The sequence below is a fragment of the Streptomyces montanisoli genome (assembly GCF_017813245.1).
Lineage (GTDB): Bacteria > Actinomycetota > Actinomycetes > Streptomycetales > Streptomycetaceae > Streptomyces > Streptomyces montanisoli.
In genome coordinates, this window is the sequence record NZ_JAGIQL010000043.1 from 1 (window position 1) to 44,724 (window position 44,724).

Sequence of the window (44,724 nt, forward strand, 5' to 3'; positions counted from 1 at the left end):
CGCAGCCGGGCCACGGCCGCTCGCAGCGCGGCGACGCGCGCGTCCGTGTGCGCGGCGCCGTCACCCGCCGGGCCCCCGGCGCCCTCGTCCGGCCGTCTCTCGTCCGAGGCCCGCTCGTCCGCCACCCGCATCCGCCCCACGTTCCCGAGCACCGTTCTCCCCCATCGCCGTCGCACGTCCTCGTGCCGGTCCGCACGCCGCGCGGTGGTCAATCGCGCCGGTGCGCGGGCAAGTCAACACGCGTCGACCGGTATCCGCCAGCCGGTGAAGGAAGACGGCGGGAATGGCCACTGATGGGATATGCAGAAGTCATGCAACCGATACGGAACGGCGTACAACCCGTCGCGGGCCTGCTGCTCGCCGCCGGCGGCGGGCGCAGGCTGGGCGGCAGGCCCAAGGCGCTGCTGCCCCACCGCGGCCGCCCGCTGGTCGAGCACGCCCTGCGGGTGCTGCGCGAGGCCGGCTGCGGGCCGCTGCACGTGGTGCTCGGGGCGGCGGCGGACGAGGTGCGCGAGCAGGCCGACCTGACCGGCTGCACGCCGGTGGACAACCCGCGGTGGGCGGAGGGCATGGGGACCTCGCTGCGCACGGGGCTCGCCTCGCTGGGCGCCGGGCGCGGCGCGCCGGGGACGGACGAAAGCGCGGACGGCCGCACGGACGGTCCGGGTGCGGCACTCGTGCTGCTGGTGGACCAGCCGGGCATCGGCGCCCGGGCGGTCGCACGGGTGGCCGCCGCGTACGGCGGCTCCACCGGGGTGCTCGCGTCCGCTACGTACGGGGGCGACCGCGGGCACCCCGTACTCCTCGGCGCGGGCCACTGGGACGGGGTCGCCGCGGACGCCGTCGGCGACCGCGGGGCACGCGGCTACCTGCGGGCGCACCGCGCGGAGATCACGCTCGTCGAGTGTGGCGACGTGGCGGAACCGTACGACATCGACACGCCGGAGGACCTGGCCCGTCTGGAGTGACGCGTTCCGTCCCGCAGTCCCGAACTACCCCTTTCCCGCCGGGAACTTGGGGGTACTCGGTGGCACTGGGCGCCACGATGACTCGATCCGGAGAATCTCGACGTCAACAAACCATTGAACTTCCACCATAAGGAAACTACTATCCACTGGTCAGAAGCTCTCGACGTCCGGAACGGTACGTACCGCCTCCGCGCCCGTGGTGGCACCCGGTGCCGTCGTCCGGGGTCCGCGGGCCGTCGGAGAACGCCGCCGAAGGAGTGACCCTCATGTCCGCACCAGCGCCGTCACCGCTGGAAATCGTCGCCGACACGCCCCTGCCCCGTCAGGAGCAGGTGCTCACCGAGGCGGCTCTCGCCTTCCTCGCCCGGTTGCACGCGCGGTTCACGCCCCGCCGCGACGAGCTGCTGGCACGCCGTGCCGAACGGCGTGACGAGATCGCCCGCACCTCGACGCTCGACTTCCCGGCCGAGACGGCCGCGATCCGCGCCGACGAGAGCTGGCGCGTGGCCCCCGCGCCGGCCGCCCTGGACGACCGCCGGGTGGAGATCACCGGCCCGACCGACCGCAAGATGACGATCAACGCGCTCAACTCCGGCGCGCGCGTCTGGCTCGCGGACTTCGAGGACGCGTCCGCGCCGACCTGGGAGAACGTGGTCACCGGGCAGCTCAACCTGATCGACGCCTACGAGCGGCGCATCGACTTCACCGACGAGGCGTCGGGCAAGTCGTACGCGCTGCGCGACGCGTCCGAGCTGGCGACCGTGGTGGTCAGGCCGCGCGGCTGGCACCTGGCGGAGCGCCATCTGCGCGCCGCAGACGGCCGCGAAGTGCCGGGCGCGCTCGTCGACTTCGGCCTGTACTTCTTCCACAACGCGCGCCGCCTACTGGAGCGCGGCAGCGGCCCGTACTTCTACCTGCCGAAGACGGAGTCGTACCTGGAGGCGCGGCTGTGGAACGACGTCTTCGTCCTCGCGCAGGACGAGCTGGGCATCCCGCGGGGCACGATCCGTGCCACCGTTCTGATCGAGACGATCACGGCCGCGTACGAGATGGAGGAGATCCTCTACGAGCTGCGCGACCACGCCTCGGGGCTGAACGCGGGCCGCTGGGACTACCTGTTCTCGATCGTCAAGAACTTCCGTGACGGCGGGGAGAGGTTCGTGCTGCCCGACCGCAACGCGGTCACCATGACGGCGCCGTTCATGCGCGCCTACACCGAACTCCTGGTGCGCACCTGCCACAAGCGGGGCGCGCACGCCATCGGCGGCATGGCGGCGTTCATCCCGTCACGGCGCGACCCCGAGGTCAACAAGGTGGCGCTGGAGAAGGTGAAGGCGGACAAGGACCGCGAGGCGAACGACGGCTTCGACGGCTCGTGGGTGGCGCACCCCGACCTGGTGCCGGTGTGCCGCGAGTCCTTCGACGCGGTGCTCGGCGAGCGGCCGAACCAGAAGGAGCGTCTGCGCGAGGACGTCTCGGTGGCGCCCGGCGACCTGATCGCCATCGACTCGCTGGAGGCGAAGCCCACGTACGACGGCCTGGTCAACGCCGTCCAGGTCGGCCTGCGCTATATCGAGGCGTGGCTGCGCGGCTCGGGCGCGGTCGCCATCTTCAACCTGATGGAGGACGCGGCGACGGCGGAGATCTCGCGCTCGCAGATCTGGCAGTGGATCAACGCGGGCGTTCAGGTCACCCGCGACGGGCGCACGTTCCCGGTGACGCGCGAACTCGTCCGCGAGCTCGCCGCCGGTGAACTCACCGCGATCCGCGCGGAGATCGGCGACAAGGCGTACGAGTCGGGCGAGTGGCAGCGCGCCCACGACCTGCTGCTCGAGGTCTCGCTCGACGCCGACTACGCCGACTTCCTCACGCTCCCCGCCTACGAACGCCTGCGCGGCTGAGCGCTTTCGCACGCATCCGTCCGGCCCGGCGCCCCCGAGGTGCCGGGCCGGACGTGCGATGAGTTCCGGGCGCGGGCGTCGTCACTACCGGTATGGATGACAAAGCGGAGACCACAGAGGCCGCGAAGACGGACATGATCGATCTGGGACCCGCCTGCGCGGGGATGTGGACCGTGGCAGGCGGCGTGCGGGAGGAACAGCTCGGCGGTGCCACCCCGTGCACGGAGTACGCCGTGCGGGAGCTGCTGGCGCACGTCGTCGGGCTCTGCGAAGGGCTGGCCGCCGGCGCGCGCAAGGAGAGGGGGCCCGCGACGGACAGCGCGCCCGGCTCCACCGGGCTGCCGGTGCTCGATGACGGCTGGCGCGCCGGGCTCGAGCGGGGCCTCGGCGACCTGGCCGACGCCTGGCGGTCGCCCGGCGCGTGGGACGGGTGGACGCGGGCCGGATCGGTCGACCTGCCGGGGCGGATGGCCGGGTTCGTCACGCTCAACGAGTTGCTGGTGCACGGCTGGGACCTCGCGCGCGCCACCGGGCAGCCGTACGAGCCCGACGAGGCGTCGGTGCGTGCCGCCTACGCGGTGATGGCGGCGGCGTCCTTCTCGGGCGACGGCGACCGGGGCCCGTTCGGGCCGCCCGTGGCGGTTCCTGACAGCGCGCCGCCGCTCGACCGGCTGATCGGATGGAGCGGCCGCGACCCGGGATGGCTGCCGGGCCGCTGAGCGGGCGGGCCACTGAGCGGGCGGGCCACGCGGAACGCGAGGGCGCCCCGGCCGGTGACCGGCCGGGGCGCCCCGTCGCGCGCGATACGAAGGGTTCAGCCCTTCGCGGCGCCGCCGCCGCGCGCCGCCTCGGGGCGCCGGTAGGTGTCGCCCGTCATCGACTCCAGCGTCCGCTGTTTCGTTTCCGGGATCTTGAACACCACGAAGAAGATCGACAGGAACGCGAACAGGGCGAACGCGCCGTACAGCCACGACAGGCCGACGTGCTTGGTGGCCGGCTCGAACGCGAACGTGACGATGAAGTTGAAGATCCAGTTCGATGCGGTGCCGATGGCCAGCGCCATGGCCCTCATCCGGTTCGGGAACATCTCGGCGAGCATGACCCACATCACCGGGCCCCAGGACAGCGCGAAGAACACCACGAAGGCGTTGGCGCCGACCAGCGCCAGTGGCCCGTAGGGGTGGGGCAGGCTGACGCCCTTGCCGGTGCCGTGCTGCTGGGAGAAGGCGATGGCGGTGAGCAGCAGCGAGAGGAACATGCCGATCGAGCCGATGGTCAGCAGGCGCCGCCTGCCGACGCGGTCGATGAAGAGCATCGCGACGACGGTCATCACCACGTTGATCGCGGCGGTGATGACGGAGGTCGTGAACGAGCTGGACTCGCTGAAGCCGACCGACTGCCACAGCGTCGTCGAGTAGTAGAAGATCGCGTTGATGCCGACGAGCTGCTGGAGCGCGGCCATGATGATGCCGACCCAGACGAGCGGGTGCAGGCCGAACCGGTGCCCGCGGATGTCCGCGAAGCTCGTCCTGTGCTCCTTGCGCAGGGTCTGCTTGATCTCCTGCGCCTTGGCCTGGCCGTCGGACTCGCCCGACACGCGTTCCAGCACCCCGGCCGCGTCGCCGAGCCTGCCCTTCTGCACCAGGTAGCGGGGGGACTCCGGGATGGACAGCGCGAGCACACCGTAGACGGCGGCAGGGATGACGCCCACGAGGAACATCCAGCGCCAGGCCTCGAGACCCCACCACAGGTCGCGTGAGGCGCCGCCGGCCGCGCCGGCGAGACCCTTGTTGGAGCTGAGGACGACCAGCTGGCCGATGGTGATCGCGAGCTGCTGGAGCGAACCGAGCGCGCCGCGCCCGCCGGCGGGCGCGACCTCGGAGATGTACGCGGGGGCGATCACGGAGGCGATGCCGATGCCGAGGCCGCCGATCACGCGCCAGACCAGCAGGTCGGGCACGGAGAAGGCGAGTCCCGAGCCGATCGAGGAGATGATGAACATCCCCGAGCCGAGCAGCATGACCTTGCGGCGGCCCCACATGTCGGCGAGGCGGCCCGCGTACCAGGCGCCCACCGCGCAGCCCAGCAGGGCGATGGAGACCACGAAGCCGGAGAGGAACGCGTCGAGGTGGAAGTGGCTGGTGAGCGAGTTGACGGCGCCGTTGATGACCGAGGAGTCGAATCCGAAGAGGAACCCGCCCACCGCGGCCGCGATCGAGACGCCCACGGCTTTGCCTTTTCGGCTCGACAAGTCCGCTCCTCCGACTGATTGGGCCATACGGGCATCACCTCACGTACGTCACCCCGGCGACCGTCTGCCGGGCATATCACTACGAAACGGTCCATTACATCTGGGTACATGTAAACATTCCGGTGGCCGCACGGCTTACCGGGGCCGCCGCGGGCGGCCGGGTCCGGCGCGTCGAGCCGCGTCAGGAACGCTTCCATGATCTGCCGAGCGTGCGTCTACCCCGTGACGGCGGCCGCACCGCGCGCGGACGCTGTGAGATGACCCATCGGATGCCCGTTCGGCCGAACGGTGGCGGGCCCGCGCTCGTGCGGCGCCCGCCGTTCCCGTCGTCCCGAATACCGGAATCGGCGGATCGTCACCCGTTCGCCGCGTAATCTGCCAAAGCCGTACGGCATGCCGTTTCGATCCCGGAAGGTCCCTCACGTGACCCGTGCGTTTCACCGCCTGCTCCCGCTGACGGTGGCCGTGGCCCTCACCTGCGCGGCGGCGTGCTCCGGCGCGCCGGACGCGGCGGTCAGGGGACCCGGGCTCGACGCGCCCGCCGAGAGGGACATCGCCATGCGGCTGGTGTCGAGCGCGGAGAACTCGACGCTCGATTGGAGGGCCCAGTACGGCTACATCCAGGACATCGGCGACGGGCGGGGCTACACGGCGGGGCTGATCGGCTTCTGCACCGGCTGCGGCGACCTGCTGCACGTGGTCGAGGCGTACACGCGGGCCAGGCCGTCGAACCCGCTGGCGGGCTACCTTCCCGCGCTGCGCGGGCTGGCGGCCGCCGGCAGCGCGTCGCACGAGGGGCTCGGCGAGGGCTTCGTCGGGGCGTGGAAGGAGGCGGCGTCCGACCGGCGGATGCGGGCGGCGCAGGACGCCGAGGTGAACAGCCAGTACTTCGGGCCCGCGGTGGCGCGCGCGAAGGAGGACGGACTCGGCACGCTCGGCCAGTTCTTCTACTACGACGCGCTGGTGATGCACGGCAACGGCGACGCGCCCACGAGCTTCGGCTCGATCCGCCGGCGCGCGGCCGCCCACGCGCGGACGCCGGCGCGGGGCGGTGACGAGAGGACGTACCTGGCCGCGTTCCTCGACGCCCGGGTGTGGGCGATGAAGCGGGAGCCGGACCACGGCGACACCAGCCGCGTCGACACCGAGCAGCGGGTGTTCCTCGACAAGGGCAACCTGGGTCTGCGTCCGCCGCTCGACTGGAAGGTGTACGGCGACAGTTACCACATCGGCGGGTGATAAGGCGGGCCATAGGGCCGGGAGGCCGGCGAACGCGTCGCGCGGCTCCCGGCCCGGCCCGCGGCGGACCCCGCTCGGGCCCGCCGCGCCGGCCGAGGGCCGTCCCCCTCGGCCGGAGTCCTCCTGCGCGTCCGCCTACGCGTCCGCCTACGCGTCCGCCGCGAGCCGGGCGAGGCGCTGCGCCTGCGCGCGGGCCGAGCGGGCGACGGTGTCCTCGTCCACCCGGGTCAGGTGCCCGTCCTCGACCACGGCGCGGCCGTCGACGAGGGAGAGGGTGACCGGTGCGGGCGCGCCGAGCACGAGGGCCGCCACCGGGTCGGCGATGGACGAGTGCGCGAGGGTGTCCATCCGCCACAGCACGAGGTCGGCGAGCTTGCCCGCCTCGATCGAGCCGATCTCGCTCTGCCTGCCGAGCACCCGGGCGCCGCCGTACGTGCCGAGCCTGAGCGCCTGACGTGCCGTGAGCGCGCTCTCGCGGTGCGCGCCGAGGCGGTTGATGAGAAGGGCGTTGCGCAGTTCGGTGTGGAGTTCGCCGGACTCGTTGGACGCGGTGCCGTCCACGCCGAGGCCGACGGGCACGCCGGCGGCCAGCATGTCGGGCACGCGCGCGATGCCGGCGGCGAGCCTGGCGTTGGAGGACGGGCAGTGGGCGACGCCCGTGCCCGTACGGCCGAACGCGGCGATGTCCGAGTCGTTCATGTGGACGCAGTGGGCCATCCACACGTCGGAGCCGAGCCAGCCCGTCGACTCGAAGTAGTCGGTGGGGCCCATCCCGAACAGTTCCTTGCAGAACTGCTCCTCCTCCCTGGTCTCGCTGCCGTGCGTGTGCAGCCGCACCCCCTTGCGGCGGGCCAACTCGGCCCCCCGCTTGAGAAGTTCGGTGGAGATCGAGAAGGGCGAGCAGGGCGCGACGGCGACCTGCGTCATCGCGCCGGGCGACGCGTCGTGGTAGCGGTCGACGGTCTCCTCGGTCGCGGCGAGCGCCTCGTCGAGCGTCTCGACGGCGAAGTCCGGCGGCAGCCCGCCGTCGGACGCGCCGCGGTCCATGGAGCCGCGCGCCAGGGTGAACCGCACGCCGGTCTCGGTGGCGGCCCCGATGACGGCGCCCGACAGGTCGCCGGCGCCGCGCGGATACACGTAGTGGTGGTCGGTGGCGGTGGTGACGCCACCGCGCGCCATCATCGCGAGCGAGCCCTGGGCGGCGGCGCGCACCATCGGCTCGTCGATGCGGGCCCAGGTCGGGTAGAGGGCGACCAGCCAGTCGAAGAGGTTGCTGTCCGTCGCGAGGCCGCGGGTGATCCACTGGTAGAAGTGGTGGTGGGTGTTGACGAGGCCCGGCGTGAGCAGGTGCCCGCTGCCGTCGACCCGACGTGCCACCCCGTCGAGCCCGGCCGGGGCGGGTCCTGGACCCACGGACTCGATGCGGTTGCCTGCGACGACAACGTGGCCCGAGGGGTACTCGGTGTCGTGTGCGTCGACGGTCGCGATGGCGCAGTTCTCGATGACGATGCGCGAAGCCGCCATGGCGGTTCCTCTTCCCTGTGGTGGGCCGTGCCGGCCCTGAAGCGTACGGACCCGGGGGCCGAGCGGGGTGACGACCGAGTCCGTGGTGCGCTGCCGCTCCCCCGCCCGGCGGGCGGAGGGGCGGCAGCGCTTCAGGGGTGCGCAGATGCCCCCGCTCTCCCTCGTGGCCCCCGTGGTGGGGGCGACGCCGGCGCGTGCGTCGAGGGTCGTGCAGTGGTGCTGCTTCCCCGGCCGGCGCGGGCGCGCGGCCGGGAACCGGTCAGAGGAGGGTCACGTCCAGCGGGATCAGCTGCTGCGCGCCGTCCCGCAGGATCGTCGCCTCGATCAGCCCGTACGGGCGGTCGGCGGCGAAGTAGACGGGCCCGTCGGGCGCGTCCGCCTCGTTCCCCAGGCCGAAGGGCTCCATGTCGACGAGGAAGTGGTGGTTGTTGGGGAGCGAGAAGCGGATCTCGTCGATCTCCGGGCCCTGTTCGATGACGCGCGTGCCCATGCGGAACATGGTCTGCTGGAGTGAGAGCGAGTAGGTCTCGGCGAACGCCTGGAGCATGTCGCCCTTCGCGCGTGCGTACGTGGCGTCCCAGTCGGGCGCGTCGCCCGAGCCGGTCCAGCCGTACCGCCAGCGGGCGGAGACGTCGGTGGCGAGGATGCGGTCGTGGGTCTCGGCAAGTGTCGTGTACTTGTCCTTGGCGAAGCCCCAGAACTCGGAGTCGGTCGAGTTGAGGACGGTCAGGTCCTTGAGGCCGGCGAGGACCTCGTAGCGCTCGCCGTCGTAGGCGACCTGCGCGAGCCTGGTCTCCTGTCCGGTGCGGACGAAGGAGTGGCCGGGGCCGCCGATGCGGTCCCACCCGTACTCCTCGACGCGGATGCGGGCACGGTGGATCTGCTCCTGGCTGCTGACGAAGTGCCGGGCGAGCAGCGCGGCGAACTCCTCGGCGGACGCGATGCCGTGTTCCTTGGCGAAGGCGTACACGGTGTTCTTCGTGGTGTCGGTCGGCAGCACGTTGGCGTTGGATCCGGAGTAGTGGACCTCCTCCATCTCGCCCGAGAGGGCGACCGAGACGTTGAGGTCCTTGATGTGGTGGGTGGCGCCGTCGCGGACGATCTTCACGACGCGGCACTCGGCCTTGCCGTACTGGTTCTGGCCCAGGCGTGTGGTGGGCATCTGCTAGCTCCCTCGGTAAACGGAGTAGCCGAACGGGTTGAGCAGCAGCGGCACGTGGTAGTGCTCCCCCGGCGTGACGGCGAAGGCCACCGTGACCTCGGGGAAGAACGCGCCGCTGTCCCGGAGCGCGGGGGCGTCCTGCTGTGGATCGGCTGGTGTGGTGGTGGCGAGGTGGGCCTCTGTGTCGAAGACGAGGCGCACCTGCGTGGTGTCGTCCGGCAGGGCCGGGAGGTCCTTGCACCGGCCGTCCGCGTCGGTGGCGGACCCGCCGAGCTCGGTCCACGGGTCCTTGGCGCCCGCGCGGGCGGCCAGCGCGACGGGCACGCCCGCCGCGGGGCGGCCCGCGCTGGTGTCGAGTACGTGCGTGGAGACGGAGGCGGCGGGTGCGGCCATCAGGCGGGTGAGCCGGATGCGGTTGATCCTGCCGAGTTCGGTGCGCGCGATGGCGCGCTCCTGACCGGCGGTGTGGGACAGGCGCTCGGCGAGCGCGTCCCGCATGTGCCGCGCGGTCGCGCCGGTGGCGCAGATGAGGAAGACGTGCCCGAACTTCTCCTGGTAGGCGAGGTTCAGCTCGACGAGTTCCTCTTTGAGCGCGTCGGAGGCGCCGGCCATGCCGCGCTGTTCGCGGGCGGAGACCGGGTCGCCGGGCGCCGGCCGGCCGATCGGCGGGTGGCCGGCCATGGCCTCGTCGAGTCCGCTGTCGTCGAGCGCCGCGGTGGCGGCGTCGGACGCGTCGAGCAGCGCGTCGAGTGACGCGTACGGCCGCCCGGCGAGCAGGCGTCCGCCCCAGGAGGAACCGGCGCACACCTCGCGCAGCGCGTCGAGCGCTTCGGGGGCGGACGCGGCGTTGAAACGGGCGAGAGGGGGTGTCACCGAGGCCTCCTGGCAGTACTGGACCGGCTCCGCTCAGCTAACGCCTTCCGGAAGAGCGCGTCAACAGTTTGTTGAAAAATCGGATCGGCCCGGTGGTTCGGCGATGCATGGTTTGATCCCCGGCCGCCCGGTGCATTCGTTCTCCCGTGCGTGCGTGCGTGCGTGTGTGTGTCTGCGTGTGTGTCTGCGTGCGCGTGGTGCTGTCGTCGCTCGTCGCCCGGGAAGGAGTAGCCGTGCCACTGAACCCCGAGGTGATCGTCTTCGACGTGAACGAGACCCTGAGCGACCTGACGGGCCTGGACGCGCGGATCGAGGAGACCGGCGCCCCGCCCGAGCTGCTGCACGGGTGGTTCACCGCCGTCCTGCGGGAGGGTTTCGCGCTCACGTGCGCGGGCGGCTTCGCCGAGTTCGCCGACGTCGCGGCGGAGGAGCTGCGGCTGAGGCTGCTCGACGCGTGGGATCCGGCGCGTGCGCGGGACGCGGCACGCCACATCATGGAGGGCTTCGGCTCGCTGAGCGTGCACCCGGACGTGCCTGAGGGCGTGCGCCGCCTGCACGAACACGGGTTCCGGCTGATGACGATGACGAACGGCGCGGCCTCCTCGACGCACGCGCTGCTCGCGGGCGCCGGGCTGCGCGACCGGTTCGAGGCGCTGCTCGACGTGCAGGGCCCGCGCGCCTGGAAGCCCGCCCGTGCCGCCTACCACCACGCCCTGCGCCGGGCCGGCGTGCCGGCCGGGCAGGTCATGCTGGTCGCCGTGCACCCCTGGGACATCGACGGGGCGCGCCGCGCCGGGCTCGCGGGCGCGTGGCTGCGCCGCGGCGCGAAGGACTACCCGCGCCACATGACGCCCGCCACGCACACCGCCGCCGACCTCACGGACCTCGCCGCTCAGCTCACCGCCGGCTGAAATACCGCCGTCTGAGCCCGCCGCGGCGTCGTGCGCCTTCGCCCGCCAAGCGGTCACGCGCCCCGCCGGGGCGCGTCTCACTCAGGTGAATCGCCCACGCGCGCGGCGGGCAGCAGCCGCCCGATGTCGCGGGGAAGCGCGTCGGCCACCTTCTTCATCAGGTCCGGCGACACGGCCGCGTCCAGCACCTCGAAGACGGCGCTCACATAGCGCACCGCGACGTCCTCCGAGACCCCGCCGCGCCAGGCGACGCGACCGCTGAAGGTCGGCAGGTCGAAGCGTTCCGCGGCCGCGCCGCCGCCCGGTGTGCCGGCCGACTCCGGCGGCTCGGGGCCCTCAACGAGCGCCACGAGGTCGGCGGGGAGCTGGGCGAAGAGGTGACGGGCCGTGCCGTCGGGAAGCCGTTCCGCCAGGGTGGCGAGGACGGCGCGCACCGCGCGTGTGGCCGAGCCGCGGTCCGGGAGTTCCGCGCCCGCCTGGACCTGGCCGATCAGTTCGTCGTACCGCATCCCGTGCCCCTTTCTTCCCGTCCGAGAGGACCGGGAGGGCGGACGCGCACGTCCGCCGTGCGGGTCGGGTAACCGCGGGTGCGGACCGCAAACGAAGCGGGGGCGTACGGGTACGGGTACGGGTCAGCGGGCGCGGCCCTGGCTCGGGCCTTCGCCGTCCGCCTGCTCCTTGGCCCGCTGTTCGGCCGCGTAGTTGATGTAGTTGTAGACCGTGAACCGGCTGACGCCGAGCGCGCCCGCGACCGTCTCCACGCCGTGCCGGACGGAGAACGCGCCTCGCGCCTCGAGGCCGCGCACCACCGACTGCTTCGTCTTGCGGTCCAGGTCGGCGAGCGGCATCCCGTGGGCGCGCTCCAGGGCGGCGAGGATGTGGTCGAGCGAGTCCGCGAGCTGGGGCAGGCGCACGGCCAGCACGCCCCGGCCCTCCCAGGACAGCACGACGTCGTCGTCACCCGCGGCGCCAGCCGGCAGGATCTCGCCGCCCATCGCGTCCACGAGGGGACGCACGGCGGCCACCAGCGGATGGTCGGGCGCCTCGCTCACCTGTCGTCCTCCGCGACCACGCTGACCTGCACGGAGACCCGGGTCGCACCCGCGTCGAGCGACTCGCCGAGCAGCTTCGCGACCGCCGCGAGCACCTCATCGGCGCGGCCCTCAGCCGTGTTGCCGAACGGACCGACGTCGAACGCGTCGAGCCGGGCCGCCGCGACGACCTCACGGGCGACGACCGCGTGGCGCGGCGCCTCCTCGAGGTCGAAGGGCTCCGTCGTGTACTCCACCCTCAGCCGCACTACGCCCCCACGGAATCGCTGTGACCTGTGGCTTCCCATCGTCGTGTGCTGACTCTAACGGGCTCGGGCCGTGCGCGGGGAACGCCCCCGGCACCGCGGGTCAGCCGCCTCGCGCGCAGACCGACGGCAGGAACGCCACCGTGTCCTGCCCGCCCCTTGCCTGCCGCATCGCCGGCCCGGTCGCCGCCTGCACCGTCCGCAGCTCCTCGTCGAGACTGCCGGGGTCCGCGAGGCAGCGCAGCACGGCGTCGGTGAAGGCGTCGCGCAGGAAAGGCGGCAGCGCGTCGGACGCGTCCCAGCAGTGCTCGGTCGCCGGGTCGACGAGGATCCTCGCGAGGCTTCTGCTCGTGCTGTCGCCGTACGCCGACGCCGGTACGCCGCCGTCGGCCGAGAACCCGGCGGCGTCCTCGGCGTTCCACCTGCGCTGCGTGCCGGTGTCCACCGGCGGGCGAGCGAACGAGGACGGCGAGGCGGGCGAGCGGCCGGGTGGGGATCCGCCGCGGGGCCACGGACGCCGGCCGGACCGGTCACCGGGGCAGCAGGCCGGTGACCTCCGCGACGAGGGCGTCGTCCGCCGCCAGGTCCTCGGCGCCCAGCAGGGCGAGCAGCGCCCTGACCGCGTCCGCCGGCTTCCGCGTCTGCCATGCCGCGTGCAGCCGCGCGGCGGCCGGGTCGGCGTACGGCAGGCCGTCCCTGCTCGCCGCCGCCCAGACGGCCAGCGCACGCGCGAGGTACGGCGTTCCGTGTCCGGCGGCGCGCAGTTCGCGCACGGGCGTCAGCCAGCGCTCGGGGATCTTCAGCGAGCTGTCGGTGGCGACCTGGTCGAGCCGGTGGCGCACCGCCGGGTTGGTGAACCGCTCGACCAGCGTGTCCACGTACGCGGGGACGTCGAGGCCCGGCGCGGTGGGCAGTGTGGGCGCGACCTCCGCGCACAGCGTGCGCACCGCGCTCTCGCCCCAGCCGGTGGCGAGCGCGTCGGCCACCGTCGTGCGGCCGTCGCGCAGGCCCAGGTGGGCGAGGAGCGTGTGCGCACCGTTCAGCAACCGCAGTTTCGTGAGTTGGTACGGGGTCACATCGGCGACGAACTCGGCGCCGCCGGCCTCCCAGTGGGGGCGCGCGCCGGCGAACCGGTCCTCGATCACCCACTGCGTGTACGGCTCGCAGCTGACGGCGGCGGCGTCGCGCACACCGAGGGCGCGCGCCGCGGTGGCGAGGTCGCCCTCGGTGGTGGCGGGCACGATGCGGTCGACGACGGTGGCGGGAAACGACACCGCGTCGCTCGCCAGCCACGAGAGCAACTCATCGCGTTCGGGCCAGGCCGTCGCGGCGGTGAACTCCCTTACGAGACGGGCCAGTACAGGGCCGTTGCCGGCCATGTTGTCACAGCACACCACCGTCATCGGGGCGCCGGAACCACGCAGCCGTGCCCGCAGCCCCGCCGCCAGCTGCCCGACCGGGGTGGCGTGCGCGCCTCTGTCCGGGCCGGCCGCCAGGTCGGCCACGATCAGTGGGTCGGTGAGGTCGAGACCGCCGCCCGCCGGGTCCCTGCGGTAGCCCTTCTCCGTCACCGTGGTGGTGACGACGGCGGTGGCGGGCGCGGCGAGCAGTTCGCGCAGCCGTCCGGCGTCCTCCGTGGCGTGCAGCGTCTCGGCGAGTGCGCCGGACACCCGGGTCGCGGGGCCCTCGGGGTCGCGGAAGGTGACCGAGTACAGGTTGTCCTGGGCGCGCAGCGCGTCGAGGACCGCGCGGCTGTGCTGGGCGACCCCGGCGATCCCCCAGTCCTCCTCCGCGGCCTCGGTGTAGAGGGCCTGATGGGCGCGGTGAAAGGCGCCGAGGCCCAGGTGGACGATGCGGGGCCGGCGGCCGCCGGGGCGGGCCGCGGGGAGCGATGCGTGGGGCAGGGCGTCGAGGGCCGCGTTCGACAGGCCGGTCATCGCGCTCACCAGTCGTGCACGGAGCCGTCGCGGCGGCGGCTGACCGGCAGGTACCTGGGGTCGTACGGGAAGCGCTCGGCGGCCTTCTCGTCGAACTCGACGCCGAGGCCGGGCGCGTCCGACGGGTACAGCGCGCCGTCCCGGTAGGTGTAGCCGGGCGTGAACACCTCGAAGGCGAGGGGGTCGTGCGCCATGTACTCCTGGATACCGAAGTTCGCCGCCGTGACGTCGAGGTGGACGGCGGCGGACATGCTGACGGGCGACAGGTCGGTGGCCCCGTGCGAGCCGGTGCGCACCTGGTGGAGTTCGGCGAGGTGGAAGATCCGCCGCAGGTGGGTGATGCCGCCCGCGTGGACGACGGAGGCGCGGATGTAGTCGATCAGCCGCTCGGAGATCAACTGCTCGCAGTCCCAGATGGAGTTGAAGACCTCGCCGACCGCGATCGGCGTGCGGGTGGCGGCGCGCACCTGCCGGAAGTTGTCCTGGAGTTCGGCGGGTACCGGGTCCTCCATCCAGAACATGCGGAGGTCTTCGAGGCGGTGGCCGAGCTGCCCCGCCTCGGTGGGCGTGAGCCGGTGGTGCACGTCGTGCAGGAGGTGGAAGCCGAAGCCGAACCGTTCGCGCACGGCGGTGAGGTAGCGGGGCGCGAAGTCGAGGTAGTCCTCGGTGTGCCACAGCTGCTCGTCGGGCAGGGAGGCGGCGGCGGGCTCGTAGCCCTGCCCGTCCCCGTGGCGCACCCCGTAGCTGGCGGGAGACCCCGGCACCGCGGCCTGCGCGCGGATGGCGCGGAAGCCGAGGTCCTTGAACCTGGCCACGTCGTCGAGGAGTTCGGCCGTGTCCTGGCCGCTGGCGTGGCCGTAGACCAGGGCGCCGTCCCGGGCGAGACCGCCCAGCAGGTCGTAGACGGGCATCCCCGCGACCTTGCCCTTGATGTCCCACAGCGCGGTGTCGACGGCCGCGATCGCCGTCATGGTGACGGGGCCGCGCCGCCAGTAGGCGCCCTTGTAGAGGTAGTGCCACATGTCCTCGATGCGGGCGGGGTCGCGGCCGAGCAGCAGCGGCACGAGGTGGTCGCGCAGGTATGAGGCGACCGACAGCTCCCGGCCGTTGAGCGTGGCGTCGCCCAGCCCCGTGACGCCGTCGGACGTGGTGATCCGCAGCGTGACGAAGTTGCGTCCCGCTGAGGTGACGAACACCTCGGCGGCGGTGATGGTGGCCATGGGCCGGTTCCTCTCTCTACGCGAGCCGGGCGCTGCCTGGCGTCCTCCGGTCGGCCGCTCGGCTACCATACAAGTATGGAAGCCCATCCGTCCGGCGGCTTCCGGCGGCTTCCGCGCGGCGGACGGCGGACGTGAGGGGACCCGTGGCGAGCACCAGGCAGCAGGTGTACGAGCAGCTGCGCGCACGCATCATCCGGCTCGACCTGGAGCCGGGCTCCGCGCTGTCGGAGAACGACCTCGCGGCGGAGCTCGGGGTGAGCAGGACGCCGGTGCGGGAGAGCCTGATCCTGCTCGGCGAGGAGGGGCTGGTGGACGTCTACCCCCAGCTCGGCACGTTCGTCTCCCGGATCAGGATCGGCGACGTCGCTTCGGCGCAGTTCGTGCGGGAGGCCCTGGAGCTGGCGGCCCTTCGGGACGCCGTCGGCGAGGCGGGCCCGCGCGACATCGTCGAGCTGCGCAGGCTGGTGCGCGCCCAGGAGGACGCGGCACAGGACGGTGACAGCGAGGGGTTCTTCCGGTTCGACGAGGCGTTCCACGCCCGGCTGATGGCCGTCGGCGGGCATGCGGCGGCGTGGCAGGTGGTGGCCGGGGCGAAGGCCCAACTGGACCGCGCGCGGCGGCTGTCACTGCCGCTCACGCAGCAGATGCCGCTGCTGATCGGCCAGCACGGCGCGGTCGTGGACCTGCTCGAGGCGGCGGACGGACCGGCCGCGGAGGAGTCGCTCCGCGGCCACCTGCGGCTGGTCTTCGGCGACGTGGAGCGGATCAGGGCCAGGCACCCGGAGCTCTTCACCGAGGACGGCCCCGCGCCGAGGCCGCGCAGGAAGCCGGCGGGCAGGTAGGCCCCCTGCCGGTGGGCAGGCAGGCCTCTGTCGGCGGGCGGTGGGGGCAGAGCCGCGCATTTCCGGACGGCCGCATGTCCGGACGGCCGGGTTTCCGGACGGCCGGGCGGCGCGTTGCTACGGTCCGGTGCCACGGGGCACCCGCGCGGCCGTACCGGCCACGCACCCGCGGCAGAACGGGAACCGGCATGCGCGTCAAGGAGTTCGACCACCTGGTGCTCAACGTCTCGGACGTCGAGCGTTCACTCGCCTTCTACTGCGGGCCACTCGGCCTCGAACCCGTACGGGTCGAGGAGTGGCGCAGGGGCGAGGTACCGTTCCCGTCCGCGCGGGTGACCGCCTCGACCATCATCGACCTGACGGCCGGTCCGCGCGGCGAGTCGAACGTGGACCACATCTGCCTGGTGGTGGAGCCCCTGGAGTGGCAGGAGGTCATCGACTCCGGGGAGTTCACCGTCCTCGAAGGACCGGTCACGCGGTTCGGCGCGCGCGGCAGCGCCCAGTCGGTCTACGTGCGCGACCCCGACGGCAACACGGTGGAGCTGCGCTGGTACCCGCAGGACCTGGACGCCCAGGGCTGACGCCACGGCGCACTGCGAAGGCGGGGATGAAATGTTTCAACTCCCGTTGCGCGTGCCTTGACAGTCACGAGCCAGGACGCCTACGGTCCACCTGAATCGATTCATCACATCATCGCGCATCTCGTCACCGCCCAGGAGTGGAAGACATGCCCGACGCCCAGCCCGACGACGCCACCGACGTGAAGGCAGCGCTGCTCGCGCGCTCCAACCGCCTGGGTGGGGACCCCCGCAACACCAACTACGCGGGCGGCAACACCTCGGCGAAGGGGACACAACGCGACCCGGTGACCGGTGGCGAGACCGAGCTGATGTGGGTCAAGGGCTCGGGCGGCGACCTCGGCACGCTGACCGAGCAGGGCCTCGCGGTGCTGCGGCTCGACCGGCTGCGCGCGCTGACCGGTGTGTACCCGGGCGTGGAGCGCGAGGACGAGATGGTCGCGGCGTTCGACTACTGCCTGCACGGCAAGGGCGGCGCCGCCCCGTCGATCGACACCGCCATGCACGGCCTGGTGGACGCCCCGCACATCGACCACCTGCACCCGGACTCGGGCATCGCCCTCGCCTGCGCGGCCGACGGCGAGGAGCTGACGCGCGCGTGCTTCGGCGACCGTGTGGTGTGGGTGGACTGGCGCAGGCCCGGCTTCCAGCTCGGCCTGGACATCGCCGCGGTCAAGGAGGCCAACCCGCAGGCGATCGGGTGTGTGCTCGGCGGGCACGGCATCACGGCGTGGGGCGAGACCTCGCAGGAGTGCGAGGCGAACTCGCTGCGGATCATCCAGGAGGCGGAGCGGTTCCTCGCCGAGCGCGGCAGGCCGGCGCCGTTCGGCCCGCCGATCGCCGGGTACGGGGCGCTGCCCGCCGGCGAGCGGCAGGCGCGCGCCGCCGCGCTCGCGCCGCTGCTGCGGGGGCTCGTGTCCACTGACCGGCCGCAGGTGGGGCACTTCACCGACGCGGAGCCCGTGCTCGACTTCCTGGCGCGCACGGAACACCCGCGCCTCGCCGCGCTCGGCACGTCCTGCCCCGACCACTTCCTGCGCACCAAGGTGCGGCCGATGGTGCTCGACCTGCCGCCGTCCGTCGAGCCGGCGGAGGCCGCCGCGCGACTGAGGGAGCTGCACGAGGAGTACCGCGCCGAGTACGCCGCCTACTACGAGCGCCACGCGGACGCCGGCTCCCCCGCGATGCGCGGCGCGGACCCGGCGATCGTGCTGGTGCCGGGCGTCGGCATGTTCTCGTACGGCAAGGACAAGCAGACGGCGCGCGTGGCGGGCGAGTTCTACCTCAACGCGATCAACGTGATGCGGGGAGCCGAGGCGGTCTCCACGTACCGGCCGATCGAGGAGTCGGAGAAGTTCCGCATCGAGTACTGGGCACTCGAGGAGGCCAAGCTGCGGCGGATGCCGGCGCCGAAGCCGCTGGCCACGCGGGTGGCGCTGGTGACGGGCGCGGGCTCGGGCATCGGCAGGGCGGTGGCGCAGCGGCTGGTGGCCGAGGGCGCCTGCGTGGTGGTCGCGGACCTCGACGGGGAGAGCGCGGCGACGGTCGCCAAGGCACTGGGCGGCCCGGACAAGGCCATCGCCGTGACGGTGGACGTGACGGACGAGGAGCAGATCGCCGCCGCGTTCCGCGAGGGCGTGCTCGCGTTCGGCGGCGTCGACCTGGTCGTCAACAACGCGGGCATCTCCATCTCCAAGCCGCTGCTGGAGACGAGCGCGCGCGACTGGGACCTCCAGCACGACATCATGGCGCGCGGTTCGTTCCTGGTCTCGCGCGAGGCTGCGCGGGTGATGACCGAGCAGGCGATGGGCGGCGACATCGTCTACATCGTGTCGAAGAACGGTGTGTTCGCCGGGCCCAACAACATCGCGTACTCGGCGACGAAGGCGGACCAGGCGCACCAGGTGCGGCTCCTGGCCGCCGAGTTGGGCGAGCACGGCATCCGTGTCAACGGCGTCAACCCCGACGGTGTGGTCAGGGGCTCCGGCATCTTCGCGGGCGGCTGGGGCGCGCAGCGCGCCGCGGTGTACGGGGTGCCGGAGGAGAAGCTCGGCGAGTTCTACGCGCAGCGGACACTGCTGAAGCGCGAGGTGCTGCCCGAGCACGTGGCGAACGCGGTGTTCGCGCTGACGGGCGGCGACCTGACACACACGACGGGGCTGCACGTCCCGGTGGACGCGGGCGTGGCGGCGGCGTTCCTGCGCTGACGCGCGACCGTCTTCCCCGCTTCCCTGCCACCGCAGGCCCCGGACGCCGCGCCGTCCGGGGCCGTGAGAGCGCCTTCGAGGTGACCGTGCCGAGCTCCGCCGCCCACCCACCGTCCCCCACGCCCGCGTCCGCCGCCGCGTCCGGCCGCCTGCCGGCCTTCGCGGCGGTCGATCTCGGCGCGACGAGCGGCCGGGTGATGGTGGGCCGGCTGAGCGCGGCGGGCGGGCTGCGGCTGACGGAGGTGCACCGGTTCGCCAACCGGCCGGTGCGGCTGCCCGACGGGCTGCGGTGGGACGTTCTGGGGCTGTACGGGGATGTGCTGGAGGGCCTCGCGCAGGCGGCGCGTTCGGCGCGCGTGGTGTCGGTGGGCATCGACAGCTGGGCCGTGGACTACGGGCTGCTCGACGCGTCCGGGCGGCTGCTGGGCAACCCGTACCACTACAGGGACACCAGGACGGAGGGGGTCGCGGACCGTCTTGAGCGGGTGCTTCCCGCGAAGGAGCTGTACGGGATCACCGGGCTGCAGCACCTGCCGTTCAACACGGTCTTCCAGCTCGCGGCGGAGGGGAGCTCGCCGCAGTGGAGTCTCGCGCGAACCCTGCTCATGATCCCCGACCTGCTGACGTACTGGCTGACAGGCAGCGTCGGCGCCGAGGCGACGAACGCGTCAACGACGGGCCTGTTCGACGCGCGCGAGGCGGCGTGGTCGAACACCGTGCTCGACCGGCTCGGCATCCCGCGCGGGCTGCTGCCGCCGCTGCGCTTTCCCGGCGACCGCGCGGGGACCCTGCGGCCCGAGGTGGCCGAGGCGACCGGGCTGCCGGGGGGCACGCCCGTGACGGCGGTGGCCTCGCACGACACCGCGTCGGCGGTGGTCGCCGTGCCCGCGACGCAGGACGGCTTCGCCTACGTCTCCTGCGGGACCTGGTCGCTCGCCGGGCTCGAACTGGGGGCGCCCGTCATCGACGAGCGTGCCAGGGCCGCGAACTTCACCAACGAGCGGGGAATCGACGGCTCGATCCGCTTCCTGCGCAACATCATGGGGCTGTGGCTGCTGACGGAGACGCTGCGCACCTGGCGATCCCAAGGACTGCCGTCGGAACTCGGGCCGCTGCTCGACGAGGCGGCCGCCGCCGAGCCGTTCGCCGCGCTGGTCGACCCCGACGACCCCTCGTTCCTGCCGCCGGGCGACATGCCGGCGCGGATCGCGGCGTACTGCGCGCGCACGGGCCAGCGTGCGCCGCGCGAGCAGGGGGCGGTGGTGCGCTGCATCCTGGAGTCCCTTGCGCTCGCGCACCGGGCGACGCTGCGGACCGCGGCGGAGCTCGCGGGCCGTGACGTGCGGGTGGTGCACCTGGTGGGCGGCGGCAGCCGCAACGAGCTGCTGTGCCGCCTGACGGCCGACGCCACGGGCCTGCCGGTGGTGGCGGGCCCGACGGAGGCGACGGCGCTGGGCAACGTCCTGGTGCAGGCGCGGGCGTACGGTCTGGTCGGCGACGTGCACGAGATGCGGGCACTGGTGGCGGCGGGCGAGCCGCTGCGCCGCTACGAGCCCTCGGGCAAGGAGAGCGCCTGGGCGGCCGCGGCCGCCCGCGTCGGCCTGCGCTGACCAGGCGCCAATCCGGCACTGCCCGCGGCCCGCCCGCCGACTGACGCGCAAGGCGACGCGACGTTCACGCGAACGCGCCCGCCGGGGCACTCACCCCTTGCACCCGCCGGTGACCTTCCTGGCGCGCCGGCGCAGGGCGGGCCCGATGCGCACGAGCACCCGCTTCTCGACACCGCCGAGCCGGCGCTTGCCGGGACGGCGGTATGCAACCTCCCCTTGACACGCCCGTGGCGTGACCGGCATTCTTCCGGTAAGCAGAAATACACTTCCGCTATACGGAAATGGATGCTGGATATCATGGTCTTCGACGAGCGCTACGCCGTGAACCTCTCGATGCTGTTCACCGAACTCCCCCTGCTCGACCGGCCCGCCGCGGCCGCCGCGGCCGGGTTCGGGGCCGTCGAGCTGTGGTGGCCGTGGACCGACACCGCCACGCCGCCGGCGAGTGACCTGGACGCCCTGCGCGAGGCGCTCACCGGGGCGGGCACCCGGCTCGTCGGGCTCAACTTCTACGCGGGCCGGCTGCCGGGGCCCGACCGCGGCGCGCTGTCCGTGCCCGGCCACGAGTCCGACCGGTTCAGGGCCAACATCGACGTCGCCGTCGACTTCGCGGCGTCCGTCGGCTGCAAGGCCCTCAACGCGCTCTACGGCAACCGCGTCGACGGCGTCGACCCCGCCGAGCAGGACGCGCTCGCGCTGGAGAACCTGGCGCTCGCGGCGCGCGCCGCGCACCGGGCCGGTGCCACCGTGCTGATCGAGGCGCTCAACGAGCCCGAGTCGCCGCGCTACCCGCTCGTCAGTGCGCCCGCCGCCGTCGAGGTCGTGGACCGCGTCAACGAGGCGACGGGCCTCGGCAACGCCGCCTTCCTGCTTGACCTCTACCACCTGTCCATGAACGGGGAGGACCTGGCGGACGTCATCGACCGCTACGCCGCCAAGACCGGTCACGTCCAGATCGCCGACAACCCCGGCCGCGGCGCGCCCGGCACCGGGTCGCTCCCGCTCGCCGACCTCGTCGGCCGTCTGCGCAAGGCCGGATACGACGGCTGGGTCGGCCTGGAGTACAAGCCGGGCTCCCTGCCGAGCGGCGAGGCCTTCGGCTGGCTCGCCGCCTGACCCGTTCACCGGCTGATCCCCTCCCCCGGCGCCCTCCCACGGCGCGCCGCTCCGAGCTTCCCGAAAGGCGCACACTCATGACCGACCTTCCCAAGATCGCGTGGATCGGCCTCGGCATCATGGGCTCTCCCATGTCCGAGAACCTGATCAAGGCCGGTTACGCCGTGACCGGCCACACCCTGGAGCCCGCCAAGCTCGACCGCCTCGCCGCGGCGGGCGGCACCCCCGCCTCCTCGATCGCCGACGCGGTCAAGGACGCGGACGTCGTCATCACGATGGTTCCCGCCTCGCCGCAGGTGGAGGCCGTCGCGTACGGCCCCGACGGGATCCTCGCGCACGCCAGGCCCGGCACCCTGCTGATCGACATGTCGTCGATCACGCCGCAGACGTCCGTCGATCTCGCGAAGGCCGGCGCCGAGAAGGGCCTGCGCGTCCTGGACGCACCGGTCTCGGGCGGCGAGGCCGGGGCCGTGGAGGCCGTCCTCTCCATCATGGTCGGCGGCGAGCGCGCCGACTTCGACGCCGCGAAGCCGCTGTTCGACGCGCTCGGCAAGACGGTCGTGCTGTGCGGCCCGCACGGCGCCGGCCAGACCGTGAAGGCGGCGAACCAGCTGATCGTCGCCGTCAACATCGAGGCGTGCGCGGAGGCGGTGGTCTTCCTGGAGAAGTCGGGCGTCGACCTGACCGCCGCGCTCGACGTGCTGAACGGCGGTCTCGCCGGGTCGACGGTGCTGACCCGGAAGAAGGACAACTTCCTGAACCGGGACTTCGCGCCGGGCTTCCGCATCGACCTGCACCACAAGGACATGGGCATCGTCACCGACGCCGCGCGCAACGTGGGCGCCGCCCTGCCGGTCGGCGCCGTGGTGGCCCAGCTCGTCGCGTCGCTGCGCGCGCAGGGGGACGGCGGGCTCGACCACTCCGCGCTGCTGCGCTCCGTGGAACGCCTCTCCGGCGAGCAGGCCTGACCTCACGGGGGCTCCAGCAGCCCTGAGCCCCTCAGGGGCTCCATGAGACCCCGGGCGGTGGTGGCGCCGACACCTGTCATGTCGCGCCCAGGCGCCGCCGCCGCCCGGTACCCCGCATGCGCGGGGCACCTCCGGGAGGGTGACCCGGAACAATTCCACACTGGGCCATTTGGTGGGCAAACACGTGACGCGCCACCAGACTCCTTTCCCGGCCAGGCTCTCCGCCTACGTTTCTCATATGAGATGGACGGGCGTGTTCCATCCGACCATGGAGGGCTGATGGCTGAGCGCAGTGCGGAACACGGTTCGCGTAGACGCGGTTACCGGTTCGGTCTGGGCGGCGAATTGATCGCCGAATTCCTGGGCACGTTCGTTCTGATCCTGTTGGGCTGCGGTTCGGTCGCCGTCGCGGTCGCCGGTCTGCCGGGTTCGGGGCGCCAGGCCGCGCCGTTCGGAGCCGCGGACTGGCTCATCATCTCCTGGGGCTGGGGTCTCGCCGTCGTGTTCGGCGTGTACGTCGCCGGCGGCATCAGCGGGGCGCACATCAACCCCGCGGTGACCCTGGCCTTGGCCGTCCGGCGGACCTTCCCCTGGCGCAAGATCCCCGCCTACTGGGTGTCGCAGGTCTTCGGCGCCTTCGTCGCCGCGGCTCTCGTCTACGCGATGTACCACTGGGCGATCGACGCGTTCGACCACAAGGCCCATCTCACCCGGGAGAATTCCCTTTCCACGTACTCGATCTTCGCGACCTTCCCCGCCGAGTACTTCGGGAGTTCGTGGTGGGGTCCGCTGCTCGACCAGATCGTGGGCACCGGAGTCCTGGTGCTGCTGATCTGCGCGATCAGCGACACCAAGAATGTGGCGCCGGAGTCCAATCTCGGACCGTTCCTCATCGGTCTGGTCGTCGTGGTGATCGGGCTGGCCATCGGCACGAACGCCGGGTACGCCATCAACCCCGCACGTGATTTCGGTCCACGCCTGCTCGCCTATGCCGAGGGCTGGGGAAGGATCGCGTTCCCGGGTAAATACCAGTGGTTCACCAGCTATTGGTGGATTCCCATCGCGGGACCGCTCATCGGCGGTGTCGTCGGAGCGGTGGCGTACGACCAGATGATCACCCCGGCGATCAAGGCCATCGGCAGCCGGCCGAAGGCCAGCCGGGTCGTCGAGGAGCCCGAGGAGAAGTAGCGGCCCGGGGCGGGCCACGTGCCACGCCCCGAGGACCGCGGCGCCCTGCCACGCCGGCGGCAGGGCGCCGTCGCGCGCGGCTCGGGCCTCTGCCGCTCGGGCCTCTGCCGCTCGGGCCTTGGCCGCTCGGGCCTTGCCGCTCAGACCATCTGGCGGCGCACCAGTTCGCTCAGCCGGCCGGCCGGGTCAGCGAGCAGCGCGGCGGGCGCCCCCTGCTCGACCACGCGGCCGGCGTCCATGACCACCACACGGTCGGCGTCGAGCACGGTGCTCAGGCGGTGCGCGATCACCAGCCGGCTCGCGTTCAGCGCCCTGGTGCTCTCCATCACGACGCGCTGGGTCTCGTTGTCGAGTGCGCTGGTCGCCTCGTCGAAGAAGAGGATGCGCGGGCGGCGCACCAGCGCCTGGGCGATCATCAGGCGCTGCCGCTGCCCGCCCGAGACGGCGCCGCCGCCCGCGATCATCGTGTGCAGCCCCATGGGCATGCTCCGGATGTCGTCCGCGAGGCCCGCCCTCTCCACCGCCTCCCAGACCTCCTCCTGGGTGTACGCCTCGGCGCCGCGCACGCAGTCGAGGATCGAGCCGGTCAGCGGCTGCGCGTTCTGCAGCACGACGCCGCACTGGCGGCGCACCGCCGCCAGGTCGAGAGCGGCGAGGTCCTGCCCGTCGTACAGAACGGAGCCGGAGGCCGGTGACTCGAAGCCGATCAGCAGCCGCAGCAGGGTGGACTTGCCGCAGCCGCTCGGCCCGACCACCGCGACGAACTCGCCCGCCGCGACCTCGACGCTCACGCCGTCGAGCACGAGCGGGCCGTCGTCGCCGTAGCGGAAGGACACGCCGCGCGCCGCGAACGAGCCGGTGAGCTCGCCGGGCGCCGTGCTGCCGCGCCGCACCTCGGGCTCGCCGCGCAGCACCGGGCGCACCTGCTCGTACAGGGGCAGCGCGGCCACGGCCGAGACCAGGGCGCCGGTGAGCTGCGTGACGGACGTCAGCAGCATCGTCACGGACGTGTTGAACGTGAGGAACGACGCGGACGACAGGGTGCCGCGGGCGGGCCCCGCGAGGACCATGAACATCAGCAGCGTGCACAGCGGCAGGTAGATCGCGTCGACGACGGTGTTCACGTTCTTGATGTGGCCCGCGCGCTGCTGCATGGTGCGGGACCTGGCGAACTCGCGCGCCCACGCGGCGTAGGCGAAGCTCTCCGCCGCCGCGACCCGCAGCTTCGGCAGGCCGCGCAGCGTCTGGAACGCCTGGTTGTTGAGCTTGTTGGAGAGCTTGACCAGCCGCCGCTGCCAGCGCACCTGCCACAGACCGATGGCGAGGAAGACGGCGGTGACGACGGCGAGCATGCCGAGCGCGACCAGCGCGAGCGGCACGCTGTAGAACAGCAGCAGCCCGAGGTTCATGACCCCGACGGTCGTCGACTGGAGCACCACGGGCGCGATGCCCGACAGCACCCTGCGTACCGCGCTCACACCCATGGCGGCACTGGCGAGTTCGCCGGTGGAGCGGCCGGCGAAGAAGGCGGTCGGCAGCCTGAGGAGCCTGTCCCACACGGCCGGCTGCAGGGTCGCCTCCATGCGGCCCTCGATGCGCAGCATGGTGAGGTTCTGCAGCAGGCCGAACGCCGCCGAGACGGCGCCCGCCACCATCACGGCGATGGACACCTGCACGATGAGGCTGGTGCGCGCGTGCGGTACGTACGAGCCGAGCACCCTGCCCGTGGCGATGGGCACGAGGGCGCCGAGCGCGACGGTGACGAGCCCGGCGAGCGTCAGGGCGCGCAGGTCGCCCCGCGCGCCGTGCAGCGCGAAGCGCAGCAGTCGAGGCGCGCCCAGCGGACGGTCGGGCAGCGGGCGGTAGAACATGACGCCGTGCGGTTCGAACTCGCCGGCGTTGGCCGCCGTGACGCGCGTGCGCGAGCCGCTGAGCGGGTTGGCCGCCTCGTAGCCGCCGCGCCGCCACACCAGCGCGACGGGCGCACCCGACCTGGCCCTGGCGCCGACGAGCGGCCCGGCGTCGGTGCGCCACCACGTGCCGTCGAGCCGTACCGCGCGGGTGCGCACCCGGGCGTGCGCGGCGATCCGTTCGACCGCGCTCAGCCTGGCCGAAGCCGTCCCGTTCTCGCGCGGCGGGTCCCCGAGCGCGATGCCGCTCGCCGCGGCGACCCGGCGGCAGACGGCGAACACCGCGTCGTCGCCGCCGGCACGCTGCCGCCTGCCGTCCTCGCCGCGGCCGCCACTGCCGCTGCCGCTGCCGCTGCCACTGCCGCCGATGGACGCGACAAGCGCGCGGTCGGCGTGGGCGCGCTCGCGCTCGCCTGCCGCGATGCCGGCGGCGGTGCGGTCCTCGTGGGCCTGTTCGCGGCCGGCGATCCACCGGTCGACGGCGGCGAGCAGACGGTACTGCTGGGCGACCATGGACTGCCACAGCGAGCCGTCGACGAGCAGGTCCCCCGCGAAGTCACGACTGTACGCGGCGCCGGGCTCGACACTGCCCGCGGGCACGGGCATCCACAGCACGTCGTCGTCGGCCACCGCCTCGTCGTCGTACGCCTGGTCCTCGCCCGCGAGCCGGGCGCCGAGCGGTGCCTCGAAGAGCACGCCGAGCCCGCGGCCGATGCCGAGCGCGAACGCCCGCTCCAGCGGGGACGGCATGCCGGCCGCGGTGCCGTCCCACGGCTGCGCCTCATCGGCGGGGTAGGGCCTGGTCAGTTCGCGCAGCGGGATCCTGCGCAGCGCGCAGCCCTCGCCCGGCCTGCCGAGCAGGGTGTGCCGCGGCCCCTCGACGGGTCCGAGCAACAGCGCGCCGGCCTCCAGCCGGCCGAGGAAGTGCCACGGGCCGCGGCCCGCCGCGTCGACGGCGAAGAGGTCGAGCCTGCCGCCGGCCACCAGCCACAACACCTGGGGGCCCGCCAGGTCGACGGATGTTCGCCCGGTGACGTCCCCGGGCGCGCCGATGCCGTCGAACGCCGCGAGAACGGCGTCGCTCTCCGCGTGCCAGGCCTCCTGGCCGGTCGCCGTCACCGTGTCACCGCTCCCTGACGAGGCCGGCGTAGGCCCCGGCCGCGGCGAGGAGTTCCTCGTGACGGCCGCGCTCGACGACGGTGCCGTGGTCGAGCACGACAATCTCGTCGCTGTCGCGCACGGTGGACAGCCGGTGCGCGATCACCACGCAGGCGCAGCCGCGCCGCCGCAGGTTGTCCATGATGACGCGCTCGGTCTCCGCGTCGAGTGCGCTGGTCACCTCGTCGAGCACGAGGACGCTGGGGCCGCGCACGAGGGCGCGCGCGATCTCCAGGCGCTGCCGCTGCCCGCCGGAGAAATTGCGGCCGTCCTGCTCGACGCGGGTGTGGATGCCGTCGGGCCGCCGGGCGATCACATCGTCGTACAGGGCGGCGTCGCGCAGCGCCGCGACGACCGCCTCGTCGGGGATGGACGGGTCCCACAGGGCGACGTTGTCCCGCACGGTTCCCTCGAAGAGGAACACGTCCTGGTCGACGAAGGAGACGGACGCCGCGAGCGCGCCGCGCGGTATGTCCTCGATGCGCCGCCCGTCGATGGAGACGGTGCCCTGCCAGGGCCGGTGGAGGCCGGAGACCAGCCGCGAGACGGTGGACTTGCCGCTTCCCGAGCCGCCGACGAGCGCGACCTGCCTGCCGGGTCCCACGGTCAGGCTGAAGCCGTCGAGCAGCGGGGCGTCGAGCGGGCTGTAGCCGAACGTGACGCCCTCCAGGGCGACATGCCCGGCCAGGCGGCGGGTGGCCGCAGGCCCGCCGGGCTCGTCCCTGGTGTAGAGGGCGTCGGCGGGGAAGCTCTCGACGTCCTTGAGGCGGGTGACGTCGGCGGCGAAGTCCTGGATGCGCCCGGCGACGCCGTTGAGGCGGGTGACGGGCGCCGTGAAGCGGGTGACGAGCGCCTGGAAGGCGACGAGCAGCCCGATGGAGATGTGCCCGTCGACGGCGCGCATGCCGCCGATCCAGAGGATGAGCGCGCTGTTGAGGGTGGCGAGGAGCGGGGCGACGACCGCGAGCGCGGCGCTCGGCACGCCGAGCCGCTGCTGCTCCTCCAGGGTGGTGGCGTGCTGCCCGGCCCAGCGCCTGAAGTAACCGTCCTCGCCGCCGGTCGCCTTCAGCGTCTCGATGAGCTGGAGCCCGGTGTACGAGGTGGTGGTCAGGCGTGCGCTGTCGGCGCGCAGCTTCTGGGTGTGGGTGGCGCGCAGCCTGATCACGACGCGCATCGCGACGACGTTCAGCAGGGCCACGAGTACGCCGATGACGGTGAGCTGGGGGTCGTACGTCCACAGCAGGAACGCGTACAGGAGGACGACGAGGCCGTCGACGCCCGCGGCGGACAGATCTCTGGCCAGGGTCTCGGCGACGGAGTCGTTGGACTGGAGGCGCTGGACGAGGTCGGCGGGGCTGCGCTGGGCGAAGAACGTGACGGGCAGGCGCATCAGGTGGCGCATGAAGCGGGCGCTGCCGAGTGTGGAGGAGATGATGCGCCCGCGCAGCAGGTTGGCCTGTTGCAGGCCGGTCAGGACGGCGGTCAGCGCGATCATGGCGGCCATCGCGGCGAACAGCGGCCCGAGCAGCGAGGTGCGGCCGCCGACGAGGAACAGGTCGATGTACGTGCGGCTCAGCGCGGGCACGGCGGCGCCGACGGCCACGAGCAGGAGCCCGGCGAGCAGCGCGGCGAACAGGGTGCCGGCGGTGCCGCGCATCCGGGAGGGCAGGGCGCGCAGGACGCCGGGGCGGCGGCCGCCCGTCGCGAAGGCTCCGGAGCGCTCGAAGACGAGGACGACGCCGGTGAAGCTGGTGTCGAACTCCTCGGCGGGCACGAATCTGCGGCCCCTGCCGGGGTCGTTGATGTGCACGCCGCGGGTGCCGAACCTGCGGCCCGTCCCCTCGTAGACGACGTAGTGGTTGAACTCCCAGAACAGGACGGCGGGGCCCTGCACGCCGGCGAGCGCCGCGGTCTCCATCTGCATGCCCTTGGCGGTGAGCCCGTAGCCGCGTGCCGCCTTCAGCAGGTTGCTGGCGCGTGAGCCGTCCCGGGAGACGCCGCAGGCGATGCGCAGCTCTTCGAGCGGCACGTGGCGGCCGTGGTGGGCGAGGACCATGGCGAGGCAGGCGGCGCCGCACTCGACGGCCTCCATCTGCAGCACGGTGGGGGTGCGCACGGTGCGGGCCCGCCCAGCGCGCCGGGAGGCGGGCTGCTGGGCGGCGGGCTGCTGGGCGGCGCGTTTCCCGCCGGTGCCGGCGCGGTGGCGGCGGTGGACCCCGGGCGGCAGCTGCCGCTGCGGCGGTACGCCGGTGCCGGGCCCGCTCACGGCAGCAGCCATTCGGCCGGGTGCTGCCGAGCGACGCGCACGGAGCCGTCGGCGGGCGTCATCGACGTGAGCGCGAAGGGCGGCCCGGCAGGCGAGGACCAGGCGTAGCCGGACTTGGTGGAGCGCGAGGCGTCGAGCGTGACGAGGACGGCGACGGGCTGCCCGCCTCGGGTGAACCGCGCGGCGAGCTGGTCGTCGCCGAGGAAGGCGGCGATCTGGCGCCGGGTCCGCGTCGTCCTGCCGACGGCCTTGACGGTGCCACGCAGCACGCCGTAGGTCCCCTCGGGCACGGACGGCAGGGTGAGGTCGACGGGCTGGCCCGGCGCCACGGAGGCGCCGCCGGACGCGGGCACGTACAGCATGGCCATGAGGGGGTCGTGCGCGTGCGCGGTGCGCTCGACGGCGGCCACGTCGGCACCGGTCGTCACGACGGAGCCGATGGTGGCGGCGAGGGAGGTGACCCGCCCCGCGGCGAGTGCGCGGACCACGTCCGTCCCGCCGTCCGCGCGGCGGACCTTGACGAGCGGCGCGTCGGCGGCGACACGCCCGCCCTCTTTGGCGAGGACGGCGGTGACCTGCCCGGCGACGGGGCTCTGCACCACGTAACTCCCTTGCCCGTAGGTGAGGATGCCCGGCGCGGACACGGTGGAGTCCACGTACCCGGTCGTCGCCCACAGGGCGCCGGCGGCCATCGCGAGGAGTGTCACGGCGAGCGTGAGCAGTCCACGGGGGCGGGCGAGCCGCACGGGCAGGTCGAGTTCCTCGGGCGACTGGAGCTTGCTGAGCGCCTGCTGGCGGAATTGCACTGCGGTGTTCCCTCACACGGAAACGTGCCCCGGTCTCCGCCGGCAGGCGGATCCGGGACACGCGTCAGGCATCGGCCGGTCGTTCGACCGCGGTGCTCAGAGGCCGCTGACGAGACCGGTGACGCCGGAGGTGTTCACCATCGGCGAGATGGTGGTGTCGACGCTGGAGAGCACGCCGCCGACGTTCACACCGCTGATGGCGCCGACGACGCCGTCGACGGCTCCGGCCACGAGACCGCCGGACACGTTGTCCAGGTCAGCGTCGGAGATCTCCTGGGTCTGAACCTGGGGGGTGTTGTTCATGAGTGAAGCTTCCCTTCGCATGGCTCTTGTGGCACGCCCGCCACCCGCGGCTCCCGTCAGGAAGGCCTGTTCGCCGGTGACGTCGTGGCGTGCGAAGGATGTAAGCACGGACGTCTCGGGGGCAGCCACCCGCGCCGGGGCGCCCCGGTCCACATGTGGGCCGCCACGGTGGTGTGTTGTGCACGGGCCGTCATGGACGGGGTGCGGTTCCTTCACAGCACGGTCCGAACCTCGGTCAGTCGCACGGCCGCCGGTACGGCCGGAACCTCTCATTCCGGCCGTACCGCCCCGCCCGCGGGGCGCGCGCCCGGGGAGGCCGTGTGCAGCAGAGCGGTACGGACGATCGCATTGTGCGGGTTATCCGCAGAAGCGATTCGCACATGATTACGGCACGGTACGCGTACGGGTGATCGCCGTGCGTCGCCATCGTGGGCGAGCCCGGGGCGTCCCGCTCCGTCGCGGTGGTGGCCGCCCGGGCGCGGACACGGCGCGGGCGGAGACGTTCGGCCTCCAGCGGGTACGTATGTGATGCGGAGCCGTATGGGACGCGGACCCGGAGGAAGGAGTCTTCCCATGACAGTCAAGGGCGACGAGGGGCACGCGCCGCAGGGGGTCGACCCGGCGCGCCTGGAGGACCAGCAGCTGCTCAGGGAGCTGGAGACGCTGCACCGTACCCGGCACGACACGCTGCTGCACGGGTCGAAGGACGCGCTGGACACGCACAACACGCGCACGGCGGAGCTGGAGGGCGAGTACCTGCGGCGCCACCCGAAGCGCCACGTCCTGGCTGGCAGGACACGCGAGGGGGCACGGGGGCGCGCCTAGGCCCGTGCGTGCGCGGCACGCGCGAACGGGGGCCCCGCCATCCCCCCGGGGCCGTCCCCCCGGGGCCTGTGCCGGTCAGACCAGCGGCAGGATCTCGGTGGGAGCGTGGCCCGGCTGCGTGGCCAGCTCCTCGAACTCGTTGACGGAGCCGATGTCGCTTCCGCTCATCGAGATGTTGGTGATGCGTTCGAGCACGGCCTCGACGACCACGGGCACCCGGTGCTCGGCGGCCAGCTTCTTGGCCTCCTCGAAGGCCGGCAGCAGCTGGTCGGGCTCGGTGACGCGGATGGCCTTGCATCCGAGCCCCTCGGCGACCTTGACGTGGTCCACGCCGTAGCCGCCCGTCTCCGGTGAGTTGATGTTGTCGAACTCCAGGTTGACCTGGAAGTCGATGTCGAAGGCGCGCTGGGCCTGGCGGATCAGCCCCAGGTAGGCGTTGTTGACGAGCACGTGCACGTAGGGGATGCGGTGCTGGGCGCCGACCGCGAGCTCCTCCAGCATGAACTGGAAGTCGTAGTCGCCGGAGAGCGCCACCACGCTCGCGTCAGGGTCGGCCACGGCGACGCCGAGCGCGGCGGGGATCGTCCACCCGAGTGGGCCCGCCTGGCCGCAGTTGATCCAGTGGCGCGGCCGGTACACGTGGAGCATCTGGGCGCCCGCGATCTGCGAGAGGCCGATCGTCGACACGTACCGGGTCTCGGGGCCGAACGCGCGGTTCATCTCCTCGTACACGCGCTGCGGCTTGAGCGGCACGTCGTCGAAGTGGGTGCGGCGGTGCAGCGTGGCCTTGCGCTCGCGCGAGGCGGCCACCCAGGCGCTCCTGTCGGGGAGTTCGCCCGCGGCCTTCAGCTCCTTCGCGACCTCGACGAAGAGTGCGAGCGCGGCGCCCGCGTCCGAGGCGATGCCGTAGTCGGGGGCGAAGATCCTGCCGATCTGGGTGGGCTCGATGTCCACGTGGACGAACGTCCTGCCCTCGCGGTAGACGTCGAGCTTCCCGGTGTGCCGGTTGGCCCAGCGGTTGCCGATGCCGAGCACGAAGTCGGACTCGAGGAACGTGGCGTTGCCGTAGCGGTGCGAGGTCTGCAGCCCCACCATGCCCGCGTTGAGCTCGTGGTCGTCGGCGATGGCGCCCCAGCCCATCAGCGTCGGCACCACGGGCGTGCCCGTCAGTTCCGCGAACTCCACGAGCAGTGCGGACGCGTCGGCGCTGATGATCCCGCCGCCCGCGACGATCAGCGGCCGCTCGGAGGCGGCGAGCATCCTGACGGCCTTCTCGGCCTGCGCCCGGGTGGCGAGCGGCCGGTAGACCGGCAGCGGCTCGTACGTGTCGGGGTCGAACTCGATCTCCGTCTGCTGCACGTCGATGGGCAGGTCGATCAGGACGGGACCGGGGCGCCCCGACCGCATCAGGTGGAACGCCTGCTGGACGACGCCCGGGACCTGTGCGGCCTCCATGACGGTCGTCGCGGCCTTGGTGACGGGCGCCGCGATCGAGGCGATGTCGACCGCCTGGAAGTCCTCCTTGTGGATCACGCCGGTGGGCGCCTGGCCGGTGATGCACAGTATCGGGATCGAGTCGCCGATCGCCGAGTAGAGCCCGGTGATCATGTCGGTGCCCGCGGGGCCCGACGTCCCGATGCAGACGCCGATGTTGCCCGGGTGGGTCCGCGTGTAGCCCTCGGCCATGTGCGAGGCGCCCTCGACATGGCGGGCGAGCGTGTGCTGGACGCCGCCGGCCGCTTTCAGGGCCGCGTAGAACGGGTTGATCGCCGCGCCCGGCACACCGAAGGCGTGGGCCACACCCTCGCGCTTCAGAATTTCAACTGCCGCGCGTGCGGCGGTCATTCGAGGCATGAGTGCTCCTCATTCGGCTGGCGGAGTCGGGCTCTGTCGCGCCACCTGAGAGCGCCAATTCCGTAATGTGGAATTACTGTTTTGCTATACGGAAGTCAAGGTACGGGCGTCTCCATGGCCCGTCAAGGGGAGAATCCGAGGTCCCCTCCCCAACGCCTCGCTCTTGGTGGACGATGGACCACGCAACGCGACCGGCGGCATGGACGAGAGGCATATGGGGGGCACGCGATGGGAGCGGAGCAGGAGGTCACGGTGGACTGCCCGGCCTGCGGGCGCAGACACCACTACGCGCCGCGGGCGTACGCCTGCGCCTGCGGCGCCCCGGTGGCGCCGCCACTGACGGCCGAGGCGCGCCCCGAGGCGGTGCCGCGGCGGTCGTGGACGGACGAGTGGGTCGTCGTGCGCTGCGCGGCCTGCGGACGGGACGGGCACTGGCCGCAGCCCGAGGTCGACTGCCCGTGCGGCACGATGCTGCGCATACCCGTACGGCTCCCCGGCCACCCCGTACCGCGTGACTGGCCGCCGCACGACTGGTCGCCCCGCCCGTCCCACATACCGCTGCCGCGCACCGCGGCCGCGCCGAGGCCGGCGTTCCGTCCGCTGACGATCCGCACGGCGCGCGACGCCGTCACGGCGGCCGGCCTCTACCTGCGCTGGCTCGGCTACCACGGCGTGGTGGCCGCGGAGCAGCGTCCCGAGTCCGGCATCGACCTGCGCGGCCCCGAGGTCGTCGCCCAGGTCGACCCGACGACGACCCGCACCCCGCTGCGGGCCGTGGAGTGCGTCTGGCTGTACGGGATGCAGGACGCGGCCGTCGGGGTGCTGTTCTCGCTCGCGGGCTACGCGGACGACGCGCGCGCCCGCGCCGACGAGCTGGGCGTGCCGCTGTTCGTCATGGACCTCACGGGCACCCCGCAGCCGGTCAACGCGCCCGCGGACGACCTCCTGTCGTCGGAGGTCTGACGGGCGGCGAGGCCTGGCGGGACGAGGGCGCGGGCGTGCTCACTTGGACAGGACGTTGGCCCCGATGATGAACAGGCCGAGCAGCACGTCCGCGCAGCCCACGCGGCACGCGGCCGCCCAGCGCTGCCCCGCCACCCTCGCGGCCCACAGCCCCCAGCCGAACAGCGCCACGGTGTTGACGACGAGCGCCACGTCCAGCGCGCCGTCCTCGCTCCACCAGCCCGCGTAGGCGCCGAGGAGCGCGGCGACCGTCGGCATCGCCGCGGCGAGCAGCGGCCACTCCGTCAGCACCGACCACACCGTGCCGGGCCGCACCTTTCCGCGCACGATCTCGCGGTGGGCGATGGCGTGCGCGTAGCCGTGCGCCGCGGTGGCGGCCAGCGCCGCCACGAACACCCACAGGGCGTCATAGCCGGGGTCGGGTGGTCCGCCCTCGTTGCCGAGCGCCGCCGCCAGCGCGCTGGCCAGCACGGATCCGTACACACCGCCGAACAGCAGCCGCTGCAGGGGCTCTCGGCGGCGCCCCGTCCACTGACCGTGCGACCACCCGGCGGGCTCGGCGGGCGCCCCGTCGCGTGGTGCCTCTCCGCCGCGTGCTTCACCGCTGGACGTCTCGTCGCCGGGGGTGTCGGACAACACCGCCTCCTTCGGGAACGCGCGCGGGCCGGCGCCGCCCGCGCCGGTGACGATGTAACAGCAGGGGACGTGCGTCGTGCCGTAGGCTCCCCGGCATGTTCATACGACTGGCCACCCGCGACGACCTGGCCGCCATCCCCGAGATCGAGCTCGCCGCGGGCGAGCTGTTCCGGGCGGCCGGCATGGACGAGGTGGCCGGGCACGCTCCCCCGTCGCCCGAGGTGCTGGAGGGCTACCGCGACGCGGGCCGCGCCTGGGTGGGCGTCGACGGCACGGGCCGGCCCGTCGCCTTCCTCCTGCACGAGGACCCCGACGGAGCCGAAGGCGCCGCGCACATCGAACAGGTGTCGGTCCACCCGGCGGCCGCGCGCCGCGGGCTCGGCCGCGCGCTCATCGACCACCTGGGCGAGCGGACGGGGCGGCCGCTGACCCTGACGACGTTCGCGGACGTCCCCTGGAATGGGCCGTACTACGCGCGCCTCGGCTTCCGCGTCCTGGACGCGGGCGAGATGACCGAAGGGCTGCGCGAGATCAGGCGCGAGGAGGCGGCGATGGGCCTCGACGCGTGGCCGCGCGTGTGCATGCGCAGGGAGGCGGGCGCACGGGCGTGACGGGGCGCGGCGCGGCGGCCGGCGCGGTCAGCCGTCCCACCCCATGTCCCCCGCGGTGAACGCGGTGCCCTGGGTGAAGTAGAGCTGCCAGCCGGCCTCGTCCGTCCTGCGCCACAGCGAGCTGCGGTGCACCCGCCGCTCCCTGACGTTGAGGTCGAACGTCAGCAGCACCAGATCGGGCGCGAGCTCCCTGGCCACCATCCCGCTGACCGTGCCCGGCGTGGTGGTGCGCGCCCACTCCCTCAGCTCCTCGATGTAGGACTGGCGGTCCCACGACCTGCCGGAGGAGCCGAACGAGCGGAACGCCGGGTGCAGCAGCTCCCCGAGCAGCCTCGGGGAGCTGAAGACCGCCGGATCGAGGAAGCACAGTTCACCCTCGATGGCCGCGGTCGCCGGGTCCGGTGCGTCACCATTGCTCACTCATGCCATCCTGCCCGACACACGACCACCACGCGGTCAGGACACCCCCGGACGAGCGCGCCCGGCGGCGCGCCTCGTCGCGGTGGTGTCGGTCCGTGTCAGTCCGCCGCCGGGTCCGAGAAGCGCTCCCTCAGTTCGATCTTCCTGACCTTTCCGCTCACCGTCATCGGGAACGCGTCCACGACCTCCACCCGCCGCGGGACCTTGTAGTGCGCGAGTTCGCCCTCGCAGAACGCGGCGATCTCCTCGGCGCCCGGCGGGTCGCCGGCGTCGCGGGGGATCACGCAGGCGAGCACCTCCTCGCCGTAGCGTGCGTCCGGCACGCCCACCACCTGGACGTCGGCGATCTTCGGGTGCGTGTGCAGGAACTCCTCGACCTCGCGCGGATAGATGTTCTCGCCGCCCCTGATGATCATGTCCTTGATCCGGCCGACGATCTGGACGTAGCCGTCCTCCCTGATCACCGCCAGGTCCCCGGTGCGCATCCAGCGGGCCGCGTCCACCACCTCGGACGTGTGCGCGGGGTCGCGCCAGTAGCCGAGCATCACGCTGTACCCGCGGGTGCACAGCTCGCCCGCCTCGCCGCGCCGCAGCGTGACGCCCGTCGCCGGATCGACGACCTTGACCTCGATGTGCGGCAGCGCACGGCCCGCCGTGCCGGTGCGGCGCTCCAGGTCGTCGTCGGCGCGTGTCTGCGTGGACACCGGGGACGTCTCCGTCATGCCGTAGCAGATGGAGACCTCGGCCATGTTCATCTCGGCGACGACCCGCTTCATCACCTCGACCGGGCACGGGGATCCCGCCATGATCCCGGTGCGCAGCGAGGACAGGTCGTAGGAGGCGAAGTCCGGCAGGTCGAGCTCGGCGATGAACATCGTCGGCACGCCGTACAGGGAGGTGCACCGCTCTTGCTGCACGGCGCGCAGCGTGGCGCCCGCGTCGAACGAGGCGGCCGGGATCACGACGCAGGCGCCGTGCGAGGTGGCGCCCAGGTTTCCCATGACCATGCCGAAGCAGTGGTAGAAGGGGACCGGCAGGCACACCCGGTCGTGCTCGGTGTACCGCACGGTCTCACCCACGAAGTACCCGTTGTTGAGGATGTTGTGGTGGGAGAGCGTGGCCCCCTTGGGGAAGCCGGTGGTGCCGGACGTGTACTGGATGTTGATGGGGTCGTCGCAGGACAACTGGGCTTCCCGCTCCTGGAGTTCGCCGACCGTGGCGCCGTCGGCGGCGGACAGTAGCTCGTCCCAGCTCGGGTCGCCGATGTAGTGCACGGCCCGCAACCCGGGGCAGCGTGGCGCCACGTCCTCGACCATCGCACGGTAGTCGCTCGTGCGGTGCGCGAGCGAGGCCACGAGCAGGCACACTCCCGACTGGCCGAGGACGAACTCGAGTTCGTGGGCGCGGTACGCCGGGTTGATGTTGACCATGATCGCGCCGATGCGGGCCGTCGCGTACTGGACGAGCACCCACTCGGGGCAGTTGATCGCCCAGATGCCCACGCGGTCGCCCTTGGCCACCCCGCGTGCCAGGAGGGCGCGCGCCAGCTCCTCCACGTCGGCGCCGAAGCGCGCGTAGGTCCAGCGGCGGCCGGAGGGCACGTCGACGAGCGCCTCGCGGTCCGGGTGCGCGGCGATCGCGCGCGCGAGGTTCTCGCCGATGGTGTCGCCGAGCAGCGCGGTGGTGCCGGTGCCGTGCGTGTACGCGTACGGCACCGGCGCGCCGGCGTGGACCGTCGTGGTACCGGCGGGGGCCGTCGTGGTACCGGCGGGGGCCGTCGTGGTACCGGCGTGGGCCGTCGTGGTACCGGCGGGGGTCTGCGATGTCATGCCAGGTCCCCTTCCGCGTACTCCGCGGCGGAGCCCGCCGCGGTGGCCTCGCGCAGCTCGATCCTGCGGATCTTGCCGGACACCGTCTTCGGCAGGTCGGCGAACTCCAGCCGTTTGACGCGCTTGTAGGGGGCGAGCACGGCGCGCGAGTGCTCGAAGATCGCCTTCGCCGTCTCGGGCCCCGGCTGCCATCCCTCGGCGAGCACGACGTACGCCTTGGGCACGGCGAGCCGCACGGGGTCGGGCGCCGGCACGACCGCCGCCTCGGCGACCGCCGGGTGTTCCAGCAGGGCGCTCTCCAGCTCGAAGGGGCTGATCTTGTAGTCGCTGGCCTTGAAGACGTCGTCGGAGCGGCCCACGTAGGTGAGGTAGCCGTCGGCGTCCCTGGCGCCGATGTCGCCGGTGCGGTAGTAGCCGTTGGCCATGGCCTGGGCCGTGCGCTCCGGATCTCCGTGGTAGCCCGCCATCAGGCCGACGGGCCGGTGCGCGAGATCGAGGCTGATCTCGCCCTCGGCGGCGCCCGGTTCGCCGGTGACGGGGTCGAGCAGTTCGACGCTGAACCCGGGCAGCGGCCGCCCCATGGAGCCCGCCTTGAGCAGCTGGCCGGGCGAGTTGGCGATCTGCACGGCCGTCTCGGTCTGGCCGAACCCGTCCCTGATCGTGACGCCCCACTCGCGCCGTACCGTCTCGATGACCTCGGGGTTCAGCGGTTCTCCCGCCGCCACGGCCTCGCGCGGCGGGGTGCGCAGCTGGGAGAGGTCGGCCTGGATGAGCATCCGCCAGACCGTGGGTGGGGCGCAGAAGCTGGTGACGCCGGCGGCGTCCATCTCGGCCATGAGCCGGGTCGCGTCGAAGCGCGTGTAGTTGTGGATGAAGACCGTCGCCTCCGCGTTCCACGGCCCGAAGAGGTTCGACCAGGCGTGTTTGGCCCAGCCGGGCGAGGCGATGTTCAGGTGGACGTCGCCGGGGCGCAGGCCGATCCAGTACATGGTCGCGAGGTGGCCGATCGGGTACGAGACGTGCGTGTGCTCGACGAGCTTGGGCCGCGCCGTGGTGCCCGAGGTGAAGTACAGCATCAGCGGGTCGCCCGCCGCGGTGAGGCCCTCGGGACGGAACGACGCGGACGCGCCGTAGGCGTCCTCGTAGGCGAGCCATCCGTCCGGCGGGGCGCCGGCGCCGACCGCGATGCGCGTGTAGCGCCCGGGCACGCCGTCGAACTTGCCGGTGTCGGCGGCGCGCACGATCACATGGCGTGCGCGGCCGCGCTCGACCCGGTCGCGGAGGTCGAGCGTGCCGAGGAGCGGGGTCGCGGGGATGACGACGGCGCGCAGCTTGATGGCGGCGAGGGCCGTCTCCCACAGCTCGACCTGGTTGCCGAGCATCACCACGATGCGGTCGCCGGGCCTGACGCCCTGCTCGCGCAGCCAGTTGGCGGCCCGGTCGGACGCCTCGGCCATCTCGGGGAAGGTGCGCCGGGTGCGGGTGCCGTCCTCCTCGACGATGTGCAGGCAGTCCCTGTCCCGGTTCGCCGGATCGGCGGCGATCCGGTCGAACCAGTCGAGTGCCCAGTTGAAGTGGGTCGGGCGGGGCCAGACGAACCCCTCGTACGCGCCCGCGTAGTCCTCGCGGTGTGCGAGCAGGAAGTCGCGGGCCGCTCTGAACTCACCCGTCGGATCGCCCGGCCGGCCGCCGGGCCCTGTGGTGACGCCTGCCGTCATGTCTCGTCCTCCTCGTCGCCGGCCGGTCGCCGGACCCCTTACCCGCATCGTGCAATCAGTGATACAGGTCGGGACACCCCCGTACGGGGGTGACGCGGAAGACGCTGGAGGGACGCGGGCGTGACGGTGACGGACGAAGCCCTGGAGATCCGGTCCGCGCTGCTCGCGCTGCGCAGGTCGGCGGGGTTGCCCGTCGCCTTCGGCGGGCTGCTGCACGACGGGGCGAGCCTCAGGCTCACCGAGCTCACGGGCGCGTCGACGTCCGCGCTGAGCGGGTTGCTCATCTCGTCGGGCAACGGTGTGGGCGGGCGGGCGGTGGCGCTCGCCAGGCCGTGCGGGGTGGCGGACTACGCCCACGCGCGGCACATCAGCCACGAGTACGACGCGGCGGTGGCGGCGGAGGGGCTGCGTTCGGTGCTCGCGGTGCCCGTGGTGGTGCGGCGGCGGGTGCGCGGCGTGCTGTACGGCGCCCTCAGGGCGCCGCTGCCGATAGGCGACCGAGTCTTCGACGCGGCGGTCGCGGCGGCGCGTGACGTGGAGCAGGCCCTTGCGGTGCGTGACGAGGCGCGGCGCCTGCTGGCCTCGACGCGCGAGCCGGTGGCGGGCCCCGGGGCGTGGGAGGAGGTGCGGGCCGCGCACGGGGAGCTGCGGGCGCTTGCGCCGCGCGTCGCCGACCCGCACCTGCGGGCGGCGCTGCTCGCGGCGTGCGCGCGGCTGTCGGGCGCCGCGGCGCCCACCCCCGAGCGCCGGGTGGCGCTGACGCCGCGCGAGGTGGACGTGCTGTCCTGCGTGGCGGCGGGCGCGACGAACGCGTCGGCCGCCGAGGCGCTCGGTGTGCGTCCTGAGACGGTGAAGGCCTACCTGCGCTCGGCGATGCGCAAGCTGGGCGCGCACACCCGCCTCGAAGCGGTCGTGGCGGCCCGGCGCGCGGGGCTGCTGCCGTAGGTGCGCGCGCCGCGCGCCGCGCGCCGTCGCGGGCGTCACACGGGCCCGTGCCGGAACGGCCCGCGCCTCGGCGCCCCGTGGCGACGGCCCCGTACCGCGACGACGCTGCTGCTCGTACTGACTGCGGCGCACGCACCATGAGCATCCAGCGGCCCCACTTCTGCGCAGAGATGATTGAACATGCCCTTGACGCGTCATTTTTGAGCAATTAGCGTCCACGGACAAGTCGTCAAAGACCAGCGACCCACTGCTGCTCCGAGTACCGGTTGCCGCGGCCCCCACGCGGTTCCGTCTCCCGTCACCGGTTCCCAGAAAGGCTCCGCGTGCGCAGAAGAACCCTCCTCACGGCGGCCGCCACGACCGCGCTCGCGGCCGGGTGCGGCGGCCCCTCCGCCTCTTCCTCCTCCTCGAAGTCCGGGCGCGGCCGCCTCACCTACGGCGTCTGGGACGTGTACCAGATGGACGCCATGCGCCGGGCGGCCAGGGAGTTCGAGAAGACCCGCCCGGGGGTGAGCGTGGACGTGCAGCTCACCCCGAACGGCACGTACTGGACCAAGCTGCGCACCGCCTGCACCAGCGGTTCCGCACCGGACGTGTTCTGGATGAACGGCCCCAACTTCGGCCTGTACGCGGACGCCGGCCAGCTCCTGCCCCTGGAGACCAGCGGTGCGAACGCCGTGCTCGACCCGGACGACTACCCGGCCGACCTGGTCTCGCTCTACCGGTGGAACGGGACGCAGTACGGGGCGCCGAAGGACTTCGACACGGTCGCTCTCTGGTTCAACAAGGAGCTGTTCGACCGGGCGGGCGTCGACCATCCCGACGCGAGCTGGACGTGGCAGGACCTCATCGTCAACGCCCAGCGGCTGACCGACCGCAAGCGCGGCACGTACGGTCTCGCCGCGCCCGTCTGGGCGCAGGAGTACTACTACGACTCGATAGCCCAGGCCGGCGGCTGGGTGATCTCGAAGGACCGCAAGCACTCCGGCTACAGCGACCCGCGCACCCGGGAGGGCCTGCGACTGTGGGTGGACATGATCCACCGGTACAAGGCCTCGCCCACGCTCCAGCAGCTCACCGACACGGACGCGACACAGATGTTCCAGTCGGGGAAGGTGGCGATGGTGCAGGACGCCTCGTACAACGCGGCCACGTTCTACGCGGACCCGGAACTGCGCGCCAAGGTCGACGTGGCACCGCTGGCGAAGGGCAGGCGCCGCGCCACCATCATCCACGGGCTCGCCAACGTCGTGTACGCGCGCACCGCCCAGCCCGAACTCGCCCGGGACTTCGTGCGGTTCATGTCGGGCAGGCGTGCCTCGCTGATCCAGGGCAAGTACGGGACGGCCATTCCGGCGCGCAACGGAACGCAGCAGACCTGGGCCGACGCCATGCCGCGCTTCGACCTCAAGGTGCACCTGGACGCCGTCGGCTACTCGGTGCCGTACCCGATCTCGACCAACACCGCCGCGTGGTCGCACCAGGAACTGCGGTGGCTGGCCCGGGCCTGGAGCGGGGACGAGAGCCTCACCGACGCGACCCGCTCGCTCACCAAGGCGATGGACAAACTGCTCGCGCAGGAAGGGAAGGGCGGCGCCCGATGAGCATCGACACCCGTCCCACCGCGGCCGTGCCGGCGCCACGGGTCCCGGCCGCAGCGCCCGGCGACGCCCGCGCGCGGCGCAGGCGCGAGCGGCGGTTCCTGCACCGCGACAAGTGGTGGGGCTACGCCCTCATCGCCCCGGCGGGTCTCGGCCTCGCGGTCTTCTACCTGTGGCCGGTGGTCGAGACGCTGTACTACAGCTTCAACGACTGGGGCGCGTTCGGCGGTACCACCTGGACGGGCCTGTCCAACTACCGCACGCTGGTGACGGATCCGGAGTTCTGGCACTCGCTGGGCAACACCGCGATCTACACCGTGCTGGTGCTGCTCGGCATCCCGCTGTCCATGCTGCTCGCCGTCCTGCTCAACCTGAAGGGGATGCGCGGCACCGGGGTGTACAGGACGCTGTACTTCCTGCCCGTCGTCACCATGCCCGCGGCCGTCGCCGTGGTGTGGCGCTGGCTCTACAACGGCGATGTCGGGATCATCAACCAGGCGCTCTCCGTGGTCGGCGTGCACGGCACGTACTGGGTGTCCGACCCGGCCACCGTCCACTTCGCCGTCGCGGTGGTGGGCGTGTGGATGACCGTCGGGTACAACATGATCCTGCTGCTCGCCGGGCTCCAGTCCATCCCGCAGGACTACTACGAGGCGGCCTCCCTCGACGGGGCGGGGCGCGTGCGGCAGTTCTTCTCCGTCACACTGCCCTTGCTCAGCCCGACGGTGTTCTTCACGACGGTGCTGTCCGTCATCCAGTCCCTCCAGGTCTTCGACCTCGTCTACCTGATCCTGGGCGCCAACACCGGGGCAGGCATCACCAATCCGGCGTACACCGACGGCGAGACGGTCGTGATGCTGTTCTTCCAGAAGGCGTTCTACGACAACCAGCGCGGATACGGCGCGGCCATCGTGTGCGCGCTGTTCGTCCTGATCCTGGCGCTGACGGCCGTGCAGTTCCGCTTGCAGAAGAGGTGGGTCCACTATGGCTGAGACGACTCGGCGCGGCAGCCGCGAGGGCCGGCGGTGGCCGGCCCACCTGCTGCTCACGGTCGGCGCGGTGGTCACGGTCTTCCCGCTGCTGTGGGAGGTGCTGACCTCGCTCAAGAGCTTCGGCGAGTCCACGCGCGTGCCGCCGACGATCCTGCCGCGGCACTGGGACTGGTCGAACTACGCGACGGTGTTCTCCTCGATCCCGTTCGCCCACGAGTTCGTCAACACACTCCTCATGACGCTGCTGCGCACCGCGGCCCAGCTGCTGCTGTGCTCGATGGCCGCCTACGCGTTCGCGCGGATCCGCTTCCCGGGGCGCGGCCCGATCTTCCTCGCGTTCCTCGCCGTGCTGATGGTGCCCGGTGAGCTGTTCCTGCTGCCGCAGTACCAGATCATGCAGGACCTGGGCTGGCTCAACTCGCTGCAGGCGCTCGTCGTCCCCGGCATGTTCAGCGCTTTCGGCACGTTCCTGCTGCGCCAGTTCTTCATGGGCCTGCCGGTCGAGCTTGAGGAGGCGGCACGCCTCGACGGCGCCAACCCGTTCACCGTCTACTGGCGCGTCGCGCTGCCGCTGGCGCGCCCGGGACTGCTGGCCCTCGGCATCCTGACCTTCCTGTGGTCGTGGAACGACCTGATGTGGCCGCTGGTCGTCAACACCGACCCGGCGCAGATGCCGCTGTCCGCCGGGCTCGCCTCGCTCCAGGGCTCCCACCTCACCGACTACCCGGTGCTCATGGCCGGTTCCCTCCTCGCCACGCTCCCGGTGATCGTGGTCTTCGTCGCGATGCAACGACACTTCATCCAGGGCATCGCCTTCTCCGGAATGAAGGGCTGAACAACCATGACAGACACCTCCACGGACGCCACCGCGGGTGGCGGCACGCGCACCCGCGACCTGCGCCTGGCCGTGGTCGGCCTCGGAATGCGGGCCGGTCTGGCGCGCGCGGCGCACCTCCCGGGCGAGGGTTCGGCGGTGGTGGCGGCGGTCGACACCGACCCCGGCGCGCTCGGCCGGGCCCGCGAGTGGTTCGGGGACGACGTGCGCCTGTACGGCGGCCACCGGGAGCTGCTGGCCGCCGCGGAGGTCGACGCGGTCTTCGTCATCACCCCCGACGACACGCACGAGGCCATCGCGGTGGACCTGCTCGAAGCGGGCGTGGCGGTGTTCGTCGAGAAGCCGCTCGCCATCACCACGGAGGGCTGCGACCGCGTGCTCGAGGCGGCGAAGCGCGGCGGCAGCCGGCTGTACGTGGGGCACAACATGCGCCACATGCCAGTCGTGCGGGTGATGCGCGACCTGGTGCTGCGCGGCGAGATCGGCGAGGTGAAGGCCGTGTGGTGCCGCCACTTCGTGGGCCACGGCGGCGACTTCTACTTCAAGGACTGGCACGCGGACCGCAGCAGGACGACGGGCCTGCTGCTCCAGAAGGGCGCCCACGACCTCGACGTCATCCACTGGCTGGCCGGTGGCTACACGGAGCGCGTCGCGGCGCTCGGCGGGCTCACGCTCTACGGCGACATCGAGGACCGCTCGGGCCAGGCGCCGGGATCCGTGATGCCCGACTGGCTCGACCCGGAGCGCAACTGGCCGCCGCTGTCGAACACGGGCCTCAACCCGGTCGTCGACGTCGAGGACCTGTCGATGGTGGTGATGCGCCTGGACAACGGCGTGCACGCCAGCTACCAGCAGTGCCACTACACGCCCGACTACTGGCGCAACTACACGGTCATCGGCACCGAGGGGCGCCTTGAGAACTTCGGCGACGACGGCGAGAGCGCCGAGGTGCGCGTGTGGAAGCGCAGGAGCGACTACCGCGCCGACGCCGACCTGGTCGTCCCGATGCCGCCGGTGAGCGGCGGGCACGGCGGCGCCGACCCGCTGCTCGTGGCGGAGTTCCTGGAGTTCGTGCGCACCGGTGCCGACACGGACACCAGTCCGGTCGCCGCCAGGGAGGCGGTCGCGGCAGGTTGCGCGGCAACGGAGTCGCTGCGGGGTGACGGGCGCCCGGTGACGGTCCGTCGGACGCCGCCGGAGCTCGCCCGGTGGTTCGCCGACGGCCAGCGGTGACGGCCCCGCGGCTGCGGCGGGAGATCG

39 protein-coding genes are annotated in these 44,724 nt (G+C 72.7%); 20 read left to right on the forward strand and 19 right to left on the reverse strand.

The genetic code is table 11. From position 1 onward, the window contains the following. Positions 1-311: 311 nt before the first annotated feature. The 3 genes from JFN87_RS13275 (at position 312) to JFN87_RS13285 (ending at position 3,588) form a co-directional block, all read left to right on the forward strand. A complete protein-coding gene (locus tag JFN87_RS13275) occupies positions 312-968 on the forward strand; it encodes a nucleotidyltransferase family protein (protein WP_209340226.1) in 657 nt (218 codons plus the stop codon). A 266-nt stretch (positions 969-1,234) separates the two neighbouring features. Further along, positions 1,235-2,869: a malate synthase A gene (aceB, locus tag JFN87_RS13280; RefSeq protein ID WP_209340227.1), complete on the forward strand. Its 1,635-nt coding sequence runs from the start codon at positions 1,235-1,237 to the stop codon at positions 2,867-2,869. Positions 2,870-2,961: 92 nt separating this feature from the next. Then, positions 2,962-3,588, forward strand: coding sequence for a TIGR03086 family metal-binding protein (locus tag JFN87_RS13285; RefSeq protein ID WP_245179447.1), 627 nt, complete (start codon positions 2,962-2,964; stop codon positions 3,586-3,588). A 95-nt stretch (positions 3,589-3,683) separates the two neighbouring features. On the opposite strand, the gene JFN87_RS13290 is transcribed toward JFN87_RS13285, so the two are convergent. After that, on the reverse strand, positions 3,684-5,147 hold the full coding sequence (locus tag JFN87_RS13290) for a sugar porter family MFS transporter (RefSeq protein ID WP_209340228.1): 1,464 nt from the start codon (positions 5,145-5,147) through the stop codon (positions 3,684-3,686). 366 nt (positions 5,148-5,513) lie between these two features. On the opposite strand from JFN87_RS13290, the gene JFN87_RS13295 reads away from it, so the two are divergent. Then, complete coding sequence (locus tag JFN87_RS13295; RefSeq protein ID WP_209340229.1) at positions 5,514-6,359, forward strand: chitosanase; 846 nt, start codon at positions 5,514-5,516, stop codon at positions 6,357-6,359. Between the two features lie 147 nt (positions 6,360-6,506). Here the strand turns inward: JFN87_RS13295 and JFN87_RS13300 are convergent, their stop codons facing one another. The 3 genes from JFN87_RS13300 to uraD all read right to left on the reverse strand — a co-directional run bounded on the left by JFN87_RS13300 (position 6,507) and on the right by uraD (position 9,918). Then, positions 6,507-7,883, reverse strand: coding sequence for an 8-oxoguanine deaminase (locus tag JFN87_RS13300; protein ID WP_209340230.1), 1,377 nt, complete (start codon positions 7,881-7,883; stop codon positions 6,507-6,509). Positions 7,884-8,142: 259 nt separating this feature from the next. Further along, complete coding sequence (gene pucL / locus JFN87_RS13305; RefSeq protein ID WP_209340231.1) at positions 8,143-9,045, reverse strand: factor-independent urate hydroxylase; 903 nt, start codon at positions 9,043-9,045, stop codon at positions 8,143-8,145. Between the two features lie 3 nt (positions 9,046-9,048). Next, the gene (gene uraD / locus JFN87_RS13310) at positions 9,049-9,918 is read right to left on the reverse strand and encodes a 2-oxo-4-hydroxy-4-carboxy-5-ureidoimidazoline decarboxylase (RefSeq protein ID WP_209340232.1); all 870 of its coding nucleotides are present in this window, start codon (positions 9,916-9,918) and stop codon (positions 9,049-9,051) included. Positions 9,919-10,151: 233 nt separating this feature from the next. Between uraD and JFN87_RS13315 the strand changes: the two genes are divergently transcribed. Beyond that, positions 10,152-10,829: a haloacid dehalogenase type II gene (locus JFN87_RS13315; protein WP_209340233.1), complete on the forward strand. Its 678-nt coding sequence runs from the start codon at positions 10,152-10,154 to the stop codon at positions 10,827-10,829. Positions 10,830-10,906: 77 nt separating this feature from the next. Here the strand turns inward: JFN87_RS13315 and JFN87_RS13320 are convergent, their stop codons facing one another. The 6 genes from JFN87_RS13320 to manD form a co-directional block, all read right to left on the reverse strand. Then, on the reverse strand, positions 10,907-11,338 hold the full coding sequence (locus JFN87_RS13320) for a DUF2267 domain-containing protein (RefSeq protein WP_209340234.1): 432 nt from the start codon (positions 11,336-11,338) through the stop codon (positions 10,907-10,909). Between the two features lie 123 nt (positions 11,339-11,461). After that, positions 11,462-11,824, reverse strand: coding sequence for a helix-turn-helix domain-containing protein (locus JFN87_RS13325; RefSeq protein WP_209340261.1), 363 nt, complete (start codon positions 11,822-11,824; stop codon positions 11,462-11,464). 53 nt (positions 11,825-11,877) lie between these two features. Further along, entirely contained in the window at positions 11,878-12,129 is a 252-nt protein-coding gene (locus JFN87_RS13330; protein ID WP_209340235.1) for a YkoF family thiamine-binding protein, read from the reverse strand. A gap of 100 nt (positions 12,130-12,229) precedes the next feature. After that, complete coding sequence (locus JFN87_RS13335) at positions 12,230-12,571, reverse strand: hypothetical protein (RefSeq protein ID WP_209340236.1); 342 nt, start codon at positions 12,569-12,571, stop codon at positions 12,230-12,232. An 85-nt stretch (positions 12,572-12,656) separates the two neighbouring features. Continuing rightward, positions 12,657-14,063, reverse strand: coding sequence for a mannitol dehydrogenase family protein (locus JFN87_RS13340; protein WP_209340237.1), 1,407 nt, complete (start codon positions 14,061-14,063; stop codon positions 12,657-12,659). A gap of 5 nt (positions 14,064-14,068) precedes the next feature. Then, entirely contained in the window at positions 14,069-15,283 is a 1,215-nt protein-coding gene (gene manD, locus JFN87_RS13345) for a D-mannonate dehydratase ManD (RefSeq protein ID WP_209340238.1), read from the reverse strand. 143 nt (positions 15,284-15,426) lie between these two features. Between manD and JFN87_RS13350 the strand changes: the two genes are divergently transcribed. From JFN87_RS13350 to JFN87_RS13380, 7 genes are all read left to right on the forward strand, one after another. Then, positions 15,427-16,125, forward strand: coding sequence for a GntR family transcriptional regulator (locus JFN87_RS13350; protein ID WP_307865431.1), 699 nt, complete (start codon positions 15,427-15,429; stop codon positions 16,123-16,125). Between the two features lie 188 nt (positions 16,126-16,313). Further along, positions 16,314-16,706 (forward strand): VOC family protein, encoded by a 393-nt coding sequence (locus JFN87_RS13355; protein WP_209340240.1) that lies wholly within the window; start codon positions 16,314-16,316, stop codon positions 16,704-16,706. 146 nt (positions 16,707-16,852) lie between these two features. Further along, on the forward strand, positions 16,853-18,910 hold the full coding sequence (locus JFN87_RS13360) for a bifunctional aldolase/short-chain dehydrogenase (RefSeq protein WP_209340241.1): 2,058 nt from the start codon (positions 16,853-16,855) through the stop codon (positions 18,908-18,910). A gap of 197 nt (positions 18,911-19,107) precedes the next feature. Beyond that, positions 19,108-20,520 carry a rhamnulokinase gene (locus JFN87_RS13365; RefSeq protein WP_209340262.1) on the forward strand — a complete coding sequence of 471 codons (1,413 nt, stop codon included), beginning with the start codon at positions 19,108-19,110 and terminating at the stop codon, positions 20,518-20,520. A 285-nt stretch (positions 20,521-20,805) separates the two neighbouring features. Further along, on the forward strand, positions 20,806-21,636 hold the full coding sequence (locus tag JFN87_RS13370) for a TIM barrel protein (RefSeq protein ID WP_372449226.1): 831 nt from the start codon (positions 20,806-20,808) through the stop codon (positions 21,634-21,636). A 77-nt stretch (positions 21,637-21,713) separates the two neighbouring features. After that, positions 21,714-22,604: a 2-hydroxy-3-oxopropionate reductase gene (locus JFN87_RS13375; protein ID WP_209340242.1), complete on the forward strand. Its 891-nt coding sequence runs from the start codon at positions 21,714-21,716 to the stop codon at positions 22,602-22,604. Positions 22,605-22,883: 279 nt separating this feature from the next. After that, positions 22,884-23,792 (forward strand): MIP/aquaporin family protein, encoded by a 909-nt coding sequence (locus tag JFN87_RS13380; protein WP_209340243.1) that lies wholly within the window; start codon positions 22,884-22,886, stop codon positions 23,790-23,792. Positions 23,793-23,932: 140 nt separating this feature from the next. Here JFN87_RS13380 and JFN87_RS13385 read toward each other — a convergent pair whose 3' ends face one another. From JFN87_RS13385 to JFN87_RS13400, 4 genes are all read right to left on the reverse strand, one after another. Next, positions 23,933-26,821: an NHLP bacteriocin export ABC transporter permease/ATPase subunit gene (locus tag JFN87_RS13385; protein WP_209340244.1), complete on the reverse strand. Its 2,889-nt coding sequence runs from the start codon at positions 26,819-26,821 to the stop codon at positions 23,933-23,935. Between the two features lie 4 nt (positions 26,822-26,825). After that, positions 26,826-29,138 carry an NHLP family bacteriocin export ABC transporter peptidase/permease/ATPase subunit gene (locus JFN87_RS13390; RefSeq protein WP_209340245.1) on the reverse strand — a complete coding sequence of 771 codons (2,313 nt, stop codon included), beginning with the start codon at positions 29,136-29,138 and terminating at the stop codon, positions 26,826-26,828. Then, a complete protein-coding gene (locus JFN87_RS13395; protein WP_209340246.1) occupies positions 29,123-29,932 on the reverse strand; it encodes an HlyD family efflux transporter periplasmic adaptor subunit in 810 nt (269 codons plus the stop codon). The genes JFN87_RS13390 and JFN87_RS13395 overlap by 16 nt, the downstream gene beginning before the upstream one ends. A gap of 96 nt (positions 29,933-30,028) precedes the next feature. Further along, complete coding sequence (locus JFN87_RS13400) at positions 30,029-30,235, reverse strand: type A2 lantipeptide (protein WP_209340247.1); 207 nt, start codon at positions 30,233-30,235, stop codon at positions 30,029-30,031. Positions 30,236-30,808: 573 nt separating this feature from the next. On the opposite strand from JFN87_RS13400, the gene JFN87_RS13405 reads away from it, so the two are divergent. Next, on the forward strand, positions 30,809-31,060 hold the full coding sequence (locus JFN87_RS13405; RefSeq protein ID WP_209340248.1) for a DUF6158 family protein: 252 nt from the start codon (positions 30,809-30,811) through the stop codon (positions 31,058-31,060). Positions 31,061-31,135: 75 nt separating this feature from the next. On the opposite strand, the gene gcl is transcribed toward JFN87_RS13405, so the two are convergent. Further along, positions 31,136-32,914 carry a glyoxylate carboligase gene (gene gcl, locus JFN87_RS13410; RefSeq protein ID WP_209340249.1) on the reverse strand — a complete coding sequence of 593 codons (1,779 nt, stop codon included), beginning with the start codon at positions 32,912-32,914 and terminating at the stop codon, positions 31,136-31,138. Positions 32,915-33,142: 228 nt separating this feature from the next. Here gcl and JFN87_RS13415 point away from each other — a divergent pair, with 228 nt between their 5' ends. Continuing rightward, positions 33,143-33,877 carry a hypothetical protein gene (locus JFN87_RS13415; RefSeq protein ID WP_209340250.1) on the forward strand — a complete coding sequence of 245 codons (735 nt, stop codon included), beginning with the start codon at positions 33,143-33,145 and terminating at the stop codon, positions 33,875-33,877. 39 nt (positions 33,878-33,916) lie between these two features. On the opposite strand, the gene JFN87_RS13420 is transcribed toward JFN87_RS13415, so the two are convergent. Continuing rightward, positions 33,917-34,513 carry a hypothetical protein gene (locus JFN87_RS13420; RefSeq protein ID WP_307865432.1) on the reverse strand — a complete coding sequence of 199 codons (597 nt, stop codon included), beginning with the start codon at positions 34,511-34,513 and terminating at the stop codon, positions 33,917-33,919. Positions 34,514-34,608: 95 nt separating this feature from the next. Between JFN87_RS13420 and JFN87_RS13425 the strand changes: the two genes are divergently transcribed. Continuing rightward, positions 34,609-35,124 carry a GNAT family N-acetyltransferase gene (locus tag JFN87_RS13425; RefSeq protein WP_209340251.1) on the forward strand — a complete coding sequence of 172 codons (516 nt, stop codon included), beginning with the start codon at positions 34,609-34,611 and terminating at the stop codon, positions 35,122-35,124. A gap of 27 nt (positions 35,125-35,151) precedes the next feature. Here the strand turns inward: JFN87_RS13425 and JFN87_RS13430 are convergent, their stop codons facing one another. From JFN87_RS13430 to JFN87_RS13440, 3 genes are all read right to left on the reverse strand, one after another. After that, positions 35,152-35,544 carry a nuclear transport factor 2 family protein gene (locus JFN87_RS13430; protein WP_209340252.1) on the reverse strand — a complete coding sequence of 131 codons (393 nt, stop codon included), beginning with the start codon at positions 35,542-35,544 and terminating at the stop codon, positions 35,152-35,154. 98 nt (positions 35,545-35,642) lie between these two features. Next, the gene (locus JFN87_RS13435; protein WP_209340253.1) at positions 35,643-37,373 is read right to left on the reverse strand and encodes an AMP-binding protein; all 1,731 of its coding nucleotides are present in this window, start codon (positions 37,371-37,373) and stop codon (positions 35,643-35,645) included. Beyond that, entirely contained in the window at positions 37,370-39,091 is a 1,722-nt protein-coding gene (locus JFN87_RS13440; RefSeq protein WP_209340254.1) for an AMP-binding protein, read from the reverse strand. The genes JFN87_RS13435 and JFN87_RS13440 overlap by 4 nt, the downstream gene beginning before the upstream one ends. A gap of 120 nt (positions 39,092-39,211) precedes the next feature. Between JFN87_RS13440 and JFN87_RS13445 the strand changes: the two genes are divergently transcribed. The 5 genes from JFN87_RS13445 (at position 39,212) to JFN87_RS13465 (ending at position 44,697) form a co-directional block, all read left to right on the forward strand. Next, on the forward strand, positions 39,212-40,036 hold the full coding sequence (locus tag JFN87_RS13445) for a helix-turn-helix transcriptional regulator (RefSeq protein WP_209340255.1): 825 nt from the start codon (positions 39,212-39,214) through the stop codon (positions 40,034-40,036). A gap of 323 nt (positions 40,037-40,359) precedes the next feature. Next, a complete protein-coding gene (locus JFN87_RS13450; protein ID WP_209340256.1) occupies positions 40,360-41,640 on the forward strand; it encodes an ABC transporter substrate-binding protein in 1,281 nt (426 codons plus the stop codon). Further along, on the forward strand, positions 41,637-42,629 hold the full coding sequence (locus JFN87_RS13455) for a carbohydrate ABC transporter permease (protein ID WP_209340257.1): 993 nt from the start codon (positions 41,637-41,639) through the stop codon (positions 42,627-42,629). The genes JFN87_RS13450 and JFN87_RS13455 overlap by 4 nt, the downstream gene beginning before the upstream one ends. Beyond that, complete coding sequence (locus tag JFN87_RS13460) at positions 42,622-43,464, forward strand: carbohydrate ABC transporter permease (RefSeq protein ID WP_209340258.1); 843 nt, start codon at positions 42,622-42,624, stop codon at positions 43,462-43,464. The genes JFN87_RS13455 and JFN87_RS13460 overlap by 8 nt, the downstream gene beginning before the upstream one ends. Positions 43,465-43,470: 6 nt before the next feature. Beyond that, entirely contained in the window at positions 43,471-44,697 is a 1,227-nt protein-coding gene (locus JFN87_RS13465; protein WP_209340259.1) for a Gfo/Idh/MocA family protein, read from the forward strand. The last annotated feature ends 27 nt before the right edge of the window (positions 44,698-44,724 follow it).

Excerpts from the sequence above, each read along its gene's own strand:
- JFN87_RS13275 (WP_209340226.1), top strand. The coding sequence starts at position 312 with ATGCAACCGATACGGAACGGCGTACAACCCGTCGCGGGCCTGCTGCTC.
- aceB (WP_209340227.1), top strand. The coding sequence starts at position 1,235 with ATGTCCGCACCAGCGCCGTCACCGCTGGAAATCGTCGCCGACACGCCC.
- JFN87_RS13285 (WP_245179447.1), top strand. The coding sequence starts at position 2,962 with ATGGATGACAAAGCGGAGACCACAGAGGCCGCGAAGACGGACATGATC.
- JFN87_RS13290 (WP_209340228.1), bottom strand. The coding sequence starts at position 5,147 with ATGGCCCAATCAGTCGGAGGAGCGGACTTGTCGAGCCGAAAAGGCAAA.
- JFN87_RS13295 (WP_209340229.1), top strand. The coding sequence starts at position 5,514 with ATGCCGTTTCGATCCCGGAAGGTCCCTCACGTGACCCGTGCGTTTCAC.
- JFN87_RS13300 (WP_209340230.1), bottom strand. The coding sequence starts at position 7,883 with ATGGCGGCTTCGCGCATCGTCATCGAGAACTGCGCCATCGCGACCGTC.
- pucL (WP_209340231.1), bottom strand. The coding sequence starts at position 9,045 with ATGCCCACCACACGCCTGGGCCAGAACCAGTACGGCAAGGCCGAGTGC.
- JFN87_RS13320 (WP_209340234.1), bottom strand. The coding sequence starts at position 11,338 with ATGCGGTACGACGAACTGATCGGCCAGGTCCAGGCGGGCGCGGAACTC.
- JFN87_RS13325 (WP_209340261.1), bottom strand. The coding sequence starts at position 11,824 with ATGGGCGGCGAGATCCTGCCGGCTGGCGCCGCGGGTGACGACGACGTC.
- JFN87_RS13340 (WP_209340237.1), bottom strand. The coding sequence starts at position 14,063 with ATGACCGGCCTGTCGAACGCGGCCCTCGACGCCCTGCCCCACGCATCG.
- manD (WP_209340238.1), bottom strand. The coding sequence starts at position 15,283 with ATGGCCACCATCACCGCCGCCGAGGTGTTCGTCACCTCAGCGGGACGC.
- JFN87_RS13355 (WP_209340240.1), top strand. The coding sequence starts at position 16,314 with ATGCGCGTCAAGGAGTTCGACCACCTGGTGCTCAACGTCTCGGACGTC.
- JFN87_RS13360 (WP_209340241.1), top strand. The coding sequence starts at position 16,853 with ATGCCCGACGCCCAGCCCGACGACGCCACCGACGTGAAGGCAGCGCTG.
- JFN87_RS13365 (WP_209340262.1), top strand. The coding sequence starts at position 19,108 with ATGGTGGGCCGGCTGAGCGCGGCGGGCGGGCTGCGGCTGACGGAGGTG.
- JFN87_RS13370 (WP_372449226.1), top strand. The coding sequence starts at position 20,806 with ATGCTGGATATCATGGTCTTCGACGAGCGCTACGCCGTGAACCTCTCG.
- JFN87_RS13375 (WP_209340242.1), top strand. The coding sequence starts at position 21,714 with ATGACCGACCTTCCCAAGATCGCGTGGATCGGCCTCGGCATCATGGGC.
- JFN87_RS13380 (WP_209340243.1), top strand. The coding sequence starts at position 22,884 with ATGGCTGAGCGCAGTGCGGAACACGGTTCGCGTAGACGCGGTTACCGG.
- JFN87_RS13390 (WP_209340245.1), bottom strand. The coding sequence starts at position 29,138 with ATGGCTGCTGCCGTGAGCGGGCCCGGCACCGGCGTACCGCCGCAGCGG.
- JFN87_RS13400 (WP_209340247.1), bottom strand. The coding sequence starts at position 30,235 with ATGAACAACACCCCCCAGGTTCAGACCCAGGAGATCTCCGACGCTGAC.
- JFN87_RS13405 (WP_209340248.1), top strand. The coding sequence starts at position 30,809 with ATGACAGTCAAGGGCGACGAGGGGCACGCGCCGCAGGGGGTCGACCCG.
- gcl (WP_209340249.1), bottom strand. The coding sequence starts at position 32,914 with ATGCCTCGAATGACCGCCGCACGCGCGGCAGTTGAAATTCTGAAGCGC.
- JFN87_RS13415 (WP_209340250.1), top strand. The coding sequence starts at position 33,143 with ATGGGAGCGGAGCAGGAGGTCACGGTGGACTGCCCGGCCTGCGGGCGC.
- JFN87_RS13425 (WP_209340251.1), top strand. The coding sequence starts at position 34,609 with ATGTTCATACGACTGGCCACCCGCGACGACCTGGCCGCCATCCCCGAG.
- JFN87_RS13435 (WP_209340253.1), bottom strand. The coding sequence starts at position 37,373 with ATGACATCGCAGACCCCCGCCGGTACCACGACGGCCCACGCCGGTACC.
- JFN87_RS13440 (WP_209340254.1), bottom strand. The coding sequence starts at position 39,091 with ATGACGGCAGGCGTCACCACAGGGCCCGGCGGCCGGCCGGGCGATCCG.
- JFN87_RS13455 (WP_209340257.1), top strand. The coding sequence starts at position 41,637 with ATGAGCATCGACACCCGTCCCACCGCGGCCGTGCCGGCGCCACGGGTC.
- JFN87_RS13460 (WP_209340258.1), top strand. The coding sequence starts at position 42,622 with ATGGCTGAGACGACTCGGCGCGGCAGCCGCGAGGGCCGGCGGTGGCCG.
- JFN87_RS13465 (WP_209340259.1), top strand. The coding sequence starts at position 43,471 with ATGACAGACACCTCCACGGACGCCACCGCGGGTGGCGGCACGCGCACC.